A 57,144-nucleotide genomic window follows, 5' to 3' on the forward strand; every position below is an offset into this window, starting at 1 on the left:
ACCCAGGCGGGGGGTTGTCTATATATATCGCTCTTTTTGCTGAACCGGTCGATTTCTTGCCCGGCAGCGAGTTCTGGTCGGACTTAGAGCTCATTCTGGGTGAGGTTGTATCGGTTCATGACGACCGATATAACGAATTGCGTTCACTCTAATAGAAATGAGATTAGTAATGCAATGTCCTATATATGCGGATATGTATTGGACTGCCGCATTTCGGTGAGATTTTTCTTGAAGTCATCGTCATCGAAACCCTCGAGGAGCTTCTCCATTCTGTCCAGCCAGAAACCGACGAGGGATGCCTCTCGGTTGGTAGAGAGGTAGTGGCTCGCCAGCGAGTCGATGGCCGACACCTGACCCTCGACGTCCCCCAGTTCTTCCGCCGTGACGAACGCTTCCTTCAGCAGCCGTTCCGGCAGGCTGTCATCCTCGGTAAAATCCGCTCGTGTGATGAGCAGGGACGGCAAACGTCCATATTTCCGTTCGAACCGGTCCAGCGTGACGAAGAGGCGCTGGCGCAGCAGGCTGTCGTCGCAGTCCTGCTGCAGCGCGTGGAACATCTCCCAAGCGATATCCTTCAGGACATCCCAATCGGCATCGGTGATGCCATCGCTGGTCGGCATGCCTCTTCCCCCGCGCTCTGCGCCCTTGCCTTAGCCCACCAAACTTATCCCCGCCACGCCCTGACCTCCTAACCTTCTCTTCCGTGAACGAAGGGAAGGAGCGGCTCCTTGAGCGCAGAAGCGGAGTTCCTGCAGGCCAGCGCGGTGACGCTGCTGGTCGATCAGGCGGCCATGCTGTCCGAGCTGGACTGGACGGTGCCCGAGCAGGTCGCGCTCGCGGAGAAGCGCGGGCGGATCCTGTCCGTACACCGCGCCAACATAGAGAAGATCCTGAGCGTGGATAGCAAGATTGACCATCATACACCCGATCGAGACGATACCGAGCGCCTTCGACAAGAGCTTCATCGCCGACTGGTTCGCCATGCAGATCGTCTCGGGCGATCCGAACTTGCTCGACGCCTTGCAGAGCGAGGGATTGAGCCGACTGGCGCATGGCTGGCATCCCTGGGCAAGGACGGATCAGGAGACGCCTGAGGGCGACTGGACGACCTGGCTGGTCCTCGGCGGCCGGGGCGCGGGCAAGACGCGGACGGGGGCGGAGTGGATCGCCCAGTGTGTCCGCGACGGCGCCCGCCGCATCGCGCTGGTCGGCGAGACCTATGAGGACGCGCGCGAGGTGATGATCGACGGGCCCTCGGGCCTGTCCAATGTCGGCCTGCCCGAGGAGCGGCCCAGCTATGAGCCCTCCCGGCACAGGCTCGTCTGGCCGAACGGGGCGGAGGCGCATGTCTTCTCCGCCGACGACCCCGACGGCCTGCGCGGGCACCAGCACGATACGGCGTGGGCGGACGAGCTCGGATCGAGCGCCGTCGACAAGGGCGCGAACCAGCCCAACGTGTTCCTCGACCCCAAATCCTCCGAATCCGCGCGGCCCCATCACTCCGACGGCAATCGCGACGACCTGATCCAGCGGCGCTTCCTCGAAGCGCATCTGAGCTTCTGGGCCGAGGAAGAGAACAATCCCGTCTCGCCGGTCTATGGCGGGCCGATGGTCAGCACGGACCATATCTTCCTCTACACATGGGATGCGCGGCCCTTCCCGGACTTCCCCGTGCGCAAGAGCGTGTGGAGCGATGCGGAGAACTGGACCTATGGCCACTGGCTGAACGGCCGTGCGGGACGGGTCCCGCTCTCCGCGCTGATCGAGGATCTGGCGCGGCGCGCAGGGCTCCACGCGATCGATGCGTCGGCCTGCACGGCGCTCGTGACGGGCTATGTGATCGACCGGCCGATGGCGGCGCGCAATGCGCTCCAGCCGCTCTTCGACCTCTACCAGCTCGACGCGGTCGAGCGGGAGGGCGTGCTGGTGGTGACGCCGCGCACGGGCGAGGCTTCGGTCGGCATCGCAAGCGGCGATCTCGTCGATACGGGCGAGCCGCTGCTCACGGTTCATGCCGCGCAGGGCGAGGAGATGCCGGCGCGGCTGTCGCTGAGCTATACCGACGGCCTCTCCGACTATCGCCCCGGCCTCGCTTCCGCCGACATGCCTGGCGGCGGGCGCGCGGAAGGGCGGATCGACACGGCCGTGGTCCTGGAGCAGGGCGAGGCGGAGGGCCGGCTCGCGACGCTTCTCGCCGAAGCCGCCGCGCAGGCCGAGACGGCCCGCTTCGCGCTCCCGCCGGACGCGCTGGCGATCGAGCCGTCGGACGTCCTGGCCGTGGAGGGCATGCGGCCCCTTCGCCTGACGCAGATCGCGGACGGCCCCTGGCGTGAGGTCGAAGGCGTTCTCACCGACCCCGGGCTCTTTTCTCCGCGCTATACGGGCCTGTCGGGCAGCACCGCTGCCGCGCCCGTGGTGGCGGGGCCGGTCAGCGCAGCGGTGATGGACCTGCCGATCCTGCCGGATGGTCGGGACGGCCTGTTCCTGCACGCCGCCGCCTTCGCCGAGCCGTGGCCGGGGGCCGTCCTCGTCCTGGCCGGTCAGGGCGATGCGGCACCCGAGGCTGGGCGTCTCGAGGCGCCTGCGCTCATGGGCCGCCTGACGGCCCCGCTCGCGCCGGGCGTCACCTCCCGCTGGGACCGCGCCTCGGTCCTGTCGCTGCATCTGCCGAAAGGCAGCGTCGCCAGCCTCGATCCGGCGGCGGTTCTCGGCGGCGCGGGACGGATCGCGGTCGAGAGCGCGAATGGCGGCTGGGAGATCCTGTCCCATGCCGATGCCGAGCTGCGGCCCGACGGCACCTGGCGCCTGAGCCGCCTCTTGCGCGGCCTTCGCGGCACCGAAGAAGAGGCCGCGGCAGGCGCGCTGGTCGGCGCGCGGGCCGTTTTCCTCGCCGGCGCCGTCTCTGCGCCCCTGCCGCCAGACTGGCTGGGGCGCGAAGGGGACTGGCAGGCAGGGCCCGCAGGGGCGGCGCCCGGCGCCTTTCCCTATCGCGAGATGCCGGTGCGCCTCGAAGGAGCCAGCGTCCGGCCCTTCGCGCCCTGCCATCTCCGCGCAGCGCCCGAAGGCGCGCAGCTGCGCGTGCGCTGGACCCGGCGCACGCGCATGGGCGGGGATGCCTGGGCGGCCGATGTGCCGCTCGGCGAAGCGCAGGAGCGCTACCGCGTGAGCCTCTGGAGCGGCGGGAAGGAAATCTCGGCCTTCGAAAGCGGCCAGCCCGACGCGCTCGTCGATCCGGCAGGCGCGGACGAGCTGCGCGTGCAGCAGATCTCTGCGGTGACGGGGCCGGGACGGGCCGCGCGGCTTGCGCTGTGACGCGCCAATCCCGATGCTGCGCCTTGAAACTCGGGCCGCTTTGCCGAGATAAGCGCCAAACGATCTTCAAGGTGAGAGACAACGATTGGCTCAGGACCCCTATAGCGTGCTCGGCGTCGGGCGGCAGGCCTCGGCGGATGAGATCCGCAAGGCCTATCGCAAGCTCGCCAAGCAATATCACCCCGACCGGAACCAGGGGAACAAGTCGGCAGAGGACCGCTTCAAGGCGGTCTCGGCCGCTTTCGACATCGTCGGCGACGAGGAGAAGCGGAAGCGCTTCGACCGCGGCGAGATCGATGCGGACGGCAATGAGCGCATGAGCGGCTTCGGCCGCGGCGGGAATCCCTTCGGCAATGGCGGCGGTGGCGGCCCGTTCGGCGGGCGCACGGGCGGCTATCGCGGACAGGGCGGCGGCTCGGGCAATTTCGACGATATCGGCGATATCTTCGCCGACCTCTTCGGGCAGGGCGGCGGCGGCTCGCGCGGCCGGGCGCCGCGGGCGCAGAAGGGGCGCGACATCCGCTACCGCCTCACGGTCGATTTCCTGGAGGCGGCGCGCGGCGCGACCAAGCGCGTCAGCCTGCCCGACGGGAAGACCATCGACGTCAACATCCCCGAAGGCCTGCGCGACGGGCAGACCCTGCGCCTGCGCGGGCGCGGCAATCCGGGCAGCTATGGCGGACCGGCGGGCGACGTCTTCGTCGAGGTGTCGGTGCGCTCGCACCCCCACTTCAAGGCCGATGGCGACGATCTGACCATCGACGTGCCGGTCACCCTCAAGGAGGCGATCCTTGGCAGCAAGGTCGAGATCCCGACCCCTGGCGGCGCCGTCGCGATCCGCGTTCCTGCCAATACGAGCTCCGGGACGACCTTCCGCCTGCGCGGCAAGGGGCTGAAGAACAACAAGAAGGGCACCCATGGCGACCTCCTCGCCAGGACCCGCATCGTGCTGCCCGAAGAGCCTGATGCCGCGCTCGAAGCCTTCGTGAAGGACTGGCAAGGTAAACAGGCCGACCCCCGCGAACAACTCATGCGGGAGGCATCGTAGAGGTCTTCCTTCCTTGGGCGCATGACTTACCGAGGTTTAAGTGCCGAGACAGTTCCCCGTAAGTTCCCACCTGCCACAACATCTCCACATAGCCCCGTAACGGCAGTCAGCAGGAGACACGCTCCCCCCATGAAGACCTCACAGCTCCACAAGACTCTCATCGCATCCGTCGGCGCCTTCGCGCTCGGCGCCTTCACGCTGGGCAGCATGCCTTTCGCCTCCGCCCAGAGCGAACAGGGCGAGCCGCAGCTGATGCGCCCCGATCCCGGCTTCATCCAGCAGCTTTCCTTCGCCGACCTGGTCGAGGACGTCAGCCCGGCTGTCGTCTCGATCCGCACGACCAAGGAGGTCGAGGCCCGCTACTCGCAGCTGCCGCCTGAATTCGAGCGCATGTTCCCGCAGCTTCGCGGCCGCGGCGACGGCATGCCGCGCCAGGCGACGGGCGAAGGCTCGGGCTTCTTCATCGACGCGAACGGGCACATCGTCACGAACAACCACGTGGTCGAGGGCGCGGACGAGATCATCGCCGTCCTTTACGACGGGACCGAGCTCGTGGCCGAGCTCGTCGGCACCGACCCTTCCACCGATATCGCCGTCCTGAAGGTCAAGCCGTCCTCGGACCAGCGCTACGTCAATTTCTCGCCCAATGCCGACCTGCGGGTGGGGGATTACGTCCTGGCCGTCGGCAACCCGTTCGGCCTTGGCGGCTCGGTGACCTCTGGCATCGTCTCGGCCATCGGCGGGGATGACCGCGGCGGTCAGTATGCGGACTTCATCCAGATCGACGCCTCGATCAACAGGGGCAATTCGGGCGGCCCGACCTTCGACCTTCAGGGCAATGTCGTCGGCGTGAACACCGCGATCATCTCGCCGACCGGCGGCAATGTGGGCATCGGCCTCGCCGTTCCGGCCGAGGTCGCGGCCGATGTGACCGAGCAGATCATCGAGAGCGGCAGCGTGACGCGCGGCTGGCTCGGCGTCGGCATCCGCGACCTCGATGCGCGCCTCGCCTCGGCCGTCGGCCTCGACGAAGCCAAGGGCGCTCTCGTCGGCACGGTGACCGAAGGGTCGCCTGCGGACAAGGCGGGCATCCAGGAAGGCGACGTCCTGCTGAGCTTCAATGGCCAGGATGTCGACTCCGCCACGGCGCTGACCCGCGCCGTCGGCCGCGCCGCGCCGGGCGAACGCACGAAGGTCCGGCTGCTGCGCGCAGGCGAGGAAGAGACGCTCAATGTCCGGCTGGAACGCCGCGAGGACGACGTCGTCGCTGCGGCGCTCGGCCGGCAGGAGCCCGAGGGCGACGACCGTCTCGCCGACAGCCTCGGCGTCACCTTCGCGCCGCTCAACGATGCGGTCCGCGAGCGGCTCGGCCTCGAGGAGGACGTGACCGGCGTGCTCGTCACCGATGTCTCGGTCGAATCCGAAGCGAGCGAAGCGGGCATCCGTCCCGGCATGATCATCACCGAGGCGGACAATCGCGAGGTCGCCAGCGTCCGCGACGTGGAGCGCGCCGTCGAGGCGGCGCGCGACCGCGGCAAGGAGGCCGTGCTCGTGCGGGTGGTCACCCCGCAGGGCCGCGACTTCCGCGCTCTGCCCGTCGGCAGCGGCGACTGATCGCGAAGCGCCGGCGTGCGGGCCTCGCCGCCTGCACGCCGCGCTACACTTGCCGGGCGAACCGGCTTAGCCCCGGGACTGTTCGCACGGACACGGGATCAAGGAGGTCTTCATGCGAATCCTTGTTGTAGAGGACGACGCCGATGCCGCGACCTTTGTGGTCAAGGGTTTGCGCGAAGCGGGGCACGCCGTCGACCATGCGCTCGACGGCGACACCGGCAAGAACATGTCCGAGAACGGCGGCTACGACGCCTATGTCATCGACCGCATGCTGCCGGGGATGGACGGGCTGACCATGCTCGAACAGCGCCGGGCCGAGGGCGACGAGACGCCTGCGCTCTTCCTGTCGGCGCTGGGCGAGGTCGATGACCGCGTCGCGGGGCTACAGGCGGGCGGCGACGACTATCTCGTCAAGCCCTACGCCTTTTCCGAGCTGATCGCGCGGGTCGAGGCGCTGGGCCGCAGGCGCGGGCCGCAGAACATCCAGACCAAGTTCTCGGTCGCCGATCTCGAAATGGACATCCTGTCGCGCACCGTGCGGCGGGGCGGCCGCAAGATCGACCTCCAGCCGCGCGAATTCCGGCTTCTCGAATATCTCCTGCGCCACTCTGGCCAGGTCGTCACGCGGACCATGCTGCTCGAGAATGTCTGGGAATATCACTTCGACCCCCAGACCAACGTCATCGACGTGCACATCTCGCGTCTGCGCTCCAAGATCGACAAGGGCTTCGACAAGCCGCTCCTCAAGACCGTGCGCGGCGCTGGCTACACGCTGACCGACGAAGACTGAGGACGCATTGGAGGGCGACGGACAAAGGCGGGGGCTGACCCGGCTCGGGCTCATTCCCCGCCTGCTCCGCACATCCGCCTTCCGTTATACCCTGATCTACACGGCCTTCTTCGTGCTGTCCGTGCTCGGCATCGGTTATTTCGTCTACGCCTCGACCCTCGGCCAGACCATGGACCGCCTCGATCAGGAGCTGATCGACGAGCTGACCTATCTCGCCGAGATCAATCGCAGCGCGGGCACGGACGGCCTCGCGGGCCTCGCCAAGGTCAATACCGAGGTCAGCCGCCTCAAAGTGGTCAAGGACGGCGCCCTCTACATGGTCGTCCTCGTCGGCCCGCCCGTGCGGGTACTCTCCTCCGATCTGCCCAACCCGCCGCCCGAAATGCTCGGGGCGCAGGGCATGTTCGAATTCGACTATACCGCCCGCACCGTGAACGAGGCGGGGCAGGTGGTGTTCAGCACGCGTCCCGCCGTCGGGCGCGTCGCCAACTTCATCTATCGCAGTTCCGATGGCGGGCAGATCCGCGCCATCATCCTCGCCGCGCGCGACATCCGCGACATCGCGCGGATCCGGCAGGACGCGCAGACGGTCATCATCCGGATCGGCGGGCTGACCTTGCTGCTCGGCCTCATCCTCGGCTCGATCTATTCGGGCGCCTTCCTCCGGCGCGTCGACAATATCGGGCGTACCGTGCGCGCGATCCGCGACGGCGACCTGACCCGCCGCATCTCGCTGTCAGGCTCGGGGGACGAGTTCGACACGCTGTCCGACAACATCAACGCCATGCTCGACCAGATCGAGCGCCTGATGACCGGCATGCGCCAGGTCTCGGACAATATCGCGCACGATCTCCGCTCGCCGCTGACCCGGATCAAGGCGCGGCTCGAATCGGCCCTCAACGATCCCTCCGCCGACAGGGCCGCCGTGCTCGATCAGACCACGACCGATGTCGAACGGCTGCTGGCGACCTTCAACGCGCTCCTGTCGATCACGCGCATCGAATCGGGCGAGGGCGGTGGGACCAAGGTGCCCGTCGACGTGACGGCCGTCGCCGAGGAACTGCTCGAACTCTATGAGCCCGCCGCGCAGGATGACGGCTTCGTTCTGGTCGGGAACATCAAGCCGGCGCCGGTCGTCCTGGGGTCCCGCGAGCTGATCTCCCAGGCCATCGCCAATCTCCTGGACAACGCGCTCAAATATGCCCGCCGCTCGGAGGACAGCGCGATCACGCCGACGATCGAGCTGACGGTGGCGCCGAGGCCCGATGGCGGCGTCCTCCTGTCCGTCATGGACAATGGACCGGGCGTCTCGGAAGCCGATCAGGAGCGGATCCTGCAGCGTTTCGTCCGGCTCGAAAGAAGCCGCTCCACGGCCGGGAACGGCCTTGGCCTCTCGCTCGTCTCGGCCATCGCCCGGCGTCACAATGCGCAGCTCTCCATCGGCCGGGGCCTGCCGCACGAGAAGGATCCGCAAGGGCTCGTGGCTCCGTCCGCCTACGGCCTCGGGGTCAGGATCGCCTTCCCGCCGGCCGTGCCTGCGCCCAAGCCCGGCAAGACCTCGCGTCCCGCGGCGGCGAAATCCGTGCCGGTGGGGCAAGCAAAGGCCTGAGAAGCCGAAGAAAACGGCTTGCAAAGACGAGAAAATCACGTCTTCCTTCGCTGTGAAGCTTGATGCTGCACTCAGCGAGGAGAGACGAGAATGAGCAAGGCGCAGTTCGTGGAGAATGTCGCCAAGGCCGGCGACATGAGCAATGCCGAAGCCAAGCGTATGGTCGAACTGGTCTTCGGAGAGATCGAGAAGGGCCTCAAGAAGCACAAGAAGGAAGGCAAGTACACGATCGGGACCTTCGGCACCTTCACGATCACCAAGCGGGCCGCCCGCAAGGGGCGCAATCCGCAGACGGGCGAGGAGATCAAGATCAAGGCGTCCAAGAGCCTGCGCTTCCGTCCGGCCTCGAACCTCAAGGCGGCTGCCGGCACCAAATAGACGCCCGGCCCTCGCCTCCTCTCCGCGCCTGCGCTAGCTCGCGGGGATGAGCACTCTTGCCGAAGAGATTTCCTCCTGCCTGTCTCGCGGGCGCGGGAAGGCGCTGGTGCGGCTGGGACAGGGCGGGACGGCCTGGCAGCATGCCTTCGACGCGGATGCGGCCGTCGCAGATTTCCTGAGGGGGGTCGGCACCGCCGCCCCCTATCTCCGAAGCCTTCTGAGCCGGCCTGCCTGCGCGCGGTGCCTCGCGCGGCCCGCCGAAGACAGCCTCGCCCATCTTCTGGCGAAGGCCGCGGGCGGAGAGGGCGAGCCGCGCTCGCGCCTGCGGGCGGCGAAGGCGGAGATGGCGCTCCTCCTTGCGCTGACGGACCTGTCCGGCCTCTGGCCGATGACCAAGGTCACGCGCAGCCTGTCGGATTTCGCCGATGCCTGCGTCGAAGGCGCGTTGAGGGCCGCCTGGGAAGAGGTCGCCCAGCTGCGCAAGGCCGACATTCCTCTGCCCGAAAGCGGCCCCGTGCCCGGCCTGTCGGCGATCGCCATGGGCAAGCTCGGCGCGCGGGAGCTGAACTACTCCTCCGACATCGACCTGATCGTCGTCTACGATCCCGAGCGCATGGTGCTCGGTCCGGACGACCGGATGGGAGCGAAGGCGGCGGCGGTGCGCGCGGCGCAGGCTCTCCTCTCGGTCCTGAGCGATCAGACGCCGGAGGGCTATGTCTTCCGCACCGATCTGCGGCTGCGCCCCGACCCCTCCACCACGCCGCTCGCCGTCAGCCTCGAGCGGGCGGAGCGCTATTACGAGACCTATGGGCAGAACTGGGAACGGGCCGCCCATATCAAGGCGCGCGCCTGCGCCGGAGACCGGGCGGTGGGGGCCGAATATCTGCGGATGATCGCGCCCTTCGTCTGGCGCCGGACGCTCGACTACGCGGCGATCAGCGACATCCACGCGGTCAAGAAGCAGATCCACGCCCGCAAGGGCAATCCGGACATCGTCGCGGCCGGCGGCGACGTGAAGCTCGGACCCGGCGGCATCCGCGAGGTCGAGTTCTTCGTGCAGACCCAGCAGCTCATCTTCGGCGGACGCGCGCCGGAACTGCGGGCGCCTGCGACGCTGGACGCGCTGTCGGCGCTCGCGGCGGCAGGCCAGATCGACGCGGCGACGGCGGCCCGGCTATCCGAGGCCTATACGACGCTTCGCGATGTCGAGCACCGCATCCAGATGCGCCACGACAATCCGTCCCAGACCATTCCCGCCGACAAACAGGCGCGGGCCGCCCTGGCGGTGATGATGGACTGCGCGGATCTGGATGCCTTCGAAGGGCTGGTCGAGCGGGAACTCGTCGCCATCCACGATGCCTATGCGGAACTCTTCGAGGCGCCCGAACCCGAAGAGGCGCCGCCCGGCAGCCTCGTCTTCACCGGCGTCGAGGACGATCCGCGCACGATCGAGACGCTCTCCCGCATGGGCTTCGGCGAGCCTTCGGCCGTCGCCGGCGCGATCCGCAGCTGGCATCAGGGCAGCATTCCCGCCGCCCGCTCCGTCAAGGCGCGGGAGGTTCTGACCGGGCTCGTCCCGCGCCTTCTGGGCACCATCGCAGAGCAGGGCGAACCCGATGCCGCGTTCAGGGCGTTCGATGCGTTTCTCCGCCTCCTGCCGAGCGGCTTGCAGCTCTTCTCCCTGTTCACGGCCAATCCGGAGGTGATGGACGATGTGATCGCGCTCTGCGCCGCATCGCCGGACCTCGCCATGCGCATGGGCAAGAGGCCCGCCCTGGTCGAGGCGCTGCTCGAGGACGACACGCTGCCGCCGCTTTCGCTGCCCGCCGGGATCGGCCTCGAGGAGGCCATGGATACCGTCCGGCGCCGCGTCCGGGAGGAGCGGCTGCGCCGCTCTGCGGAGCTGACGCTGGCCCGGGCCGATGTTCCGGCCACGGCGCGCGCTTTGAGCGATCTCGCCGATCAGGCCGTCGACGTCCTTGCCGATGCGGTGGATGAGGATCTGCGCGGGCGCGGAGCTGACACGGACGCCCCCTTGGCGATTCTCGCTTTCGGCCGCTACGGCACGCAGCGGCTGACGGCGGCCTCCGATCTCGACCTCGTCTTCGTCTACGATGCGCCGCCCCTGGAAGCCGCGGCCGTGCTCAAGCGGGTGCGGCGGCTGGTGACGGCGCTTTCGGTGCCGACGGCGGAGGGCGAACTCTACGAGGTCGACATGAAGCTCCGCCCCTCGGGCGGGGCCGGACCGGCCGCGGTCTCGGTCGAGGCCTTTTCGCGCTATTACGAGGAGACGGCGCGGGTCTGGGAGGCGATGGCGCTGACCAAGGCGCGCATCGTGCGCGCGGAGCCGCAGCTCGAAGAGCGCCTCGACGACATCATCACCCAGAGGCTGATCGCGTCGCGCGACCCGGACGCCACGGCGGCGGCCGTCCGCGACATGCGCCAGCGCCTGGCCGAAGGACAGCCGCCGCGCGGACCCTTCGACGTCAAGCGGATGGATGGGGGGCTGACGGATATCGATTTCCTGGCGCAGTATTTCGCGCTCACATCGGGCGCGCCCTCGCCGAGGGCGACGCCGGACAGCCTGAAGGCCGCAGGCGAGGCCGGACGGCTCGGCCCTGATGCCGCCAAAACGCTGCTGCGCGCCTATGACCTCTTCGAAGCGGTCATCCAGTTCATGCGCGCGACCTTCGGACAGGAGCAACCGCGGGGCCTGAGCCCCGCGCAGCGTGTGCGGCTCGAAAAGCTGACGGGCGCGGACGGTCCGATCGAGGAAGCGATCGCTTCGGCGCAGGACGAGGTGGAAGGCCTGTTCACGACGCTGCTGCCCTGAAGGCCTGCGGCGTCAGCCCGCCGCGCGCTCGGCGAAGGGCTGCATGACGCCGCTGCGCTCGGCAGGCTCGGGCGGCTTGGTCAGGATGCGGCCCTTGCCAGCGAGAAGGGCCGGGACCCGTCCGCGCGCGCCGCGGCGCCGGGGCAGGGTGAAGGCGACGACCGTGCCGCGTCCGACTTCGCTCGCGATGGCCAGGACGCCCGTCTGCGCCTCGATGAGCGATTTCGACAGGGCGAGGCCGAGGCCGGAGCCGCGCCGCTTGGTCGCGAAATGATCCTCGATCAGCTCGAAGGGCGCGCCGAGCCGCTCGATCTGGTCGGCGGCGATCCCGACGCCGGTATCGGCGATCAGCACGGTGACGGTGTCGAGGTCGGCCTGCGTGGTGACGGTCACCGTGCCGCCTTCGGGCGTGAACTTCTCCGCATTGGACAGAAGGTTCACCAGCACCTGCTTGATGGCGCGGGCATCGCCCCAGACCGAGGGCACGTGATCGATCACCGCATGCACGCGGATGTCCGATTCGCGCGCCTGCGGCTCGACCAGGCGCAGCGCCTCCTGGAGCAGCCGTTCGAGATCGGTCTGCGCGAAGTTCAGCTCGAGCCGTCCGGCCTCGATCTTGGAGAGGTCGAGAATGTCCTCGATCAGGGCGAGGAGGTGCTGTCCGGATTCGAGGATGTCGGAAATGTATTCGCGGTACTTGTCATGGCCGAGCGGCCCGTAGAGCTCGGACTGCATCAGCGCGGAGAAACCGTTGATCGCGTTGAGCGGCGTGCGCAGCTCGTGGCTCATATTGGCGAGGAACTCGGATTTGGACCGGTTCGCCTCTTCCGCGCGGGCCTTCTCGGTCTGATAGCCGCGCATGGCCTCGCGAAGCTCTGCGCGCGACTTCTCCAGGATGTCGACCGTCATCTGGAGCTCGCGCTTCTTGCGCGCGCTCTCCTCGGCATCGGCGCGGGCATCGGTGATATCGGTGCCGATGCAGACCCAGCCGTCTCCGATCGTCCGGCGGCGGACGATGCGCATCACCCGCTCGTCGGGGAACGCCGCCTCGATGGTCGCGCTGGCTTCTTCGGGCGGCGCGAAATATTCGCGCAGGTAGCGCTCGCTGATGCCGCAGGCGGCGCCGAGCTCGGCCACCGTCTGGCCTTCGTGGATCGCTTCGGAGGCGACGTCGAAGATCACGCGGAATTCGTCGTTCCAGGCGACGAGCTTGCCATAGGCGTCCCACAGCAGGAAGGCGTGCGGCAGCGCCTCCAGCGTCTCGCGCAGGCGCTGGATCAGCTGCCGCGAGCGGCCATCGTCGAGGCCCGCATCGGAGACCGGCAGGGCGATGCCTTCGGTCACTCCGGCCATGCGTGACAGCACGCGCAGATAGACATGCTGCCAGCTCCCGTCGCTGACCTTCAGGCGCAGGCGCGCCTCCTCGAGCTCGTCCGAGGGGGATGTGATGAGCAGCGCCCGTGCCGTGTCCTTGTCGTGCACGACCTCGCGGATGGCCGCCTTCTCCAGCTTGCGGTCCGCCCGGGGATGACCGAGCGCGGTGTTCAGCGCAGCGGGCAGGGTGATCGTGTCGGCATCCGCGCGCCAGACGCCGCAGCCGGCCCGCTCGGGACCGAGCAGGCGCTCGAGCAGGAGGGCCCGCTCGCGCGCATCATGCGCCTCGCGGTCGGCATAACGCTTGAGCGCCGTCAGGAGCGCCCCCGTCAGGAGCGTGAGCGCCAGCGCCGCAAGCGCATGGGGCAGCCAGACCGGCAGGAGGCCGCCTGCGTCATAGGGCCGGAGCACGGCGAGGTGCTGGCCCCCGCCGATACTGCGCCAAGCAGCGACCACCTCCTGGCCGTCCAGCGTCAGCCGGGCGACATCCGGGCGCATGAGCATGTCGGAGGAAATGTTCTCGGGCCGGAGAGACAGGCCCGAGGCGTGGCCGCCATAGAGGAAGGGATTGCCCTGCCGGTCGAGGATATAGGCCACGCCGCCCGGACCGGCCGCAGAGGACAGGAGCGGCTTCACCCGCCGCGCCGCTTGCGGATCGTTCCGCGGCAGCGGCGTCAGGTCGTCGAGAGCGTCCGCCGCCTCGACGGCGGCCAGCATCGCGGCCTCTTCATCCGGCTCTGCGGCTGCGCGCGTATCGGCGATCGCCCGGACGAGCAGCAGGCCGAGGCAGGCTCCGAGCACGGCAAGGGTGAGGGCCGCAAGGCGCCGCGGGGGCGGGAGTGGCTTGAGCCCGCTCCGTTTCGCGCCGCCTGCCTCCGCCATTCCGCGTCCTTTCCCTGCCGTCATGAATCATACCGCTGTTCGTTCTGCTGTCACGGTCCCGATGAGGGTTTCGCCGACAATCTTGTGGCCGTCTCGAAGAGGTTGTCGGAAAGCTTGTCCCCAAGGAGGGCGGCGAGCTGATTCTCGAACATCGTTCTGCGCGCGGGCTCCAGGCGCTGCCAGCTCTCGGCGGCGGTGAGCAGGCGCGAGGCGACCTGCGGGTTCAGCCCGTCGACCCTGCGCACGAAGTCGAAGAAGAAGGCATAGCCCTCTCCGTCCGCCCGGTGCAGCGTCCGCAGGTTCTCGGTGGCGAAGACCCCGATGAGCGCGCGGACCTTGTTGGGATTGCCGATATCGAAGGCCGCGTGCTCCGTCAGCGCACGAATGTCATCGAGCGCCGTCTTTCCGGGATAGGCGGCCTGCCAGGCCAGCCATTTGTTGAGGACCAGCGGGTCCGACTGCCAGCGGTCGTAGAAGCGGTCGAGCGCCGCCTGGCGCAAAGGCGTGTCGGCCAGAGCGAGCGCCGCCGTCGCCGCCGCCTCGTCCGTCATGTTCGTGGCGGCCTCCGCCTGCGCCATGGCGCGCTCCGCAGCCTCTTCCTCTCCCGACGCAAGGAGAAGGCGCAGCGCCTCGTTGCGCAAGGCGCGGCGGCCCGCCTGTTCCGCGCTCGGCGCATAGGGCTCGTCCTGGGCCAGGCCATCGTAGAGCGCCGAGAGATCGCTCGCATTCGCCGCCGCCACCTGACGCTTCAGCGCATCGTGGCCCCGCGTCAGCGCGTCCGGGTCGATGACCGGCGCCACGCGGGCGAGATCGGTCACCGAGGGCAGGCGCAGCATCTCGGCGCGGAAGGCAGGATCGAGCGTGCTTTCGCGCGCGATCTCGCCGAGCGCGCCGGCATAGCGCGCAGCCGTCTCCTCCGGTTCGGCGAGATCGCCGAGGCCCGCCAGCGCCGAAGCGATGTCGAGCGCCAGCTGGCGGCTCTCGGACCAGCGCGCGAAGCTGTCCGTCTCCTGACGCAGCAGGAGGAGGCGGTCCTCGAGGCTCAGTCGGCGATCGAGCCGCACCGGCGCGCTGAAACCCCTGAGGGCGGAGACGACGGGACGGCCCGTCAGACCCTCGGTCACGACCTCCTGCTCTTCGCCGGTCAGCTCGACCAGCTGCTCCCCGGTCAGGGGGCCGTCCTCGCCGATCAGCGCGAAGCGGAAGGGAATGTGGCGCGGCGCATCGCTGACGGCCTCGCCGGCGGCGCTGGTCGACTGGCGCAGGGTCAGCCTGTGCTCATAGCCGTCCGGCGTCTGGCGCGTCTCTTCCTCGAGGGCGAGCCGCGGCGTGCCGGCGGCCTCGTACCAGAGCCTGAATTGCGAGAGATCGCGGCCGGAGGCCTCTTCCATTGCGGAGAGGAAGTCCTCGACCGTGGCGGCCGTGCCGTCATTGCGCTCGAAATAGGCATCCGTCGCGCGCCGGAAATCCTCCGGCCCGATGAGCGCCTTCATCATGCGGACGAGTTCGGCGCCCTTGTCGTAGACCGTCGCCGTATAGAAATTGTCGATGGCGAGATAGGAGGTCGGCCGCACGGGGTGGGCGAGGGGACCGGCATCCTCGGGGAATTGCCGCGCCCAGAGCCTGCGGACGTCCTTGATCCGCTGCACGGCCCTGCTGCGCTGATCGGCGGAGAATTCCTGGTCGCGGAAGACGGTGAAGCCCTCCTTGAGGCAGAGCTGGAACCAGTCCCGGCAGGTGACGCGATTGCCCGACCAGTTGTGGAAATATTCGTGCGCGACGATCGATTCGATCATCTCGTAATCGGCGTCCGTCGCGGTCTCGGGGCTCGCGAGCACGCAGGAGGCGTTGAAGATGTTCAGCCCCTTGTTCTCCATCGCGCCGAAATTGAAATGGTCGACGGCGACGATCATGAAGAGGTCGAGGTCGTATTCGCGGCCGAAGACCTCCTCGTCCCAGTGCATGGCCCGCTTGAGCGCGTCGAGCGCATAGTCGCAGCGGCCGAGATCCTTCTCCTGAACGAAGACGCGCAAGGTCACCTCGCGGCCCGAGGCGGTGGTGAACCGGTCCTCGACATGAGACAGCTCGCCGCCGACCAGCGCGAAGAGATAGGACGGCTTGGGGTGGGGGTCCGACCATTCGGCGAAATGGCGCCCGCCATCGAGCTTGCCCGCCCCCACGGGATTGCCGTTGGACAGGAGGACGGGAACGCTGTCCTGCGCCTCGATGCGGACGTCGAACGGCGCCAGAACGTCCGGGCGGTCGGGATAATAGGTGATGCGGCGGAAGCCCTCGGCCTCGCACTGCGTGCAGAACATGCCGGAGGAGAGGTAGAGTCCGGAAAGCGCGGTGTTCGCCGCCGGGGCGATGCGCACCCGCGTCGTCAGCTCGAAGCGGTCCGGCACCGCCTTCACGCTCAGACCGTCCGCCGTCACCGCGTAGTCTTCGGCATTGAGCGGCTGTCCGTCGATCGCGAGATCGAGCAGCTCCAGCGCCTCGCCATCCAGCCAGAGCGGCGCGTCGGCGGGCGCGGCCTCGTTGCGGCGCAGGGCGAGCTTGGCCGTAACGATGGTCGCCTCGGGGTCGAGCGCGAAGGTGAGGGACGCCTTCTCCACCAGAAAGGCGGGCGGCTGATAGTCGCCGAGATGTTTCGGGCGGGGCGGCTGGGCTGTGTCTGTTCGCATTGCGCGAATCTAGGCCGCTGCCGGGGGCAGCGAAAGGGGAGGCGGCGCAAACGAAAACGGCGCCCCGAGGGGCGCCGTTTCCAGAAGTTTCGCCGATGGCGCGATCCTTAGAAGTCGATCGTGCCGCCGATGAAGATGTAGCGGCCCAGCGAGTCGTACACCGTCGGATAGGTGTTGCCGTTGCCGAGGCCCGCGCCGACGACGGAGCTCAGCGGCGGCTCCTTGTCGAACACGTTGTTCACGCCCGCCCGCAGGGTGGCCATCTCGGACAGCTCGTAGCGAGCGGAGACGTCGATGTAGTTCTGCGAGTCCAGCGTCTCGTTCACCGGCGCGAAGCTCGAGCCGAAGACCGCTTGCTGGCTTTCGTCGGACTGAACGACGTCCACCGCGTCATAGTAGCGCCATGCCGCCGTCAGGCCGAGATTGAGGCCCGTGTCCCAACGGAAGGACAGCTTGTGGCGCCATTCCGGGTTCGGCGTGCCGCAGGCGCCGCCATAGAGACCGACGCAGTCGTAACGCTGCTCTTCGAGGCCCGGCAGGGGCAGGGTCTCGAGCGATTCGACCCAGGTGCCGACGAAGTCCATCGTCACGTCGCCCTGCTCGGCGACGGGGAAGGTCCAGCGCGACAGGACGTCGATACCCGAGGTCGAGATCTCGCCCGTGTTCACGTCGGTCGCGGTGATGAAGCCGGTCGGGTTGGCGAACAGCGTGCCGCCGTCGCCCCGGTTGACCAGCCCGCAGAAGAACTCCGATCCGGTCTCGAGGCACTGCTGCAGCGAGAGGTTCGGCGACACCTGGTCGACGAAGTCTTCGACCTGGATGTCGAAATAGTCGACCGACAGGGAGAACCGATCCAGGAAGCCGGGCTCGATCACCGCACCGATGGTGAAGGTGTCCGAGGTCTCGGGCTGGAGGTCCGGGTTGCCGCCGATGAACTGGTTGAACTGGCCAGCCGGGTTGTCGGCGATGTTGCCGTACTGGTCCGCGGTCACGCCGGTCCGGGCGCACTGCTCGGGCGTGGCGGCCGGGTTGGAGGTGGCGCAGGGGTCGTAGCGGCCCTCATCGTCAGCGGTCAGGTCGAACAGGGCGACCTGCTGGTTGCTGAACAGCTCGAAGATGTTCGGCGCACGGACGGCACGCTGATAGCTGCCGCGGAACCGGATGTCGGCAGACGGCGCATAGTCGAAGCCGGCCTTGTAGGACTCGGTGTCGAAGGACGTGTCCCGGGTGCCTTCCGAGCTGTTGGTATAGCTGGAGTAGCGATAGGCCAGGTCGAGACCGAACTGGTCGATGAAGGGACGGTCCTGGATCAGCGGGACGTTCAGTTCGCCGAAGATCTCGTAGACGTCCTGCGCACCCTCGATCGGGAGCGTCGGGCCGCCCTGGCCGAAGCCGTCGCCCGAGATGTAGTTCGAGCTCGGCTCGCTCGACAGACGGTCGCGGCGGTATTCCACGCCGAGAGCGAAGGCCGCCGGAGCCGTTGCGAGAGGCGAGGTGAGGCCGACTTCGCCGAGTTCGCCGTTGATGAGCGCCTGGACCACGACCTGCTCGATCTGACCGTCGAGGATCAGGGGCTGCCCGATATAGCCGAGAGCGGCTTCGCTCGGGCCGGCGGGCGAGAAGATGTCGTAGGGCGCGCAGTTCGGATCGTCGTTGGCGACGTTGTCGTCGGCATTCACCGCGCAGACGATATCGCCGTCGTCATTCCTCACCGCGTTCAGAGCGCGCGAGACGTTCTGGATCGACAGCTCGTTGTTGTAGGTCTCGGCGCGGTGCACGTTGGCGTATTGGCCGGAGACGTCCCAGGCCAGGCCCGTGTCGCCGATATCGCCGCGCAGGCCGACGACGCCGCGATAGGTCGTGTGCCGCAGGTCGTTGTTCCGCGGACCGCCCTCGACGTTCCGGCGAAGGAAGATCACGCCTTCGGCCACGTCGCCGTCTTCGGCCGAGAGGCCTTGCGCCGTGCAGAGCACGTCGACGGCCTGGTCGGACAGGAAGGGGTTGTCGCAGTTGATGCCGCCGGACTGGCCCGCGACGCCGCCGCCGAACACGCCGGACGGCGCGATCTGGGCGTTGGTGCGGTTATCCATGAACATCAGTTCGGAGTAGAACTCGAGACCTTCGGCCAGCTCGTAATCCGCGAAGGCGCCGAACTGGTAGCGCTCGGACGGGCGGATGAAGAAGTTGAACGGGTTGAAGTTGAAGGTGTCGGTCGTGCCGTCATAGGCGACGATGTCGCCGGTCGTCTCGTCGAGCGCCGCGAGGCCGTTGGCGAAGGGCGCGCCGAAGCCGCCGCCGACATCGAGGAAGTTCGTGAACTGGTTCGTGGCCGAACCCGAGCAGGTGAACTCGTCGCCCGCCGCGCCGAAGGCGCACTGCGAGTAGTCGCGCGAATCCTGGCGGATCTCGTTCTGGTTCTGATAGCCGACATAGGCCGTGATGTGGCCCCGGCCGCCATCGATGTCGCCACCGAAGAGCGCGGTCACGTCGACGGCTTCACCGCCCCAGGTGCTTCCGTCCGGAACGCGGAACTGCGTCGGGTTGCCGGCAGCGAAATCGCTCAGCAGGCCCTGCAGCTCGTCATTGTCGTTCGTGTGCTGATAGGTCGACCAGTTGCCGTCGATGCGGAAACCTTCGAAGTCGTCGTTCAGGATGAAGTTGACGACGCCCGCGATGGCGTCCGAGCCGTAGGTCGCCGAAGCGCCGCCGGTCAGGACGTCGACGCGCTCGATCAGCTGGGCCGGAACGAAGTTCACGTCGGGCGCGGCGATCGTCGTCGAGCCGTAGGGCAGGCGGCGGCCGTTGACGAGGGTCAGCGTCCGGTTGGAGCCGAGGCCACGGAGGTTCAGCGAGGCCGTACCCGTCGCGCCGTTCGAGACCTGGACGGACTGCGCGCCGAAGGCCTGGGGCAGGGTGTTGACCACGTCCTCGACCCGCAGAACGCCGCGCTCATCGAATTCCTGCGCGCCGATCTCGGTGACGGGGCTGGTGCCCACGAGGTTCTGCGCGCGCTGAATGCGCGTGCCGGTGACGACGATCGTGTCCGATTCGTCGTCCTGCGCGAGTGCGGGCGCCGCCGCAGCCATCGCGCCCACGAAGATCGTGGACTGGAGCAGACGCCCCATGAATTTAGACTTGGCCATGAAGTCCTCCAATTGAATGAGGCGCCGGTCAGCACCTCTTCTCCCGTAACGGCCCGCTTCGGCCCCTGCCTGCCCTGTCGGATGGCGAAGACGAACGACGCGCGTTCGGCGGCACTATGTCCGGTGTGACAGAACGGTCAAGAAACCGACAGCTCCCGTTAAGAAACTCCGCGCTTTTGTGGCATATTTGGCACAAGGTTGCGGGCTCGGCCCGAGACTGGGACCAGTTTGGTTAAGCGAAAGTTTTCAGGGCTTCACACTGTCCGGAGGGGCGGGCAGGGGCGCCCGCTGCGGCATAATGCGCCGCCCGCCGCTCCCGACCGGCGCCTGCCGGACGGAGGGCGGGAGCGCGCGCAAGCTGCGGCGGGCGGCATTCCGATTCCGGAAGGCGGCGCGGCGGCACCCGCCTCCGCGCCCTTGCGGCGCAGGGGGCGCGAAATGCCTGCGATGCGGCCGAAATGCGGAAAGAAGGATGAGGCGAGCTTGGCTCGCGGCCTTTCCCCGCCCGGCCAATTGGGCTAACCGGCCCGAAATTCGAAGCGGCGCAGCACGCTCAGCGTGGCTGCCGACTAGCCAAAAGTGTTGCTTTCATGGGGTTTGTCGAACTCGCCTTCAACGTGTTCGCGGTGGTCACCATCGCCTGCGGCCTCGGGGTGATCCTGTCCAAGAACCCGGTTCACTCGGTTCTGTTCCTGATCCTCGCCTTCATCTCGACGGCCGGGCTCTTCGTGCTGCTGGGCGCGGAGTATCTCGCCTTCCTTCTGGTCGTCGTCTATGTCGGCGCGGTCGCGGTGCTCTTCCTCTTCGTCGTCATGATGCTCGACGTCGACTTCGCCGAGCTCCGATCGGGCTATGCCCGCTATCTGCCCTTCGGCATCCTTGTGGGCGTCGTCCTGATGGTGGAGATCGGCTTCGTCGTCGCCGCCTGGAACATTCCCGAGGAGGCGCTGGCCGTTCGCCAGGCGCCGATCGTGCAGGACGTGGTCGCGGTCGCGCCGGGCCCCGACGGCATCGTCGATACCGGCGATGAAGCGGCCGTCGCGCTGGCGCCGAACAATGCCGAGCAGCTCGGAATGGTGCTCTACACCCGCTATGTGCACTTCTTCCAGATCGCGGGCCTCATCCTGCTGGTCGCGATGATCGGCGCCATCATCCTGACCTTCCGCGAGCGGCGCGGGGTCAAGCATCAGCACGTCGGCAGGCAGGTGGCGCGCACCCGCGCCGAAGCGGTGGAGGTCGTCTCGGTACCCAAGGGCAAGGGGATTCAGCTGTGATCGGACTTGGTCAGTATCTTCTCGTCGGAGGGCTGCTCTTCGCCATCGGCGCGGCGGGCATCTTCCTGAACCGCAAGAACGTCATCGTCATCCTGATGTCGATCGAGCTCATGCTGCTCGCGGTGAACATCAATTTCGTCGCCTTCTCGATCTATCTGGGTGACCTCGTCGGCCAGGTCTTCGCCTTCATGGTGCTGACCGTGGCCGCGGCGGAGGCCGCGATCGGTCTCGCCATCCTCGTCACCTTCTTCCGGAACCGCGGCGACATCTCGGTCGAGACCGCGAACACGATGCGGAACTAGTCCCGATGCAAGTGCTCATCGTCCTCCTGCCGCTTCTCGGCGCGCTCCTCGCAATGCCGCTCGGCCGCGGCAGCGCGCGCACCGCCGAGATCGTCACGACAGGCCTCGTCTTCCTCGCCGCCCTCCTCGCATGGTGGACCTTCTTCGCCGTCGGATTCGGCGATTCGGAAAGGACGATCCGCCTGTTCACCTGGATCGCCGTCGGCGACCTGACCGCCGACTGGGCGGTCCGCGTCGATGCGCTGTCGGCGACCATGATGATCGTGGTCACGACCGTCTCCTCGCTCGTGCACCTCTATTCGATCGGCTATATGAGCGAGGATCCTTCGCGGCCGCGCTTCTTCGCCTATCTGTCGCTCTTCACCTTCGCCATGCTGATGCTGGTGACGGCGGACAACCTCTTGCAGCTCTTCTTCGGCTGGGAGGGCGTGGGCCTTGCGAGCTATCTCCTGATCGGCTTCTGGCACCACAAGTCGAGCGCGAATGACGCGTCGATCAAGGCCTTCGTGATGAACCGCGTCGGCGATGTGGGCCTGGCCCTCGGCATCATGGCCTGCTTCCTCGTCTTCCGTTCGGTCGAGTTCGACGTGATCCTCGAGACCGTGCGCGCCGGCGGCCTGGTCCAGCCCTATGGCGCCGCCGCGCCGATCGCGCTGCCCGATCTCCAGATCCAGTTCCTCGACCGGACCTATGCCGCCGTCGAGATCATCGGGGTGCTTCTCTTCATCGGCGCGATGGGCAAGTCCGCGCAGTTCCTGCTGCATACCTGGCTGCCCGACGCGATGGAGGGGCCGACGCCGGTCTCCGCGCTCATCCATGCGGCGACCATGGTCACGGCGGGTGTCTTCCTCGTCTGCCGCATGTCGGACCTCTACGCCGTCGCGCCTGGCGCCTCGGCGCTGATCACCGTGATCGGCGCGACGACCGCGATCTATGCGGCGACGGTCGGCCTGGTGCAGCCCGACATCAAGCGGGTCATCGCCTATTCGACGGCGAGCCAGCTCGGCTACATGTTCTTCGCGGCGGGCGTGGGCGGCTATGGCGCCGCGATGTTCCACCTGACGACCCACGCCTTCTTCAAGGCGCTGCTCTTCCTCGGCGCCGGCGCGGTGATCCATTTCAGCCACCACGAGCAGGACATGCGCTTCATGGGCGGCCTGCGGCAGCAGATGCCGATCACCTTCCTGATGATGCTTCTGGGCACGCTGGCGATCACCGGCGTTGGCATTCCGATGGTCACGCTGTTCGGCGCGCCCTTCGGCTTTGCGGGCTTCGTGTCGAAGGACATGATCATCGAGAGCGCCTTCGCCGCATCCGAAGCGGGGCAGAGCTTCGCGATCTACGCCTTCGTCATCGGCCTTCTGGCCGCGACCCTGACCGCTTTCTATTCCTGGCGCCTGATCTTCCTGACATTCGGCGGGAAATGGCGAGCGCCCGAGGAAGTCCGCCGGCATCCGCACGGCGTGCCCAGCACGATGATCGTTGCCATGCTGCCGCTCGCGGTGGGCGCGGTCCTGGCCGGCATGCTCTTCTACAAGCCCTTCGTGGGCGACGGCGCGGCCGGCTTCTGGGAGCAGGCGATCCACGTGCCGGGCGCCCATGCCGGCGAACAGCACGGCCTCGAAGCCGAGGCCCATGCCGAGCCGGTCCCGCATGGCGAGGAGAGCCTGGCCGAAGCCGCGCGCGAAGCGGATCACGGCGATGCCATCTTGGGCGAGGCGGAGGCGGCGGCCGATCATGGCGGGCACCACTTCCCCGCCTGGGTCCTGTGGGCGCCCTTCATCGCCATGGTCCTCGGCACCATCGCGGCATGGTTCCAGTACAGCCGCGGCGACGATCCGCTGCGCCCGGGCCTCATCGGGGAGGGCGGCATGCTCTACGGCTTCCTGCGGAACCGCTGGTATATCGACGACCTCTACCGCAACGCCTTCCTCAAGCCGGCGCGTCTGATCGGCCGCTTCCTGTGGAAGCGCGGGGACGAGGCGACCATCGACCGGTTCGGCCCGAACGGCCTCTCCGCATTGACGGGCGCCAGCGCCCGCGGGGCGGTGCGTGGCCAGAGCGGCTACGTCTTCCACTACGCCTTCGTCATGCTGATCGGCGTGACGATCCTTCTCCTGATCATTCTCCTCTAGAGCGCGCACCGTGATTCCAGAGTCCTATTCCGACGTCCCCTGGCTGACGCTGATCACCTTCCTGCCGCTCGTGGGGGCTCTCCTCATCGTGCTGCGGCGGGCGACCAGCCGCGAGGACGAGCAGCACCTCGTCGATCAGGCCGCGCGCCTCGTTGCGCTCTGGTCGACGGGCATCGTCTTCGTCTTCACGATGGGGATCTACTTCTTCCTCTACGACAAGGACGCCGCGGGCTTCCAGCTGGTCGAGCGGGTCGGCTGGCTCGGCTACGGCATCGACTACAAGATGGGCGTGGACGGCATCTCGGTGCTGTTCGTCGTGCTGACCGCCTTCATCATGCCGGTCTGCATCCTGGCCTCGTGGAACTCGATCAAGCACCGCGTCGCGGACTACATGATCAGCTTCCTCGTGCTCGAGACGATGATCATGGGCGTCTTCTGCGCGCTCGACCTCGTTCTCTTCTATGTCTTCTTCGAAGGCTCGCTGATCCCGATGTTCCTGATCATCGGCGTCTGGGGCTCGAAGGGCGAGCGTGAGCTGTTCGGCCGGACGATCCCCAACCGCGTCTATGCCGCCTTCAAGTTCTTCCTCTACACGCTGCTCGGCTCGCTCTTCCTGCTGATCGCGCTCGTCTACATGTATCTCGAGGTCGGCACGACGGACATCGTGGCGCTCCTGCAATACGACTTCGCGCGCGAGGCGCAGACCTGGCTCTGGCTCGCCTTCTTCGCGAGCTTCGCGGTCAAGATGCCGATGTGGCCGGTCCATACCTGGCTTCCCGACGCGCACGTCCAGGCGCCGACCGCCGGGTCGATCGTGCTGGCGGCGATCCTTCTGAAGATGGGCGGCTACGGCTTCGTGCGGTTCAGCCTGCCCATGTTCCCCGAGGCGTCGGTCGACTTCGCGCCGCTGGTCTACACGCTGTCGGTCATCGCGATCATCTACACTTCGCTCGTGGCCTTCGCGCAGGAGGACATGAAGAAGCTCATCGCCTATTCCTCCGTGGCGCATATGGGCTTCGTGACGATGGGCCTGTTCACCGGCACGCAACAGGGCATCGACGGCGCCATGTTCCAGATGCTCAGCCACGGCTTCATCTCGGGCGCGCTCTTCCTGTGCGTCGGCATCGTCTATGACCGCATGCACACGCGCGAGATCGCGGCCTATGGCGGCCTCGTCACGCGGATGAAATGGTACGCCTTCTTCTTCCTCTTCTTCACCATGGGGAATATCGGCCTGCCGGGCATCTCCGGCTTCGTCGGCGAGATCCTGCCGCTGATCGGCACCTTCCGCGTCAACACCTGGGTGGCGGCGCTCGCGACGCTCGGCATGATCCTCTCGGCGGGTTACGGCCTGCGCCTCTACCGCGAAGTCGTCTTCGGCGAGGTGCGGCACGAGCCGGTCAAGAGCCTGGCCGACGTGACGCGGCGCGAAGGCGGCCTCCTCGCCATCCTCGCGGCGCTCGCCCTCTATCTCGGCATCAACCCGACGCCGACGCTGAACGTGTTCAGCACCGGCACCGACTATGTGCTCACGCGCCTTCAGCCCGTCACCGATCTCGCTGAAAGCACGACGAGCGCCGACCAGATCCACATCGAGCCGGAGGCGCATCAGTGACGCTCCTCGACAACCTCTCCCTGCTGCTGCCCGAGCTGTTCCTGTCGCTCGCGGCGATGGCGCTCCTGCTGACCGGCGTGTTCTGGCGCGGCGATCGCGTGGCGCAGATCACCTATGCCGCCGCCGGCTGCCTCGTCCTGGCCGTGCTGCTGAGCCTGTTCGGCCAGGATGAGGGCAGCATCTACCTGTTCGGCGGCGCCTTCGTGAATGACGCGCTGGCGCGGATCTCCAAGATCTTCATCTTCCTCGCCGCGCTGATCGCGCTGCTCATGTCCACGCGCTTCATGCTGCGCGAGAAGCTAGGGCGCCCGGAATATCCGGTGCTGATCCTGCTCTCCTGCGTCGGCATGGGCCTCATGGTCTCCGCCAACGACCTGATCAGCCTCTATCTCGGTGTCGAGCTGCAATCCCTGTCGGTCTACATCATGGCCGCCTTCAACCGCGACTCGCGCCGCTCGACCGAGGCGGGCCTGAAATATTTCGTGCTCGGCGCGCTGAGCTCCGGCCTGCTGCTCTATGGCGCGTCGCTCGTCTACGGCTTCGCGGGCTCGACCAATTTCCAAGCCATCGCGCTGGTCGCGGCCGATGTCGAAAATCCCGTCGGCCTGACCTTCGGCCTCGTCTTCCTGATCTCAGGGCTCGCCTTCAAGGTCTCCGCCGCGCCGTTCCACATGTGGACGCCCGACGTCTATGAAGGCTCGCCCACGCCGGTGACGGCCTTCTTCGCCGCCGCGCCCAAGCTCGCGGGCATGGTCCTGTTCGGCCGCGTCCTGATCGAGGCCTTCCCGACGCTGTTCGATCAGTGGCAGCCCATCATCTGGCTGCTCGCCGCGGCCTCCATGATCGTCGGCGCCCTGTCCGCGCTGGTGCAGACCAACATCAAGCGGCTGATGGCCTATTCCTCGATCGGCCATGTCGGCTATGCACTGATGGGCCTTGCGGCAGGCACGGAAGGCGGCCTCGCCGCGCTGGTGATCTATCTGATCATCTATCTCGTGATGACGCTCGGCACCTTCGCCTGCATCCTGTCCATGCGCCGCTCCGAAGGCATGGCGGAGAACATCTCGGACCTCGCCGGCCTCAGCCAGACCCAGCGCGGCCTCGCCTGGGCCTTCACCTTCCTGTTCATCTCGCTTGCCGGGATTCCGATCTTCATCGGCTTCTTCGCCAAGTTCTTCGTCTTCATGGCGGCGGTCGAGGCGGACCTCTACATCCTCGCGGCGGTGGGCGTGATCACCTCGGTGATCGCCACCTACTACTATCTGTCGGTCATCCGGACGATCTGGTTCGAGGAGCCTGCGGTCGGTTTCGTGCGGGAGCCGAGCTCCGCCGTGTCCTTCACCGCGATCGGCGCCGCGATCATCACGGTCTTCGGCATCATCTTCGCGATCGAGCCGCTGCGGGCCGTGGCTGCCGCGGCGGCGGCGCCGCTCTTCTGATTTGGAGACGGCGTGCGTCCACCTCCCGGAGGTCGATTCGACCAGCAAGGAGGTCCGCCGCCGCTTCGATGCCGGCGAGGACGGCCCGCTCTGGGTCCGGGCCGACCGGCAGAGCGCGGGCTATGGCCGCAGGGGGCGCAGCTGGCAGAGCCCGGAGGGCAATCTTGCCGCGACGCTCCTTCTTCCCCTGAAGGGCAGGCTCGGGCCCGAGGACCCTGCGGGCTACGGCTTCGCCGCCGCGCTCGCCATCGCGGACGCGGCGAGAGCCTGCGGCGTGCCGCCGACGGCCGTGACGCTGAAATGGCCGAACGACGTGCTGCTCGAGGGCGGCAAGCTGGCGGGCCTCCTGATCGAATTGCTGGAGTGGGAGGGCGGCCTCGCGCTCGCCCTCGGCATGGGCGTCAATCTGGCTTCCGCGCCTGCCATCGCCGCCTATCCGACCAGCGCCATCGCCGCCTATGCGCCCGCCCCGGCGCCGGAGCGCTTCCTGACGCTTCTGGACGGGGCCTTCTTCTCCCGGCTCGAAAGCTGGAAGAGCGACGGCTTCCCGGCGCTGCGCGATGCCTGGCTCGCCCGCGCGCAAGGGATCGGCGACCGGATCGAAGTGCGGCTGCCGAAGGCCACGCTGACCGGGATCTTCGAGGGCCTCGCCCCGGACGGCACGCTCCGCCTCCGCCAGGGGGAAGAGACGGTGATCGTGACCGCCGGCGACGTGTTCTTTCCCGGTCAGGGCGGCTAACAGGCAGCGAGGCCGATGCGCGGCCCGTGCAATAGGGGGTAGGATGCTGCTCGCCATCGATGTCGGCAACACCAACACCGTCTTCGCGCTGGTCGAAGACGGGGTGACGGTCGCGCAGTGGCGCGCCTCGACCTCGGCGCGCCGCACGGCCGACGAATATGCCGTCTGGCTTCGCCAGCTCATGGACCTCGACGGCGGGCGGAGCCTCGGGGAGGTGACGTCCTGCATCATCGCGACCGTCGTGCCGCAGGCCCTGTTCAACCTGCGCAACCTGTCCCGCCGCTACCTGAACGCCGAGCCCATGATCGTCGGTCCCGACATTCCCGGGGTGCCGGTGCGCATCGACCGCCCCTCCGAGGCGGGCGCCGACCGCCTGGTCGGCGCGGTGGGCGGCTTCGTCACCTATGGCGGGCCGCTGATCGTGGTGGATTCGGGCACGGCGACCACGTTCGACATCGTCGGCGCCGATGGCGGCTTCGAGGGCGGCGTGATCTCGCCCGGCATCAATCTCTCGGTCCAGGCCCTGCACACGGCGGCGGCCCGGCTGCCGCGCATCGCGATCGAGCGGCCGGACAAGGTCATCGGCACCGACACGGTCGGCGCCATGCAGGCGGGCGTGTTCTGGGGCTATGTCAGCTTGATCGAGGGGCTGATCGACCGCATCTCAACCGAATACGGCGCGCCCATGACAGTGGTCGCAACGGGCGGCGTCTCGTCGCTGTTCAAGGACGCGACCGACAAGATTCATCATTTCGACCCCGACCTGACCATTCGGGGCCTGACCGAAATTGCCCGCCGGCTCGAGGCGGAACGTCAACGATAACAGGCGCACGAGGCGCCGGAACGGACATCTATGGAGAATGAACTCGTCTTCCTGCCCCTGGGCGGATCCGGCGAAATCGGGATGAACATGAACCTCTTCGGGATCGGTCCTGCCGACGCCCGCAAGTGGATCATCGTCGATACCGGCGTCACCTTCGGGGGCGACGACACCCCCGGCATCGACCTCATAACACCGGACCACAACTACCTGCTCGACGAGCTCGACGAGGGCGCGGACCTGCTCGGCATGGTCCTCACCCACGGCCACGAGGACCATATCGGCGCCGTCGCCCATCTGTGGCCGGATCTGGAATGCGACATCTACGCGACGCCGTTCACGGCCGAGCTCGTGCGCCGCAAGTTCAAGGAAGTCGGCATCGACGACGCGCCGATCAGGATCGTGGACCTGCAGGCGCGCTTCGAACTCGGTCCCTTCGATCTCGAATTCATCACGCTGACCCACTCCATTCCCGAGCCGAACGCCATCGCGATCAGGACGGAGTTCGGCACGCTGCTGCACACGGGCGACTGGAAGCTCGACCCGCGGCCGGTGCTGGGCTCGAAGACCGACGCCGAGGCACTGAGCGAGCTGGGCGAGGAGGGCGTCCTCGCCATGATCTGCGACTCGACCAATGTCCTGTCCGAAGGCCGGTCGGGTTCGGAAAGCGACGTCGCCGACACGCTCCAGCAGATCGTGTCCGAGCAGAAGGGCAGGGTGGCGGTGACCACCTTCGCCTCCAACGTCTCCCGCCTCGTCTCGGTCTGCAGGGCGGCGATGGCGGCGGACCGCTCTGTCTGCCTTCTGGGCCGCTCCATGCTGCGCATGATCGACGTCGCGCGGATGGTGGACCTGCTTCCCGAAGGCGTCAGCTTCGTCGATCCGAAAGAGGCGGGCTACCTGCCCAAGGACAAGATCCTCTATCTCTGCACCGGCAGCCAGGGCGAGGAGCGCGCGGCGCTGGCCCGAATCGCGCGGGACGATCATCCCGACCTCGTCCTCTCGGACGGCGACACGGTCATCTTCAGCTCGAAGATCATTCCCGGCAATGAGCGCGGCATCTACGAGCTGATGAATCAGCTCACCGATCTCGGCGTCTCCATCATCACCGAGGAAGACGCGTTCGTTCACGTCTCCGGCCACCCCTGCCGCGACGAGCTGCGCGACATGTATTCCTGGGTGAAGCCGCGCTATGCGATCCCCGTTCACGGCGAGGCGCGGCACCTGCGCGAACATGCCGATCTCGCCAAAAGCCTCGGCGTCGAAGAGACGCTGGTGCCGCGCAATGGCGACCTGATCCGCATCGCGCCCGGCGATCTTCGCCGCATCGACGAAGTGCCTTCGGGCCGCATCATGATCGACGGCAAGATCCTTCTGCCCCAGGGCGACGGCGTGATCCGCGCGCGCAGGCAGCTCGCGGCCGAGGGGGTCATCGTCGTCGCCCTCGCCGTCGGAGCCAAGAACGCGCTTCTCGATGGGCCGAAGCTCTTCCTCAAGGGCGTGCCGAAGGACGACAATGACGGCGACATCCTGCGCGAGGTCATCGAGGAAGCGGTGGAGGATGCGCTGGGCAGCATGTCCAAGAACAAGCTCGGTGACGACCGCGATATCGAAAACGCCCTGCGGCGGGCGATCCGGGCAGAGCTGGCGCCGCGCTGGGGAAAGCGCTGCGATATCGCCGTGCTGGTCAACAGGGCCTGAGCGATGAGTCCCGTCGGCGGCCTCATCATCTATCTCATCTTGTGGTGGGTCGTGTTCTTTGCGGTCCTCCCCATGCGCGTGCGCAGCGTGTGGGAGGATTCCGAGGAGCAGCCCGAAGGGGTGGAGGAGGGGGCGCCGGTGCGGCCCGAACTGTGGTTCAAGGTGCGCCGGACGACCTGGATCACGGCGCTGGTCTGGCTGGTGGTCGCGGCCCTCATCATCTCGGGAATCTTCGAGCCGGATGTCTGAGCCGCAGCGGTAGCGGCTTGCCCGCGCGGCAGAATGATGGCACGCGCGAAGTCCTACCGACATCCCGAGCGAAGAAGGTTTCGAGCGTGTCAGAGCAGCCCGCCGCGCCCCTTGCGCCGTCCGCGCCGCCGCCGCCCCCGGGCGACCTGCCAGAGCCCGAGCGCGAAGAGGCGCTCGACGAGCGCATGTCGCTGACGCCTGAATTCGTTCGGGCGGTCGACGAGGCCGTCGAGGCCGAGGATGCGGACGAGGTCAAGCGCCTCACGGGCGACCTCCACCCGGCGGACACGGCCGACCTGCTCGAACAGCTCGCCGAGAACAATCGCGGCCCCTTCGTCGGCCTTCTCGGCGAGGATTTCCACGCCGGAACGCTGGTCGAGCTCGATTCGGATGTCCGGGACGTCGTCATCGAGGCGATGCCCACGGGCCAGCTCGCAGGCGCGGTCACCGAGCTCGACACGGACGAGGCGGCCTTCGTCCTCGAGGATCTCGACGAAGAGGCGCGGGCCGAAATCTTGGCGGAGATGCCGGTCAGCGACCGGCTCGCCCTCGAAGCGGCCTTCGACTATCCGGAAGACTCCGCAGGCCGCCTGATGCAGCGCGGCGTCTTCGCCGCGCCCGCCTTCCGCACCGTCGGCGAGATCATCGACCGGCTCCGCTCCGCCGAGCAGCTGCCCGAGACCTTCTTCGAGGTCTATGTCGTCGACCCCACCTATCGCGTGGTCGGCGTCGTGCCCCTGTCGCGCTTCGTGAAGGCGCCGCGCGATACGGTGATCGACACGCTGATCACCGAGGATCACCCCCTGGTCCGCGACATGATGGACCAGGAGGAGGTCGCCTACCTCTTCGAGAAGTACAACCTCATCTCCGCACCGGTGGTGGACGAGGCGCAGCGGCTCGTCGGCATGATCACGGTCGATGACGTGGTCGAGATCGTCCATGAGGAGCGCGACGAGGACATGCTCGCCCTCGCCGGCGTCGAGAAGGACGAAGGCGGCCTCACCATATCCGTCCGGCAGGTCGCGCGTTCGCGCTTCACCTGGCTGTCGGTGAATCTCGGCACGGCGATCCTGGCGAGCTTCATCATCGGGCTCTTCGACGCCACGATCGCCGAGGTGGTCGCGCTGGCCGTGCTGATGCCGATCGTCGCATCCATGGGCGGCAATGCCGGGACCCAGACGCTCACGGTGGCGGTGCGGAACCTCGCAACGCGCGACCTGACCGGCTCGAACGCCGTGCGGGTCGTGTTGCGCGAGACCACGGTCTCGCTCATCAACGGCATCGCCTTCGCGATCATCCTCGCCGTGGGCGCGGGCCTCTGGTACGAGCTCGCCTCCGGCGGTGACGGCGTGATCCTCGGGGCGGTGCTGGCCGCCGCAATGGTCATCACCATGGTCTGTGCCGGGCTAGCCGGAACGCTCGTCCCGCTCGGGCTTCAGCGGGCGGGCGCGGACCCCGCGGTCAGCTCCGCCGTCTTCGTCACCACGGTGACCGACGTCGTCGGCTTCTTCGCCTTTCTGGGTCTCGCCGCGGTCTTCCTCGTGGGGTGAGGGGCCGCGCGGAACGAAGAGGCGGGCGTGCCGTTAGGGCTCTGATGCTTCGGAAGTTCTGCTCATGACGACTGCGACCATATTCGAGTGGGCCGCCACGGGAACGGGCGTGCTCGCGGCGATCATCGTCTCGCTCAATCTCGGCGCGAAGAAGACCGGATGGGGCTTCGTCATCTTCACGGTCTCGTCGGTCTGCTGGATCACGGCGGCGGTGATGCAGGGCGAGGTCGCGCTGACGGTGCAGAACGCGGTCCTTTTCGTGATCAACGTGATCGGCATCTGGCGCTATCTCTTCCACCCCGAGCGGCAGGGCCAGAAGAAGGACACGCAGGCTTCGGGCTCTGCCGGAGCGACGGCCACGGCGTGACCCGGTCCGAGAAGGACAAGATGCTCGCCGGCGAACTCTACCGGGCGGACAGCCCGGAGCTTTCGGCGGACAGCGCGCGCATCCACGAATGGATGAGCCGCTATAACGCATCCCTGGCCGTTCCGCCCGAAGAGCGGATCGCGATGCTGCGCGAGGCTTTCGGATCGGTCGGCGACGGCGCGAATGTCCGGCCGCCCTTCCACTGCGACTATGGCTACAACATCACGCTCGGCGCGGGCGTCTTTCTGAATTTCGGCTGCACCATCCTCGATGTGGCGCCGGTGCGCATCGGTGCGCTGACGCAGATCGGTTCGGGCGTTCAGATCGTCGCGGCCGATCACCCGCGCGATCCGGCTGAGCGCAGGCAGCTCCTGGAGTTCGGCCGTCCCGTCGCGATCGGAGAGAATGTCTGGATCGGCTCGGGCGCCCTGATCCTTCCCGGCGTGACGGTCGGCGACGATGCGGTGATCGGCGGGGGGGCGGTGGTGACCCGCGATGTCGCGGCGGGCGTCACGGTCGCTGGCAATCCTGCGCGACCGCTCCGCTGAGGCCGATCAGACGAAGCCGGCCTTCTTCAGGAGCTGGTGCGCCTTCACCACTTCGCCGAGCTGCGCTTCGGCGCTGCGGTCGCCCTCGTTCGAGTCCGGGTGATAGCGCTTGACCAGCTGGGCGTAGCGCTTGCGGATATCCGATTTCGACGCGTTCGCCTTGAGGTTCATCGTGCGGAAGGCCTGGACCTGCAGCTTCGTCAGGCGGCGCCCCTCGCGGTAGACGCCGTCATCATGGGACGACGATTCCATCCGGGTATTCCCGCCGATCGCATCGTCGATCTCGTGCATGCCTTCCATGCCGGCGCGCGCTGCGGCTGCCGCGCGGCCATTGGCCGAGAACTTCCAGGTGGGGCGGTCGCCATAGCGCGCCTGATTGCGCATGGCGGCGGCTTCCGCGTCGGTCTTGCCGGCGAAGAAGTTCCAGTTCTTGTTGTGCTCGCGCGCATGCGGCGTGCAGAGCCAGACGAACTCGTGCATCTGCTCGGGCGATTTGGGCGCACGCGCCTCCGCCGGCGCGTCGCAATCCTCATGATCGCAGACGCGGGCCTCGGTCTTCGCCCAGGATTTGCGCGAGGTCTTGGAGCCCTTGGTGGGCTTGACCCGGATGTCGAAGCCGTGGCGCGGCTTATAGCTGAAATCTTCACGTCCCATGCGAGCGAATATGGCCCGCAGCGCGTTAGGGGACCAGACTTGACAATCGGCGCATTCGGGTGCGTCGTACCCGGCTTTTTTCCGACCCGGAGGATACTTCCATGACCGTCGCAGAACGCATCGATGCCAAGCTCACCGCCGCCTTCCGTCCGCTCGAACTCGAGATCGTCGACCAGTCCCACCTGCACAAAGGCCATGCTGGCGCGCCCGAGGGCGGAGAGAGCCATTTCCGGGTGCGCGTGGTGGCGGAGCTGTTCGACGGAATGAGCCGTGTCGACCGGCAGCGAAAGGTGAACGAGGCGCTGCGCGAGGAGCTCGCCGGCCCTGTCCACGCCCTGTCGGTCGAGGCGCTGGCGCCCGACGAGGCGCGCTAGGCCGCGCCCGCCGCCGCCACCCTGCGCCGCACGCCCTCCCGCCGCATGGTCCGGCGGAAGGGCAGGAGGGCGAGGGCCAGGACCACCGCCGCCAGCAGCATCGGAGCGCCCGGGAAATAGGTGTCCGCGCCGGGGCGGGTGAAGGCGTAGAAGACCTGCGTCATGACGAGCGGGCTGACGACGGTGGTGATCGACATGACCGAGGCGATCGCGCCCTGCAGCTCGCCCTGCTCGGTCTCGGGCGTGGCGGCGGACATGAGGGCCTGCATGGCCGGCATCATGAACCCGCCAAAGGCGCCGACCACGATCCAGAGATAGACCCAGGCTCCGCTGGGCGTTGCGAAGGCATAGCCGAGAAAGCTCGCCGTCATCGTCGCCATGCCGAGATAGACTGCGCGCTGCTGGCCGATCCTAGGGATCATCACCCGCGTCAGGCCACCTTGCACCAGCGCGGCGGTCACCCCCACGAAAGCGAGGGAGAGGCCGATTTCCCGCGGGCCCCAGCCGAATTTCTCGGCGCCGAAAAAGGCCCAGATGGCGGGCAGGGCGCCATGGGCGAGCTGCATCAGGAAATAGGCGGCGAGGACGCCGAGCACGACCGGGTGCCGCCCGACGCTGCGCAGGCCGCCCAGCGGTGTCGCCCGCCGCCATTCGAACCGCCGGCGCCGCTCCTTGCGCAGCGTCTCCGGCAGGACGAACAGCCCGAAGAGGAAGTTCATGAAGGCGACGCCGGATGCGGCGAAGAAGGGCAGGCGGGTGTCGATGTCACCGAGCCAGCCGCCGAGCGCGGGCCCGACGATGAAGCCGAGGCCGAAGGCGGCGCCGAGAAGGCCGAAATTGCCCGCCCGCTTCTCAGGCGGCGAGACGTCGGCGATGAAGGCGTTGGCGGTGGCATAGGTCGCCGCCGTCGCGCCCGACAGCGTGCGGCCGAGGAACAGCCAGGCATAGGTCGGCGCGAGCGCCATCAGGAGGAAGTCGAGCGAATAGGCCGCGACCGAGGTGAGGATGACCGGCCTGCGTCCGAACCGGTCGCTGAGCGCGCCGAGGACCGGCGACATGATCAGCTGCATCAACCCGTAGACGCCGAGGAGATAGCCCTGAAGCTGCGCCGCCCCCGCCTCGGTGCGCCCCGTCAGCTCCATGATCAGCTCCGGCATGACCGGAATGATGATCCCGAAGCCGACAATGCTCATCAGGACGGTGATGAAGATGAAGAGGATCGCCGCGCGCGGCGCGCCCGGCGCCTCGGCGGTCATGCCGCCTCCAGCGGCGCGATCTTGAGGCTCGTGACCTGGTTGCGGCGCTTCTTGAGGACCTCGAAGCGGAAGCCGAAGAAGCTGAAGACCTGACCCACATCCGGGATCGTCCGCCCTTCATGGATGACGAGGCCGGCGATCGTCACCGCTTCCTCATCGGGGAGGCGCCAGTCCATCGTGCGGTTGAGGTCGCGGATCGTCACGTCGCCATCGACGACGACCGAGCCGTCCGGCTGGCGGCGCACGCCGACGACGGGCGCATCGTACTCGTCCTCGATCTCGCCCACGATCTCCTCGAGGATGTCCTCGAGCGTGACGAGGCCCTGGAGCGAGCCGTATTCGTCGACGACCAGTGCGAAATGCTGCTGATTGCGCTTGAAGGCGTCGAGCTGCTCCTGGAGCGTCGTCGTCTCCGGCACGAAATAGGGCGTCATCAGCAGGCTCTCGATCTCGACCTTGTCGGGGTCGTTGCCATTGGCCCAGAGCGCGCGGAACAGGTCCTTGGCGTGCAGCACGCCGGTGACGTTGTCGGGCTCGTCGCGGTAGAGCGGGATGCGCGTATGCTTGGAGGCGAGCACCGCCTCGACGACCTCGCGGGCAGAGCTTTCCGCATCCAGCATCTCGATGTTCTTCCGGTGGAGCATGATCTCCTCCACCGTGATGTCCTCGAGTTCCAGCGCGCCGCGGATCAGGTCGCGCGCGCCCTTGTCCACCGCGCCTTCCTCATGGTGCAGCTCCAGCGCGCCCTTGAGTTCCTCGGTGGGCGAGAGGACATGCGCCTGATCGGAAACATCGAGGCCGACGGCGCGCAGGGTATGGCGGACGATCCACTGCACGACGCCGGTGATCGGCGCGAAGATGCGGACGATGACGCCCATCGGGCGGGCGACCAGCATGGCGAAGGGATCGGGCCGCGCGATGGCCGCGGTCTTGGGCGTGACCTCGGCGAAGACGAGCACCAGCACGGTCATCACGGCCGTGGCGATGGCCACGCCCGCGCCGCCGGGGAAGAGCGAGGCGAAGAGCGAGGTCGCGAGCGCCGAGGCGAGGATGTTGACGAGGTTGTTGCCGAGCAGGATCGCGCCGATCAGGCGCTCCTTGTCCTCGGTCAGGCGGACGACCGCGCCCGCGCTCTTGTCGCCGCGATCCTCCAGCGTGCGCATCCGTGCGCGCGAGGTGGCGGTCAGCGCGGTTTCCGAGCCCGAAAAGAAAGCCGACAGCGCCAGAAGCGCCACGACGAAAAGCATGATGGTCACGAGGAAAACCCGATTTCGTTTTCGAGGAAGGCGCGCACGCTTTCTCCGTCGACGCCCTTGACGACATAGGCGTCGCCGAGGGCGCGCGGAAGGATGAGCGTCAGGGCCCCGCCCTCGACCTTCTTGTCCTGGTACATGGCATCGAGGAGGCCGTCAGGCGTCGCGCCCAGCGGCGGCAGGTCCGACAATCGCACGGGCAGGCCGCTCCGGCCGATCAGGTCCTGCGCCCGCTCGGCGTCGGCCTGCGGGCAGGTGCCCTGCGCGGCGGCATAGCGGAACGCCATCGCCATGCCGACGGCCACGCCCTCGCCGTGCAGGACCCGTCCGTCATAGCGGCCCGCCGCTTCGATCGCATGGCCGAAGGTGTGACCGAGATTGAGGAGGGCGCGCCGTCCCGCCTCGCGCTCGTCCGCCGCGACGATGGCGGCCTTGGTCCGGCAGGATATGGCGACAGCGTGCCCCACCGCGTCCGCTTCGAGGCGCAGCACGGCCTCCGCGTTCTTCTCGAGCCAGTCTGCGAAATCCCTGTCGCCGAGCAGGGCGTATTTGAGGATCTCCGCATAGCCTGCCCGGATCTCCCGCTCGGGCAGGGTCCGCAGGAGGTCCGTGTCGATGACGACGAGGCTCGGCTGGTGGAAGGCGCCGATGAGGTTCTTGCCGGCCCGCGCATTGATCGCGGTCTTGCCGCCGACCGAGCTGTCGACCTGGGCGAGGAGGGTGGTGGGCACCTGCACGAAGCGGCAGCCGCGCCGCAACGTCGCGGCGCAGAAGCCCGCAAGGTCGCCGGCCACGCCGCCGCCGAAGGCGATCACCGTGCCGTCCCGCCCGACGCCTGCCCGCAGGAGGCTCTCGCAGACCCGCTCGTATTGGGGAAAGGACTTCGCCGCCTCGCCGCTGGGGACGGGGATGATCGGGATGTCCGGCAGGACCGATTTGAGCGCCTGCATGTGGTGGCGCAGCACAGCCTCGTCGGCGACGATCGCCGCTCTGCCCGCCCCGATCACTCCCGCGATCCGGGACGCGGCGGCGCTCAAGGCGCCCGCGCCGATCAGGATCGGATAGGCCCGCTCTCCGAGTGCAACCTCGACCGTCTCCATCAGACGACATGTCCTTCTTCAGCGCGCGCGGCCAGGGCCTGGACGACGCGCTCCGTCGTGCGCGTATGGGGGCCCTCGACCGAATCGACGGTCAAATCGGCCTGCGCGTAGACCGGTTCGCGCTCCTTGAGGAGGCGGGCGAGGATCTCGCGCGGGTCGCCCCGCCGCAGGAGCGGCCGCGTGTCGCGCATCGCGGTCCGTTTGACCAGCAGGTCGAGCGAGGCGCGGAGCCAGATGCTCGTGGAGCCCGCCTTGACCAGGGCACGGGTCTGCTCGTTCATGAAGGCGCCGCCGCCCGTCGCCAGAACGTGCGGCGGGCCGGAGAGCAGGCGTTCGATCACCTTGCGCTCGCCCTCGCGGAACTCCGCCTCGCCATAGATCTCGAAGATGTCCGCGACGCCCATATTGGCGGCCTTCTCGATCTCCTGGTCGGCATCGAAGAAAGGCACCTTCATGCGCTGGGCGAGCCTGCGCCCGACCGTGGTCTTGCCCGCGCCCATCAGCCCGACCAGCACGACCGGCCGTTCGGGACGCAGCGCTGGACGCCGGAGGGGGTTGAGAGTGCTCGCCATCGCGATCCGCTCTAGCCGCTGCCGCCGCCGCGTTCCACCACCGCCGAGCGGTGGCACGCGGCAGCCGTTCGTTCTAGGTGCGCTTCCATGTCCGCACTTTCTCTCTCCGCCGTCGCCCTCGGCGGCGCCGCCGGCGCCGTGGCGCGCTTCGGCGTGTCCCGCGCGGTGACGCTTCTCGCCGGGGCTGAGGCCGCCTGGGGCACGCTGATCGTCAATGTCGGCGGCTCCTTCGGCCTCGGCCTCGCCGCGATCCTGCTCGCCGAGCGGCAGGGCCCCTGGGCGCTCTTCTTCCTCGTCGGCCTGTTCGGCGCCTTCACCACGTTCAGCACCTTCGCCCTCGATGCGGTCTGGCTCTTCAAGGAGCGCAGCTTCGCCTTGGCTGCGGCCTATGTGGCGGGATCGGTGGGGCTCGCCCTCTGCGGCTTTCTCGCGGGCGCGGCTCTGGGAAGGAGCTTCGCATGAGCGGCGTGCGCATGATCGAGGTCGCCGCGGCCGATGACGGCATGCGGCTCGACCGCTGGTTCCGCCAGCACTTCCCGCAGGTCAAGCAGGGCCAGCTCCAGCGCATGCTGCGCAAGGGACAGGTCCGCGTGGACGGGGACAAGGTCGCAGCGAACCGGCGCATCGCGGCGGGAGAGACCGTGCGCGTGCCGCCGCTCGAAGCGGCGGTGCCCAAGGCCGCGGCGCAGGAAGCGGCCGCCGATCACGACTATGTCCGCTCTCTCGTCCTCTACGAGGATGACGACCTCATCGCGATCAACAAGCCCTTCGGCCTGCCGGTGCAGGGCGGCAGCAAGGTGACGCGGCATCTCGACGGCATGCTGGACGGACTGAAGGGCGGCAAGGGCGACGAGCGCCCGCGCCTCGTCCACCGCCTCGACAAGGATACGGGCGGCCTGATGCTGCTCGCCCGCTCTCGCCTGTCCGCGCAGCACCTGACCGAGGCGTTCCGGCGGCACCGGATCCTCAAGGACTACTGGGCGCTGACGAGCGGCGTGCCCCACCCGCTGGAGGGGACCATCGATCTCGCCGTCGAGAAATCGGGCGAGGGCATGGAGCGCGTGCAGGCCGACAGCGAGGGCAAGCGGGCGGTGACCGATTACCAGGTGATCGAGAGCGCGGGCACCAAGGCCGCCTTCGTCGCGCTGCGCCCCTATACGGGCCGCACCCACCAGCTCCGCGTGCACCTCTCCGCGCTCGGAACGCCGATCGCGGGCGACGGCAAATATGGCGGGGAGAAAGCGCGCATCGAAGGCGTCTCGCGCCGCATGCACCTGTTCTGCCGCCAGATGACCGTGCCGCGGAAGGGCAAGCCGCCGCTCGTGCTGACCGCGCCCCTGACCGGGCACATGCAGGCAGCGTGGAGCTTCTTCGCCTTTCCCGACGATATCGACACCGAGTGGCCGGAGCGATGAGCGAAACCCCGAAAGTGAAACGCTTCTACGAGGCGGCCGAGGCCATGCCCCATGACGGCGGCTGGGCCGTGGCGTTGGACGGCCGCAAGGCGAAGACGCCCCGCCGGGCGGTCCTGGCCGCGAAGGCGCAGCCGCTCGCAGGCGCCATGGCCGAAGAATGGAACGGGCAGGGCGAGACGCTCGACATGGGGGCCATGCCGCTGACCCGCCTTCAGGGCATGTTCCTCGACGCAGACGCGGAAGCGCGGGAGGAGTGGGCACGGACGATCCTCGCCTATGCGCGCTCCGACCTCCTCTGCTACCGCGCGGAGGACCCCGCCCTCGCCAAGCGGCAGGCCGATTGCTGGCAGCCCTTTCTCGACGCGGCCGGAGAGCGCGCCGGCGGCCGCTTCGCCGTCACCGAAGGCGTCATCGCCGTTGCGCAGCCCGATGATCTGATCGAGGGCCTTGAGCGGCAGGTTTCGGGTCGTGCGGAGGAGGAGCGCTTCGCGCTCGCTCTCCTGACGCAGATCACGGGCTCGGCGGTACTGGCCGTGGCGCTCATCGAGGACGATGCGGACGAGGACGCGATCTTCGCCGCCAGCCGGCTCGACGAGACCTACCAGGCCGAGCGCTGGGGCGTGGATGCCGAAGCGGCCGAGCGGGAAGCGGCGCTGCGGGCGGATTTCGATGCCGTGCTGCGCTATCTGCGCCTCGCCGCGTGAAGCCTGTCAGCGGGTGTAGCGGCGCTCCACCCTGTCTCCCACGGCGGTGAAGAGTTCATAGGCGATGGTGCCGCCGAGCTCGGCCAGCCGGTCGACCTTGATCCTGTCGCCGAACAGCTCAGCATGCTGGCCCGGCACGATCTCCTCTTCGCAATCGGTCGCATCGACGATCAGGAGGTCCATCGACACCTTGCCGACCACCGGGCATTCGCGCCCGCCGAGCCAGACCACGCCTCTATTGCTGAGCGAGCGCAGATATCCGTCCGCATAACCCATGGCGAGGACGGCGAGGCGGGAGCGGCGCGCGGCCGTCCACGTGCCGCCATAGCCCGCCGTCTCGCCGGCCTCGATCATCCGTGTCAGGAGCACGGGCGCGCTGAGTGTCGCGACCGCTTCGAGCGCGTTTTCCGGCCGGCCGTCGGGCGAGGCGCCGTAAAGCGCGATGCCTGGACGGCTCAGGCTTTCTTCGGGCGCATCTTCGAGGAACAGGCCGCCCGACGCCGACAGGCTGAAGCCCGCCCGGGGGAAGCTCTCGCGGCTCGCCTTCCGGACCATGGCGAACAGCTCCTGCTGCAGGCGGTTCTGCTCGTCCTTCGGCGTGGCCGTGTGGCTCAGATGCATGAGGACGAGGCGCAGATCGGCCGGATCCAGCCCTGTCTCCGCCGGCAGCGATTCGAGCTCGTCGGCCGCGATGCCGAGCCGGTTCATCCCGATATCGATCATCACCGCGCAGGCGCCGCCGCGGCGGGCCCAGATCCGCGCCTCGTCCAGCGTGTTCAGGACGGGCCGCAGGGACAGCATGTCGAACAGGTGCCCGTCCGCATCGCTATATCCGTTGAGGACGTAGATATCCGCCGTCGGAAGGGCCGGCCTGTTGATGGCCTGGCGGACCTGCCGGGCCTGCGCGGCATGGGCGACGAAGAGCGTCCTGATGCCGCATTTCTCGACGAGGTGCCGCGCCACTTCCTCGGCACCGAAGCCATAGGCGTCGGCCTTGACGACGGCGGCCAGTTCCGCGCCGGAGCGCCGCGCGCGCAGGCTCTCGGCATTGCGCCCGAGCGCGGCGAGATCGACGGTCAGGGTCGGGCGGCTTGGAGACAGGCTCACCGGGCAGCAATCCTCGGAAGGTTCAGGCGAGCGAAGTCTGCACGATCGGAAAGGTTATGGCGAGGTCGAGACCGCGCGGCGTCAGGGTCTTGGTGACGCGTCCGTCGAGGACCGAAGAGCAGTGCTGGATCAGGATGCTGCCGAAGCCCTCGTCGAAGCCTGCGGCCTCGCCCGTCGTGAAATTCGCCTCATGCGGCCGTTCCGACCAATGAAGCGTGATGTGCTCCGTGCCATCGGGCGTCAGCGCCACCTTCAACTGGCCGCCGCGCGATCCCAGCGCACCGTATTTGAGGGCGTTCACGGCCAGCTCGGACAAAAGCATGGTGAGGGCGGGCACATGCCGCGCCGGAAGGGCCGCCCCCCTCTCGGTCCTCAGATCCACCGCAGTGTTCGGCGCCCTCGCCGCAGCCGTCCAGGGGGCGAGGGTCGTCTCGATGATCTGGTCGAGCGGCACGGCGACATCCGCATCGTTCCGCTCCTTCGCCAACTGCGTCGTCAGCGCATGCGCCTGGGCCATGGCATGGACCTGCGCCCGCATCATCTCGGCGAAATCATGCTTCGAACCCGGCGCGGCCTTCCCGAGATTGAGGAGGGCTTCCATCACCGCGAAGCTGTTCTTCACCCTGTGATCCATCTCGGCGAGCAGGCGCGTTTCCTGTTCGTCGCGCGCCTTGCGCTCGCTGACGTCCCAAGCGACCCCGAAGGCGCGCGAGGGGCGGGAGGCGGCGTCGCGCTCGGTCACGCTGCCGCGCAGGGCGATCCAGCGTGGGCAGCCGTCATGGATGACGCGCAGCTCGACCGTGAATTCCCGTTCGCGCGCGAAGATGCGCTTTCTCAGCGCCCGCAGCGCCTCTGCGCCGGAGGGATCGACCTTGTCCAGAACCGCCGATATCGGATGGACCGGCCCTTCGAGCCGGAACAGGTCCTGCCAGGTGGCGTCGCCCCTCACGCTGTGGCTGGACAGATCCCAGTCCCAGCCGCCCATCGCGCCCGCATCGAGCGCGATGCGGGCCAGCGCCGCCACGTCGTGATGATGATCCGCTCCGCCGCGAAAGCCGCCCATGCTGCCGAATGCCCTTCGAACCTGCCCCGGGAGAAGCTTACGCGCTCGAAGCCCGTTCGTGTACCGCCTGGAGCAAGACGTGCGCCCAGGCGGGCTTGGAGAGGGCAATCGCCTCCGGATAGCGCTCGGACAGGGCGGAGACGTCGGCATGGCCGGAATGGAAGACGAAGGGGATCCGCTTTTCCTGGAGAAGGTCTGCCAGGGGGAAGACCTCGCCGTCCGACAGGCGCACATCGAGGATGGCGACATCGAAGTCGCCCTCCTGCGCGGCGGCCAGCCCCTGCCGCACGCTCTCGACCACGACCACCTGCGCACCGCGCTCCTCGAACTCGGTCTGGAGGTTGAGGGCGATCATGAATTCGTCTTCGGCCAGCAGAAGCCGCCGGCCGGCGAGGTCGAAGACGTCGACGTCAGGAGGGACCGAAGCTACCATTGCGGGCACTTAACCCATGATAGTTTCCATGTCCTAACCCTAGGAGAATACTCGCACAGGCGTGATCAGAAATCCTGATGGGGATAGCGCTCGGGCTGTGCAAGATCCGAAAATTTGGTGCGATTGGGGTCGAAGGCGAGGCGGATTGTCCCGATCGGGCCGTGCCGCTGCTTGCCGATGATGACCTCGCCGACACCGTGGACCTCGTCCACGCGCTGCTGCCATTCGAGGTGCTCGGGCGTTCCCTCGCGCGGCTCGGTCCGCGAGAGATAGTATTCCTCGCGATAGACGAACATGACGACGTCGGCGTCCTGCTCGATCGAGCCCGATTCCCTGAGGTCGGCGAGCTGCGGGCGCTTGTCGTCGCGCGCCTCGACCTGACGGCTGAGCTGGCTGAGCGCGATGATCGGGACCGACAGCTCCTTCGCCAGGGCCTTGAGGCCCATGGTGATCTCCGAGACCTCCTGCACCCTTCCGTCCGAGGTCTTCTTCGAACCGGTGAGGAGCTGGAGATAGTCGACCACGATCATGCCGAGGCCGTGCTGGCGCTTGAGCCGCCTCGCGCGCGCGGCGAGCTGCGCGATCGAGATGCCGCCCGTGTCGTCGATATAGAGCGGCAGGTCGTTGAGCTCGTTCGAGGCCTCGTAGATGCGCTCGAAATCGGACTGGTCGATGTCGCCGCGGCGGATGCGGTCGGACGAGATGCCCGAGAATTCCGACAGGATCCGGCCGGCGAGCTGTTCGGCCGCCATTTCGAGGCTGAACAGGCCGACCACCGCGCCAGCCGCCGCCTTGACCGTGCCGTCGGCCTGGCGCTCCGGCGTATAGGCCTTGGCCGCATTGACCGCGATATTCGTCGCCAGCGCCGTCTTGCCCATGGAGGGGCGGCCGGCGAGGATGATGAGGTCTGAGGGGTGCAGGCCGCCGAGCTTCTGGTCGAGATCGGACAGGCCGGTCGAGACGCCGGCAAGGCCGCCATCGCGCTGGAAGGCCGCATTGGCGAGCTCGATCGCCTCGGTCAGCGCGTTCTCGAAGGTCTTGAACCCGCCGCCATATTTGCCGGTCTCGGCGAGCTTGTAGAGGCGCGCTTCGGCCTCTTCGAGCTGGGTCTGCGGATCTTCGTCGATATCGGCGGCGCGCGCCTTCTCGATCATGTCCGTGCCCAGCGTGATCAGCCCCCGGCTGACCGAGAGGTCGAAGACCACGCGCGCATAGTCCGGCGCGCCCACGGTCGAGGGCACGGCGCGGGCGAGCGCGGAGAGATAGCCCTCGCCGCCGACCTCGGTGAAGGCGGGCTCGTCCTGCAGATAGGTGTTCAGCATGACCGGCGAGGCGAGCCGCCCCGAGCTGATCAGCTTTTCCATCGCGGCATAGATCACGCCGTGGACGGGATCGTAGAAATGCTCGGCCTTCAGGAAGGAGCTGACCCGGTAGAACACCTCGTTGTCGAACAGGATCGCGCCGAGCACGGCCTGTTCGGCATCGAGCGAGAAGGGAATCTTCTCGGCGGTTTGCGGGTCGGGGAGGGGAGCGCCGTCAGCCATTCCCCATTATGCCGAATCGGCGAGGCCGGGGACAGTGACTCCTTTGCACAATCCGCTCTGGAAAGCGCGGCTTCGGCATCCACATGAGCCGGATGCAGAAGGTCTTCATCATCGCCGGACTGCTGCTCCTGGCGCTCGGCCTGTTCTGGCCCTGGCTGTCGCAGATCGGCCTCGGCCGCCTGCCCGGCGACATCGCGATCGAGCGGGGCAATACGCGGATCTATGTCCCGATCGTGACCTGCCTGATCCTGAGCGTGGTCGCGACGATCCTCTTCCGCATCTTCGGCGGCCGCTAAACGGGAAAGCGCTCTTTCAGCCAGTCCAGCAGCGCTGCGCTCACCGCCTCTGGCGCTTCCCAGGTGACCCAGTGGCCGGCATCGACCTGCGCCCGCGACAGGTCCGGCACGCGCTCCTCCATCCCTTCGGAGGCTTCGGGCGGCAGGAAGGCGTCGCGCTCGGCTGTCACCATGAGGGCCGGGCAGCGGACCGTCAGGTCCTGCCCTTCTGTCTGCCGCCAGTTCTCGTCGATCATGCGATAGAGGTGGGTGGGCGTCCTGTGCCCCGTCCTGCGATAGGCCTCGGCATAGACGCCGAGATCCTCCTCTCCCATGACCGGCGGCTCGGCGGTGGCGGGGTCGTATTCGGCGAAGCGCTCGGGAAGCCAGGTCACCTCCGGATAGAGCTTCGGCCAGATCGAGCGCGGCGGGCCCGGGCGGAAGGTGAAGGGGAAGAAGTCGTCTTCCCTGCCGCCGAAGACGCGGTCCGGCAGGCCCTCGTCCTGGAACTGCACGATGTAGTGCTTCTTCCCGAAGCGCTGCTCGAGGATCGAGAGGGGCGCCACGGGCGCCCTTGCGGGGTGCGGCGTGCAGAGCGCTGCGATCCCCATGACCCGTTCGGGGTGCCGCCAGCCCATCGGCCAGACGATGGCCCCGCCCCAGTCATGGCCGATGAAGACAGCCCGTTCGAGGCCCAGCGCATCGAGCAGGGCGCAGTAATCGTCGGTGAGCGCATCCATCGCATAGGCCCGCGCCTCGTCCGGCCGGTCCGACGCGCCGAAGCCCTTGAGGTCCGGCATCAGGCAGTGATAGCCCGCCTCGGCCAGCGGCCCGAAGACCGGCGCCCAGGAATGGGCAAGCTCCGGCCAGCCATGCAGCATGACGAGCGGGATGCCGTCCTCCGGCCCCGCCTCGTGCAGGGAAAAGGCGCCCCGCGCGGTCTCGACTCTCCGCGGCTCCGGAAACGCCGTCATGACAGCACCCGGTTCAGGAACTCGACCATTTTGAGGTTCGCCTCGTTCGCGATGGGTGGGCCCGGCAGCGCGTTGAAGGCGTGGATGCCTCCCGGAAAGACGGCCAGCTCCGCCTCGTTCCCCGCCGTCGCCCATTTCGTCGCCATGAAGAGCGAATCGTCGAGCAGCGGGTCGAGCGTGCCGATGGTGAAGAGGGCGGGGCAATAACCCGAAAGGTCCGCATAGAGCGGCGACAGGTCGGGGTCGCGCTTGTCCATCTGCGCGAATTGCTCGGCGGGCAGGAGTTGCTCTCCGAACCAGGCCATGATCGGGCCCGAGATGATCAGGTTCCGCTCGCCCCAGCGCTTTGCCGAGGGCGTCAGCGCCATGTCGAAAATGCCGTAGACGAGGTTCGCGCCGACGAACGGCGTCAGGCCGTGACGCTCCTTGAGGCGGATCATGGTGACGGCTGACAGGTGCGCGCCCGCGCTCTCGCCGCCGATCGTCATCCTGTCCGTGCCGAAAAGCTCTTCCGCGCCGCCCTGCGCCAGCCATACCGCCGCCGCCTCGCAGTCATCGGCGGGCGCCGGCCAGCGGTTTTCGGGTGCGAGGCGGTATTCGACCGAGACGACGCCGATATTCAGCCCCTTGGCCATGGCCGCGAGGCCCTGATCCTGCCCGTCGGCGGAGCCGATCACGTGCCCGCCGCCATGGATGTGGACATAGACGCCGCGCAGATCCCCGCCGGGGTGGAAGACCCGGATCGGCACGTCGAGGCCGAGCGCGGAGGCCGTCTTCCACTCCGCCATATCCGAGAAGGGCTGCGCGGCGAGGACGCCCTGGCCATCCGCGCGGGACGCCCGCACCTTTTCGGCGCCGACCTCGATGATGGTCGGCTGGCTCGCCAGCATCGCCTCGACCTTGTCGTTCATCGCACGGGTTTCAGCCGTGATCGCCTCCTCGGTGAACAGCTTGGGGTCGATCGTGATGCCGGTCATGGAGCGAATCCTTCTATGGGTATGCTCCAGCCTAACGGGATGAGGGCGCGGCGCCTAACCGCCTTCACACTTGCGGGCGGCGGCCGGGTCTGATTCACCGGTCCTTCGGGCAGGAGGCGCGTGCATGGGGCAGGCTTTGGCGAAAACGGACGAGACGGAAGACAAGCTCGGCGCGCTGTCGGGCGCCTTCGGCTTCGATGCCTTCCGACCCGGCCAAGAAGCCATCGTCGACGCGCTTCTGTCGGGCGAGGACGTGCTCGCTGTCATGCCGACGGGCGCGGGCAAGTCGCTCTGCTTCCAGCTCCCCGCCCTGATGCGCGAAGGCTTCGCCGTGGTCGTCAGCCCGCTGATCGCCCTGATGGAGAACCAGGTCGCGCTCCTCAAATCCTTCGGGATCGAGGCGGGCATGATCCATTCGGGCCGGAACCGGCAGGACAGCGTCGCCGACTGGAAGGGCGCGCTCGAAGGCCGGGTGAAGCTTCTCTATATGAGCCCCGAACGCCTCGCCACGCAGCGCATGCAGGACGCGCTCGCCAAGGCGCCGGTCTCCTTCTTCGTCATCGACGAGGCCCATTGCATCAGCCAGTGGGGCCATGACTTCCGCCCCGAATACATGGCGCTGGGCGAGCTCAAGAAGATCCATCCGGGCACGCCGGTCGCGGCCTTCACCGCCACCGCCGACGACCAGACGCAGGCGGACATGACCGCCCGCATCTTCCACGGCCAGGTGCGCACCTTTGTCGGCGGCTTCGACCGGCCGAACATCGCGATCACGGTCGAGGAGAAGTCCCGCGCCGACAGCCGCATCGTCGAACTCGTCGGCGAGCGCAAAGGCCAGCAGGGCATCGTCTACTGCCTCTCGCGCAAGGGGACGGAGGGGACGGCCGAGAAGCTGCGCGAGGCGGGGCACAATGCGGTGGCCTATCACGCCGGGCTGACCGACGAGGAGCGGGCGGCGCGCCTCGACCGGTTCCTGTCGGAATCCGACCTCGTCGTCTGCGCGACGATCGCCTTCGGCATGGGCATCGACAAGCCGGACATCCGCTTCGTCATCCACCGCGACCTGCCGAGCTCTCCCGAAGCCTATTACCAGGAGATCGGCAGGGCGGGGCGCGACGGGCGGCCCGCCGAGGCGATCCTCCTCTTCGGCTATGGCGACCTGAAATTCCGCAGGAAGATGATCGACGACACGGGCGCGCCCGAAGAGGTCAAGCGCGCCGAGCGGCGAAAGCTCGACGCGCTGATCGCCTATTGCGACGCGAGCAGCTGCCGCCGCAACATCCTCCTCGCCTATTTCGGCGAGCGCCATTCCGAGCCCTGCGGCAATTGCGACGTCTGCCGCGAGCCGCCCAGGACCGAGGACGCGACAGAGGCCGCCGACCTGATCCTCAGCGCCGCCGCCCAGACGGGCGAGGTCTACGGACAGAGCCACCTCATCGACATCGTCTGCGGCAACGAGACCGAAAAGGTGACCCGCGCGGGCCATGACGCACTCGCCGTCTTCGGCCGGGGCGCCTCGCGCACGCCCGCCGCCTGGCGCAGCGTCGTCCGCCAGCTCTACGCGCAGGGCCTGATCGACATCGTCGGCGAATATTCCTCGGTCGAGGTCACGCCCGCGGGCAAGGACGTGATCCGCGGCGAGCGCGACGTCGCCCTCAAGAAGCAGGCGCCCAAGAAGAAGGCGGGCCGCGCGGCCCGCGTCGAAGCGCTGCCCGACGAGGTGAACCGCGAGCTCCTCCAGCGCCTCAAGGACAAGCGGCTCGAGCTCGCCAAGCAGAAGGGCGCCCCCGCCTATACGGTCTTTTCCGACCGCACGCTGATCGACATGGCGGTGCGCCAGCCCTCGAGCCGCGACGAGCTGCTATCGGTCTATGGCGTGGGCCTGAGAAAGGCCGACGAGTATGCCGAGCACTTCCTGCCGGTGATCGCGGGATCGGGCTGAACCCGCTACCAGTCGCCCACCTGATATCTGATCGTCGCCTGAACGTTCTGGCGGCCGATCGGTTGGCCGTCGACCATGATAGGTTCGTAAATCCAAGTCTCAATCGATTCTATCGCGGAGCGATTGTAACAGGGGTTCGTGCTGCCTTGAATCCGGATATCTTCCGTTCGACCTTCACTCGTGACGTCGAACGCTGCCTTCACCTGCTCCACTGCTGCCGTCTTGATGCAAGTCTCGAAGTTTCTTGGCGGCGTTCTCTCGACGGTGCGTGAATGTTGGGATAGCTCTTCGGTCAGGGCTTCACCTATTGCCTTTGCATGATTGGCAAACTGCTGGGCAGTGGCGCCTCTTCTGACCATCCCGTCATGTGCGGCAAGAGCGCTCTCGACCGCCTTCATGTATGGTGCTGCTTGGCCGTATGCAGCGAGAGCCTGCCGAGCCTCGGCCGCCCGGCCGCTTAGGAGCAGGATTGCGTAACGGCGGGCGACGGTGTCCGCCGTCATGCCAAGCCTAGTCTCCGCCTGCTCCAACGCGTGTTCGGCCGTCGCGAGGTCGAGCGCGAAATAGGCGTAGCGTGCCAATGTGAGATAGTATCCACCAGGGTCCGCGCGCCAGCCCTCAGGATGCTTCTGCAGGTGTCTGACTGCCGCCGATGGACCCTCTGCGTGGGTCAGGAGAGCCAGAAGCGACTCGTGCATGGCCTGCGTGATCGCCGCGCCCCGTGTCTCAAGCGCAATTGCTTCGCGCAGATCCGCGATGGCGGGAGAAAGATCATTTGGAGACAATGCGGCCTGGACCGATGAACGTAGCTCCAGCGCGACCGACCGAGCAGTGGGTGAGAGTGTGTCATCCGCAAGCAGGTCGTCCAGCTCGCGACTGGCTCCCCGAAGGTCGCGACTCGTTCCCCGGTCGACTTTCTTCATCGCCCGTTCAATCGCAACGGCGAACTTCTTGTCTCGGACGAGTTCCTCCGGTGCTGACGCCGTGGCGTGCGCGGGCAGCCACGAAGCCGCCACTGCTGCCGCCGAAACCGCTGCGGCCCAACCGTGAAACCTTGTCATGATGTTCGCCCCTGATCCCCGACGCAGCCTAGAGGCGCGGGTGAGAGATGCAAAGAAGGCAAACCTGCTATTCAGGCCACATCCACCAGATGCGCGGCCTCGGGCAGGTCCTCGCCGAAGGCGCGCTGGTAGAATTCGGCGACCAGGGGGCGCTCCAGCTCGTCGCACTTGTTCAGGAAGGTGACGCGGAAGGCGTAGCCGATATCGCCGAAGATCTCGGCGTTCTGGGCCCAAGTGATGACCGTGCGCGGGCTCATCACGGTAGAGATGTCGCCGTTCATCAGCGCATTGCGCGTCATGTCGGCGACGCGGACCATGGCGTCGAGCGTCTTGCGCGCCTCGCCCTCCGAATAGCCGGGCAGCTTGGAGGCGACGATGGCCGCTTCCTCGTCATGGCCGAGATAGTTCAGCGTCGTGACGATCGACCAGCGGTCCATCTGGCCCTGATTGATCTGCTGGGTGCCGTGATAGAGGCCGGTCGTGTCGCCGAGGCCGATCGTGTTGGTCGTCGCGAAGAGGCGGAAATAGGGGTTCGGGCTGATCACCCGGTTCTGGTCGAGAAGGGTCAGCCGCCCCTCGGCTTCCAGCACGCGCTGGATCACGAACATCACGTCCGGGCGGCCCGCGTCATATTCGTCGAAGACGAGGGCGACCGGACGCTGGAAGGCCCAAGGCAGGATGCCTTCCTTGAAGGCGGTGACCTGCTTGCCGTCCTCGACCACGATGGCGTCCTTGCCGATCATGTCGATGCGGCTGACATGGCTGTCGAGATTGATCCTCACGCAGGGCCAGTTCAGCCGGGCTGCGACCTGCTCGATATGGGTCGACTTGCCCGTGCCGTGATAGCCCTGGACCATCACGCGGCGGTTGTGCGCGAAGCCCGCCAGGATGGCGAGCGTGGTCTGCGGATCGAATCTGTAGCTCTCGTCGAGCGGCGGCACGTACGGATTGCTCTCCGAGAAGGCCGGCACCGTCATCTTGGTGTCGATGCCGAAGACCTCCCGCGCGGACACTTCGGTATCCGGCGCTTGCGGCATGTCGGGATCGGTGATGACGGTCATAGAGCCTCCTGCCAGTGCGCTAGCCTAGGATGGGGCGCACTGGCAACGTGGCGTTCCCGCCTAGCGGATCAAGCGGGCGGCAACCTTTTTCGCGCGCCGCGCGAGGACCGGCGGCAGGAACTCGGTCAGCATCTCGTCGCTCTTGACCTTCCAGTCGGTCTTGTCGCCGGAGCCCGGGCGCGGCTTGAACTGCGTGGTCTTCTCGACCTTCTGCTCGTCCCAGGTCGCCGTGTAGTAATAGAGCGCGATCGACTTGCGGGTCTTGCCTTCGGGATGGCTGATCGGGTTCGGATTGCCGTGGAAGCTGTCGCCCGTCGTCGAGAACATGACGCAGCGATTGGCGAGCGGCAGGACCGATTTGCGCCGCTCCGTCATGTCGGTGTTCCAGAGCTCGAGCTGGCCGCCATATTCGTCCCGCCAGTCATCGTTGAGATAGATCAGCACGTTCACGCGGCGCTCCAGATCCATCAGCTTGTGGTGGTTGAAGTCCGCGTGCACCGACAGGTGCCCGCCGCGGCCGATCTCGTGGAAGCCGCCGCCGAGGAAATAGGGATCGGGAATCAGGCCCTTGATGCCCGTGATATTCTCGACGATCTTGACGAAGGGGCGCGAGTTGAAGGTGTAGAAGAGGCTGCGCAGCTTCGGCTCCAGGAAATCCGGGTTGAAGCTCTGCTTGTAGCGCTCCTGGTCCCGGTCGAAGGCCATGCCGTCGGCATCGAGCTTTTCGGGGAAGTGCGCGAGGCAGTAATCGATGACCTCCCGCGGCAGGAAATCGTCGATGACCGTGTGCGGAAACGGATCGGCGGCCTTGTAGGCCTCGGTCAGATCCGTCCCGAGGCTGCGGGCAGCCTCGGGATCGATGGTGAACGGGTCATTCTGCGACGGCGTGATGAAAGCCACTACGGGTCCCCATGAAATTGCGCTGTTCCGCAGCCGCCTGCAAAGACCTCGCCGCGGTCAGTCGCCGGACTGCCGCAGCTGCTCGTCCCTGATGGCCCGGAACTCGTTTCCTTCGTACCAATTGGGCATCCGGTCCGTATAGGCCAAAGCGGCGCCCGTATCTCGCAACACCGTGAGGGTGTCGACGATCCCGTCCAGGCGCCAGGTCTCCGGATCGTATTCGTCGGCGGGCGTGTGGTAGCGGGTCGCGGTATAGTCGTCCTCGGCGGCCCGGCCGGCTTCCTCGCCGCCTTCGAGAAGGTCGATGCCCTTGTCGACATAGAGCATCGGCACGCCCTTCTTGGCGAGGCTGATGTGGTCGGAGCGGTAGAAATAGCCTTTCTCCGGGCTCGCATCGGGGCTCAGGACCTTGTCCTCGCCCTCGGCGACCTCGCGCAGGATGTCTTCCATCTCCGAGGCGCCGTATCCGATCACGAGGAGGTCGCGCGAAGGCGGGGTCGGGGCGAGCGCGTCGATATTGATGCCGCCCACCGTCCGGGCCAGCGGCACGAGCGGGTCCTCGGCATAATAGGCAGATCCCAGAAGGCCCGATTCCTCCGCCGTCACGGCGAGGAACATGACCGAGCGGTCGGGCTGCTCCTCGGCCTCGGCCATGCTCTTGGCGATGGCGAGGATGCCGGCGGTGCCTGTCGCATTGTCGACCGCGCCGTTCGAGATCACGTCGCCTTCGCCCTCGGCCATGCCGAGATGGTCCCAATGGGCCATGTAGAGGACATATTCATCCGGCCGCTCATCGCCCGGCAGGACGCCGACGACATTGGCCGAGTTCGATCGCGAGCTGGTATTGCTTATGGTCGCGGAGGCCGTCAGCTCGCCCATGTCCACCGCTTCGAAATCCGCGCTGAGCGCGGCTTGCTGAAGCTCGGCGAAGTCGAGGCCGGCGGCGGAGAAGAGCTCTTCGGCCACCTCTTCTTGGATCCACGCCTCGAGCATGGCGCGCGAGGCGCCTTCGTCGGGCCGGACGAGGTCGAGCTGCGGGCCGGTCCACGATCCTTCGACCACGCTCCAGGGATAGGCGGCCGGTTCGGTCTGGTGGACCACCAGAACGGCGGCGGCGCCCTGGCGGGCGGCTTCCTCGAACTTGTAGGTCCAGCGGCCGTAATAGGTCATGGACCGGCCGCCGAACTCCTCGCCCTGCAGGGTGAAGCCCGGATCGTTGATCAGCATGACGACCGTCTTGCCTTCGACGTCCGCGCCTTCGTAGTCGTTCCAGCCATATTCGGGCGCGACGATGCCGTAACCGACGAAGACCATCTCCGAATCGTCGAAGGCGATCTCGTCGCGGACCTGCTTGGACCAGTAGACCGCCTCGTCCCCATAGCCGAGCACCCGTTCCTCGCCATCGGGGAGGGTGACGGACAGGCGCGACTGCGCAGGATCGACCGTCTGCTCGACCAGCGGAACGGGCTGCTCGTAGGACCCGTCGACCGGCTGCAGGCCGATCTCCTCCATCTGCTGGATCAGATATTCGCGCGTCATCACGCCGCCTTCGCTGGCAGGGGCCCGGCCCTCGAACGCGTCCGAGGCGAGAGTGGCGATTCCCTGCTCCAGGAAGTCCTCGTCGATGGGCGGCAGGTCGGGCACTTCGGGATCGGCGACGGCGACGTCCTCGGCCGGCTCCTCCTGAACCACGACTTCGGAAGTGGGCTCTGCATCGCCGCAGGCCGTCAGCAATGCGAGGGCGGATGTCAGGAGAAGAAGGCGGGGCATGGCAAATCCTCTTTGCATGACGCGAAGCTAGGCAGCCGCGGCGCGCCGCTCAAGCATGCATGTCCGGCTAGGCTGCAAGGTCCGCAGCGCGCTATGGCGCCCCCATGACGACATCCTATTCCGATCTTCTCGCGGCGATGACCGAGCGCGACGGCGCCGTCGCCGCCTCCGTGCCCGATGACTGGCGGCAGGGCCGCACCGCCTATGGCGGCCTTTCCGCAGCGCTCGGCCTCGAAGCCGTGAGGCTGCAGCAGGGCGAGCTGCCGCCGCTCAGAACCGCGCAGATCGCCTTTCTCGGCCCGGCGGTGGGCGATCTCAGCGTGCGCACGCAGGTGCTGCGCGCGGGCAAGTCGATGACCTTCGTCGCCGCTGACGCCTCCGGAGAGGCGGGGCTCGCGACGCGTTGCCTGTTCGGCTTCGGCGCGGCGCGCGACAGCAGCATCGACTACGACGATGTTCCCATGCCGGAGGTCCCGGAGCCCGAAGAGCTTCCGCCCCGGGACATGAGCGGTGTCAGCGGACCGGCCTTCATGCAGCATTATGACGTCCGGTTCGTCGCGGGGGCGGATCTTTTCTCCGGCAGCGACGAGGCCCGCTTCCTCGCCTGGGTCCGGCATAGGGACGAGGGCGCGCGGCGCGGGCAGGGACCGCTCCTGGCGCTCGCCGACGTTCTTCCGCCCGCCTTCCTGTCGATGCTCGATGCGCCCGCTCCGGCCGCTTCGATCACCTGGCAGGCGGACTTCCTGACCGAAGAGGCCGATTCGCAGGGCGGCTGGTATCTCTGCGGGACCTCCGGCGAGGCGGCGGTGAACGGCTATGGCGGCCAGGCGCACATGGTCTGGGCCCGCGACGGCGAGCCGGTCGTCGGCGCGCGGCAATGCTGCGCCGTCTTCGGCTGAAGGCGGAGCGCGGCCGGCGCGCTCAGGGGCGGTAGCGCACCGCCTCGTGCAGGGTGGGCCGCGCGACCTCCACCTCGGCGAGGGCCGGAAGACGCGCCTTGAGGTGGTCGAAGACCCAGGCCGCCAGCACTTCGAGGGTCGGCCGCTCCAGCCCCTCGATCTTGTTCAGGAAACGATGGTCGAGCCGCTCGCGCACGGCCTCGCACGCTGCGCGGACCTCGGCGAAGTCGGTCACCCAGCCCTGCTCGCCCAGCGTCTCCGCGCGCAGCACGGCGGTGGCGCGGAAGCTGTGGCCGTGGATATGCGAATAATCGTGCCCCGGCGCGACATTCGCGCCGAGTTCATGGGCGGCTTCGAAGCCGAAGCTGTAGGACTGCTCGTACATGGGAGGGGGCGATTAGCGGGCGAGGGCGGCCGCGTCTATCCGGCTCATCCGGCAGCCCACCCCGCGGGCATCCTCGTAGACGGACAGCTTGCGCGTCTCGACCACCACGCCGTGCACGTCCTCGCGGGCCATCAGCCGGGCGATGATCGCCTCGCAGAGCGTTTCCTGCAGGCCGAAATGGCGCTCCTCGGTCAGGTCCAGCACCGTATCGCGCAGGTGGTTGTAGTCGCAGACATCCTCAATGCCGTCGCCCGCACCGACGCGGCGCAGCACCATGCCGATATGGAAGCTGACGAGCTGGGGCTTCGTCTCGTGGTCGAGGACGCCCAGGCGGACCTTGCGGCGCAGATCCTCCAGGAAGACGGCGTAATAGCCTTCGTCGAGCGCGGGCAGATGCATCGTCCTAGCCCTTGAACGCGACGTCGCGCTCGGTCGGCACCAGGTGCTCGCCATTGTCGGCGAGGAGGGTCGTGCCGGTGATGGCGGGATTTTCGAGCGCGAAGCGGACGGCCTGCGCGACATGGACCGGGTCGAGACGCCGCTTCAGCGCATTGTGGCGGTCCGCCTGCGCCTCGAAGCTCTCTTCGCTCTGCCCCGGGCTCGGCAGGCAATAGCCCGGCGCCACGCCGATGACGCGCACTTTCGGCGCGAAGGCCTGCGCCATCAGCGTCGTCGCCTCGCGCAGGGCCGATTTGCTCAGCGTATAGGCGAAATGGTCGGGATTGGGATTCCAGAGCTTCTGGTCCAGCACGTTGACGATCGCGGCATCGCCCTCCGGCGCGTCCTTGGCGAAAGCCTGCGCAAGAAGAACCGGCGCGGCGGTGTTGACCGCGAAATGCCGTTGCAGGCTCTCGGGCCCCGTATCCGCCGCCGTGTCGTGTTCGAAGATCGACGCGGAATTGACGAGGCCGGTGAGGGGGACGCCGAGCGCTTCGCCGGCATCGCGGATCAGGCGCGGCGGAAGGCCGAGGTCCGACAGGTCCCCGCCGACCGCGATCCCGCCGATCTCTCCGGCCAGCGCTTCGGCTTCCCCGCGCGAGCGGTTGTAATGCACCGCGACCGCCCAGCCCGCCTCGGCCAGCGTGCGGCAGAAGAGGGCGCCGAGCCGCTTCGCGCCGCCGGTGACCAGAACGCCGCGCCTCATGCCGCGCCTCCCGTGCCGAGAAAGACGATATAGGCGACATAGGCCGCAGTGAAGGCGATGCCCAGGATGCGGCCGATCCGCCCCCCGGCAAAGACCAGCGCCGCCAGCACGATCGCCGTGACGATCATCACCGGCAGGTCGTAGAGCAGCGCCGTGTGCGAGAAGGTGGAGGTGCCGACGAGCCCCGCCACGCCGCCCACGAAGAGCAGGTTGAAGACGTTCGAGCCGAGGATATTGCCCACCGCCACGTCGGCCTCCCGCTTGAGCGCCGCCGCGAAGACCGTCGCCAGCTCGGGCAGCGAGGTGCCGAAGGCGACGATGGTGAGGCCGATGACCTCCTCGCGCACTCCGAGATCGGTGGCGACGGCCGCGCCATTGTCGACCAGCAGGTCGGCCCCGAGCGGCAGGCCGATCAGGCCGGCGACGAGATAGAGCGGCGTCTTCCACTTGGAACTCGCCGTCTCCCCATATTCCTCGACCTCCGCCATCAGTTCTGTGTCGCCGTTCGACCGCGCCGCCGCGATGCCGATCGCGACGACATAGGCGGCGATCAGCGCGAGCATGACCAGCCCCGCGCGTAGGTCGATCGCGCCGCCGAGATAGACGAAGCCGCAGAAGACACCCGTCGCCAGCAGCATGACGACCGCGTGCCGGCCGAGCTTCGGCGTCGCCAGCGAGATCGCCGAGACGATGGCCGGCACGCCGAGCACCAGAAGGATATTGGCGATGTTCGAGCCGACGATATTGCCCATGGCGATGCCGTTGTCGCCGGACAGCACGGCCTGGACCGTCACGAACAACTCCGGCGCCGAGGTGCCGAAGGCGACCACGGTCAGGCCGACGAGAAGGGACGGGATGTTCAGCAGCTTGGCGAGCGCGACCGCGCCGCGCACGAGCAGCTCGCCGGCGCAGAGCAGCGCGGCGAGGCCGACGACGATCAGGAGAAGGTGGATCAGCACTGGCGGGCCTCGCGGCGGGCCTGGCTGGAAGGCATGGCCGCGGGGATCAGTCCGGGCGCCCTTTCTCGAGCGTGTTCAGCGTGACGAAGGCCAGAACGAAGAGGCCGATCACCACGACGCTCGGCGGAAGGATGCCCAGCACAGCCAGACCCAGAATGAGCAGACCGATCACGGCGAGAGCAGCGAACATGGAACCTCGGACAGCGCTAGGGAAACAAGTCGCGCCCCTCTAGACCAAGCGCGGGGCGGCGTCACCCCTGATGGTGGCGCCGGCGCAGGCCGCTTCAGCCGGGAAAGAGAAGCTCGACCCGCGGCCCTTCCTGCGTCTGCTCGCTACGCCAGCTTCCGCCCAGAAGCGCGACGCAATGTTGCAGCAGCACGTCGCGGAACGGCGATCCGGCGGTGGCGGGGCTCGCTTCGGCAGGAGCGCCGAGACGCTCTTTCCAGAGGAGCCGGGTCCGCCCCTCCTGGTCCTTGTCGAGGGTCAGGACGATTCCGCCCCGGTCCGCCGCGGGGCGCCGCCGCGCGGTGATGAGGAGCTCGCAGAGCAAGGTGGCGAGCGCTGAGGCCTGTCCCGCTGGCAGCATGTGGACGGCGCCGAGGTCGAGATGCAGCGCGTCGGGCGCATCGCCGCCATGCTGCGCGCAGGTCTCGACGACCCGCAGGACGACATCGGCGACCGCGATGTCCGGCGCATGCAGTTCCGGCTGCTGCTCGGCGGCCTCGGCGGTCAGGGCGTGGACGGCCCTCATGACCTCCACCTGCTCGGCCAGCATCGCCGCCAGCCCGTCCTTGTCGAGCGCGCTGTGGCTGCCGAGCCGGATCAGCGTCGCCATCAGCTCGTACCCGTTCGTGACCCGCTGATCCATTTCGGCGGCCAGGGCGGCGAGGCGATCCTTCTGGCTTCTGTGCTCGG

At 67.7% G+C, this 57,144-nt stretch carries 51 protein-coding genes (1 of these 51 only partly in view); 26 read left to right on the forward strand and 25 right to left on the reverse strand.

Going from position 1 to position 57,144, the window contains the following annotated elements; genetic code table 11:
• Positions 1-179: 179 nt before the first annotated feature.
• Entirely contained in the window at positions 180-620 is a 441-nt protein-coding gene (locus IE88_RS0109580) for a hypothetical protein (protein ID WP_031553650.1), read from the reverse strand.
• Between the two features lie 289 nt (positions 621-909).
• On the opposite strand from IE88_RS0109580, the gene IE88_RS0109590 reads away from it, so the two are divergent.
• From IE88_RS0109590 to IE88_RS0109620, 7 genes are all read left to right on the forward strand, one after another.
• Positions 910-3,312, forward strand: coding sequence for a baseplate megatron protein TIM-barrel domain-containing protein (locus tag IE88_RS0109590; protein WP_031553654.1), 2,403 nt, complete (start codon positions 910-912; stop codon positions 3,310-3,312).
• An 85-nt stretch (positions 3,313-3,397) separates the two neighbouring features.
• Positions 3,398-4,360, forward strand: a complete 963-nt coding sequence (locus tag IE88_RS0109595) for a DnaJ C-terminal domain-containing protein (RefSeq protein WP_031553656.1) — start codon at positions 3,398-3,400, stop codon at positions 4,358-4,360.
• 129 nt (positions 4,361-4,489) lie between these two features.
• The gene (locus IE88_RS0109600) at positions 4,490-5,974 is read left to right on the forward strand and encodes a Do family serine endopeptidase (RefSeq protein WP_031553659.1); all 1,485 of its coding nucleotides are present in this window, start codon (positions 4,490-4,492) and stop codon (positions 5,972-5,974) included.
• 112 nt (positions 5,975-6,086) lie between these two features.
• Positions 6,087-6,764 (forward strand): response regulator transcription factor, encoded by a 678-nt coding sequence (locus IE88_RS0109605; protein WP_031553661.1) that lies wholly within the window; start codon positions 6,087-6,089, stop codon positions 6,762-6,764.
• A 7-nt stretch (positions 6,765-6,771) separates the two neighbouring features.
• Positions 6,772-8,373 carry a sensor histidine kinase gene (locus IE88_RS0109610; RefSeq protein ID WP_051881840.1) on the forward strand — a complete coding sequence of 534 codons (1,602 nt, stop codon included), beginning with the start codon at positions 6,772-6,774 and terminating at the stop codon, positions 8,371-8,373.
• A gap of 90 nt (positions 8,374-8,463) precedes the next feature.
• The gene (locus IE88_RS0109615; protein ID WP_031553665.1) at positions 8,464-8,751 is read left to right on the forward strand and encodes an HU family DNA-binding protein; all 288 of its coding nucleotides are present in this window, start codon (positions 8,464-8,466) and stop codon (positions 8,749-8,751) included.
• A 46-nt stretch (positions 8,752-8,797) separates the two neighbouring features.
• Complete coding sequence (locus IE88_RS0109620) at positions 8,798-11,584, forward strand: bifunctional [glutamine synthetase] adenylyltransferase/[glutamine synthetase]-adenylyl-L-tyrosine phosphorylase (protein ID WP_081871579.1); 2,787 nt, start codon at positions 8,798-8,800, stop codon at positions 11,582-11,584.
• A 12-nt stretch (positions 11,585-11,596) separates the two neighbouring features.
• Here the strand turns inward: IE88_RS0109620 and IE88_RS17360 are convergent, their stop codons facing one another.
• From IE88_RS17360 to IE88_RS0109635, 3 genes are all read right to left on the reverse strand, one after another.
• Positions 11,597-13,840 (reverse strand): sensor histidine kinase, encoded by a 2,244-nt coding sequence (locus IE88_RS17360; protein WP_051881844.1) that lies wholly within the window; start codon positions 13,838-13,840, stop codon positions 11,597-11,599.
• A 50-nt stretch (positions 13,841-13,890) separates the two neighbouring features.
• Complete coding sequence (gene pepN, locus IE88_RS0109630) at positions 13,891-16,524, reverse strand: aminopeptidase N (RefSeq protein WP_031553674.1); 2,634 nt, start codon at positions 16,522-16,524, stop codon at positions 13,891-13,893.
• A 107-nt stretch (positions 16,525-16,631) separates the two neighbouring features.
• Positions 16,632-19,667: a TonB-dependent receptor domain-containing protein gene (locus IE88_RS0109635; protein WP_031553677.1), complete on the reverse strand. Its 3,036-nt coding sequence runs from the start codon at positions 19,665-19,667 to the stop codon at positions 16,632-16,634.
• Positions 19,668-20,257: 590 nt separating this feature from the next.
• Here IE88_RS0109635 and IE88_RS0109640 point away from each other — a divergent pair.
• From IE88_RS0109640 to IE88_RS18945, 12 genes are all read left to right on the forward strand, one after another.
• Complete coding sequence (locus tag IE88_RS0109640; protein WP_031553679.1) at positions 20,258-20,941, forward strand: NADH-quinone oxidoreductase subunit J; 684 nt, start codon at positions 20,258-20,260, stop codon at positions 20,939-20,941.
• Positions 20,938-21,243 (forward strand): NADH-quinone oxidoreductase subunit NuoK, encoded by a 306-nt coding sequence (nuoK, locus tag IE88_RS0109645; RefSeq protein WP_031553682.1) that lies wholly within the window; start codon positions 20,938-20,940, stop codon positions 21,241-21,243. Before IE88_RS0109640 ends, nuoK begins: the two co-directional genes overlap by 4 nt.
• 5 nt (positions 21,244-21,248) lie before the next feature.
• Positions 21,249-23,378, forward strand: a complete 2,130-nt coding sequence (gene nuoL, locus IE88_RS0109650) for an NADH-quinone oxidoreductase subunit L (protein ID WP_031553685.1) — start codon at positions 21,249-21,251, stop codon at positions 23,376-23,378.
• A gap of 10 nt (positions 23,379-23,388) precedes the next feature.
• Complete coding sequence (locus IE88_RS0109655) at positions 23,389-24,993, forward strand: NADH-quinone oxidoreductase subunit M (protein ID WP_051881848.1); 1,605 nt, start codon at positions 23,389-23,391, stop codon at positions 24,991-24,993.
• Positions 24,990-26,432 (forward strand): NADH-quinone oxidoreductase subunit NuoN, encoded by a 1,443-nt coding sequence (gene nuoN / locus IE88_RS0109660; RefSeq protein ID WP_031553690.1) that lies wholly within the window; start codon positions 24,990-24,992, stop codon positions 26,430-26,432. Before IE88_RS0109655 ends, nuoN begins: the two co-directional genes overlap by 4 nt.
• 1 nt (position 26,433) lies before the next feature.
• On the forward strand, positions 26,434-27,171 hold the full coding sequence (locus IE88_RS0109665; RefSeq protein ID WP_031553693.1) for a biotin--[acetyl-CoA-carboxylase] ligase: 738 nt from the start codon (positions 26,434-26,436) through the stop codon (positions 27,169-27,171).
• Positions 27,172-27,214: 43 nt separating this feature from the next.
• On the forward strand, positions 27,215-27,994 hold the full coding sequence (locus IE88_RS0109670; protein WP_031553695.1) for a type III pantothenate kinase: 780 nt from the start codon (positions 27,215-27,217) through the stop codon (positions 27,992-27,994).
• Between the two features lie 30 nt (positions 27,995-28,024).
• Complete coding sequence (locus tag IE88_RS0109675) at positions 28,025-29,692, forward strand: ribonuclease J (protein WP_031553697.1); 1,668 nt, start codon at positions 28,025-28,027, stop codon at positions 29,690-29,692.
• A 3-nt stretch (positions 29,693-29,695) separates the two neighbouring features.
• A complete protein-coding gene (locus tag IE88_RS0109680) occupies positions 29,696-29,941 on the forward strand; it encodes a DUF1467 family protein (RefSeq protein ID WP_031553699.1) in 246 nt (81 codons plus the stop codon).
• A gap of 86 nt (positions 29,942-30,027) precedes the next feature.
• Positions 30,028-31,491 carry a magnesium transporter gene (gene mgtE / locus IE88_RS0109685; RefSeq protein WP_036767003.1) on the forward strand — a complete coding sequence of 488 codons (1,464 nt, stop codon included), beginning with the start codon at positions 30,028-30,030 and terminating at the stop codon, positions 31,489-31,491.
• A gap of 64 nt (positions 31,492-31,555) precedes the next feature.
• Positions 31,556-31,858, forward strand: a complete 303-nt coding sequence (locus tag IE88_RS16570) for a hypothetical protein (protein ID WP_036767004.1) — start codon at positions 31,556-31,558, stop codon at positions 31,856-31,858.
• Between the two features lie 20 nt (positions 31,859-31,878).
• Entirely contained in the window at positions 31,879-32,406 is a 528-nt protein-coding gene (locus IE88_RS18945) for a sugar O-acetyltransferase (protein ID WP_036767022.1), read from the forward strand.
• Positions 32,407-32,412: 6 nt separating this feature from the next.
• Here IE88_RS18945 and IE88_RS0109700 read toward each other — a convergent pair whose 3' ends face one another.
• Positions 32,413-33,060, reverse strand: coding sequence for a DnaJ domain-containing protein (locus tag IE88_RS0109700; RefSeq protein ID WP_031553711.1), 648 nt, complete (start codon positions 33,058-33,060; stop codon positions 32,413-32,415).
• 101 nt (positions 33,061-33,161) lie between these two features.
• Here IE88_RS0109700 and IE88_RS0109705 point away from each other — a divergent pair, with 101 nt between their 5' ends.
• Complete coding sequence (locus tag IE88_RS0109705; protein ID WP_031553713.1) at positions 33,162-33,434, forward strand: BolA family protein; 273 nt, start codon at positions 33,162-33,164, stop codon at positions 33,432-33,434.
• On the opposite strand, the gene IE88_RS0109710 is transcribed toward IE88_RS0109705, so the two are convergent.
• From IE88_RS0109710 to IE88_RS0109725, 4 genes are read right to left on the reverse strand one after another with little or no spacing between them, the layout of a single operon-like run.
• The gene (locus IE88_RS0109710; RefSeq protein ID WP_031553715.1) at positions 33,431-34,690 is read right to left on the reverse strand and encodes a TCR/Tet family MFS transporter; all 1,260 of its coding nucleotides are present in this window, start codon (positions 34,688-34,690) and stop codon (positions 33,431-33,433) included. The two genes, IE88_RS0109705 and IE88_RS0109710, sit on opposite strands and share 4 nt — an antisense overlap.
• Complete coding sequence (locus IE88_RS0109715) at positions 34,687-35,937, reverse strand: HlyC/CorC family transporter (RefSeq protein WP_031553718.1); 1,251 nt, start codon at positions 35,935-35,937, stop codon at positions 34,687-34,689. Before IE88_RS0109715 ends, IE88_RS0109710 begins: the two co-directional genes overlap by 4 nt.
• Before the next feature lie 5 nt (positions 35,938-35,942).
• Positions 35,943-37,043 carry a 3-dehydroquinate synthase gene (gene aroB, locus IE88_RS0109720; protein ID WP_081871580.1) on the reverse strand — a complete coding sequence of 367 codons (1,101 nt, stop codon included), beginning with the start codon at positions 37,041-37,043 and terminating at the stop codon, positions 35,943-35,945.
• The gene (locus IE88_RS0109725; protein ID WP_031553723.1) at positions 37,043-37,615 is read right to left on the reverse strand and encodes a shikimate kinase; all 573 of its coding nucleotides are present in this window, start codon (positions 37,613-37,615) and stop codon (positions 37,043-37,045) included. The genes aroB and IE88_RS0109725 overlap by 1 nt, the downstream gene beginning before the upstream one ends.
• Before the next feature lie 87 nt (positions 37,616-37,702).
• Here IE88_RS0109725 and IE88_RS0109730 point away from each other — a divergent pair, with 87 nt between their 5' ends.
• Genes IE88_RS0109730 through IE88_RS0109740 form a run of 3 tightly spaced genes read left to right on the forward strand, consistent with a single transcriptional unit; the run spans position 37,703 to position 39,734 of the window.
• Positions 37,703-38,077 (forward strand): fluoride efflux transporter FluC, encoded by a 375-nt coding sequence (locus IE88_RS0109730; RefSeq protein WP_031553725.1) that lies wholly within the window; start codon positions 37,703-37,705, stop codon positions 38,075-38,077.
• Entirely contained in the window at positions 38,074-39,030 is a 957-nt protein-coding gene (locus tag IE88_RS0109735) for an RluA family pseudouridine synthase (RefSeq protein ID WP_031553728.1), read from the forward strand. The genes IE88_RS0109730 and IE88_RS0109735 overlap by 4 nt, the downstream gene beginning before the upstream one ends.
• Positions 39,027-39,734, forward strand: coding sequence for an ATP12 family protein (locus tag IE88_RS0109740; RefSeq protein ID WP_031553730.1), 708 nt, complete (start codon positions 39,027-39,029; stop codon positions 39,732-39,734). The genes IE88_RS0109735 and IE88_RS0109740 overlap by 4 nt, the downstream gene beginning before the upstream one ends.
• A gap of 6 nt (positions 39,735-39,740) precedes the next feature.
• Here IE88_RS0109740 and alr read toward each other — a convergent pair whose 3' ends face one another.
• From alr to IE88_RS0109760, 4 genes are all read right to left on the reverse strand, one after another.
• Positions 39,741-40,841: an alanine racemase gene (alr, locus tag IE88_RS0109745; protein ID WP_051881850.1), complete on the reverse strand. Its 1,101-nt coding sequence runs from the start codon at positions 40,839-40,841 to the stop codon at positions 39,741-39,743.
• A gap of 22 nt (positions 40,842-40,863) precedes the next feature.
• The gene (locus IE88_RS0109750) at positions 40,864-41,904 is read right to left on the reverse strand and encodes a sensor histidine kinase (RefSeq protein ID WP_031553735.1); all 1,041 of its coding nucleotides are present in this window, start codon (positions 41,902-41,904) and stop codon (positions 40,864-40,866) included.
• Positions 41,905-41,941: 37 nt separating this feature from the next.
• Complete coding sequence (locus IE88_RS16575; RefSeq protein WP_051881852.1) at positions 41,942-42,337, reverse strand: response regulator; 396 nt, start codon at positions 42,335-42,337, stop codon at positions 41,942-41,944.
• A gap of 65 nt (positions 42,338-42,402) precedes the next feature.
• Entirely contained in the window at positions 42,403-43,881 is a 1,479-nt protein-coding gene (locus tag IE88_RS0109760; protein ID WP_031553741.1) for a replicative DNA helicase, read from the reverse strand.
• A 92-nt stretch (positions 43,882-43,973) separates the two neighbouring features.
• Between IE88_RS0109760 and IE88_RS0109765 the strand changes: the two genes are divergently transcribed.
• A complete protein-coding gene (locus tag IE88_RS0109765; RefSeq protein WP_031553743.1) occupies positions 43,974-44,177 on the forward strand; it encodes a DUF2905 domain-containing protein in 204 nt (67 codons plus the stop codon).
• Here the strand turns inward: IE88_RS0109765 and IE88_RS0109770 are convergent.
• Both IE88_RS0109770 and IE88_RS0109775 read right to left on the reverse strand, forming a co-directional pair.
• On the reverse strand, positions 44,174-45,130 hold the full coding sequence (locus tag IE88_RS0109770) for an alpha/beta fold hydrolase (RefSeq protein WP_031553746.1): 957 nt from the start codon (positions 45,128-45,130) through the stop codon (positions 44,174-44,176). The two genes, IE88_RS0109765 and IE88_RS0109770, sit on opposite strands and share 4 nt — an antisense overlap.
• Positions 45,127-46,107, reverse strand: coding sequence for an alpha/beta hydrolase (locus IE88_RS0109775; protein ID WP_031553748.1), 981 nt, complete (start codon positions 46,105-46,107; stop codon positions 45,127-45,129). The genes IE88_RS0109770 and IE88_RS0109775 overlap by 4 nt, the downstream gene beginning before the upstream one ends.
• A gap of 124 nt (positions 46,108-46,231) precedes the next feature.
• Between IE88_RS0109775 and recQ the strand changes: the two genes are divergently transcribed.
• The gene (recQ, locus tag IE88_RS0109780) at positions 46,232-48,049 is read left to right on the forward strand and encodes a DNA helicase RecQ (protein ID WP_036767007.1); all 1,818 of its coding nucleotides are present in this window, start codon (positions 46,232-46,234) and stop codon (positions 48,047-48,049) included.
• Positions 48,050-48,054: 5 nt separating this feature from the next.
• Here the strand turns inward: recQ and IE88_RS0109785 are convergent, their stop codons facing one another.
• The 4 genes from IE88_RS0109785 to IE88_RS0109800 form a co-directional block, all read right to left on the reverse strand.
• A complete protein-coding gene (locus tag IE88_RS0109785; RefSeq protein ID WP_156032543.1) occupies positions 48,055-49,110 on the reverse strand; it encodes an energy transducer TonB in 1,056 nt (351 codons plus the stop codon).
• Between the two features lie 71 nt (positions 49,111-49,181).
• Positions 49,182-50,171 carry a cobaltochelatase subunit CobS gene (cobS, locus tag IE88_RS0109790; protein WP_036767009.1) on the reverse strand — a complete coding sequence of 330 codons (990 nt, stop codon included), beginning with the start codon at positions 50,169-50,171 and terminating at the stop codon, positions 49,182-49,184.
• 60 nt (positions 50,172-50,231) lie between these two features.
• Positions 50,232-51,071, reverse strand: a complete 840-nt coding sequence (locus IE88_RS0109795) for a 2OG-Fe(II) oxygenase (protein ID WP_081871582.1) — start codon at positions 51,069-51,071, stop codon at positions 50,232-50,234.
• 57 nt (positions 51,072-51,128) lie between these two features.
• Positions 51,129-52,841, reverse strand: coding sequence for a M28 family metallopeptidase (locus IE88_RS0109800; RefSeq protein WP_031553767.1), 1,713 nt, complete (start codon positions 52,839-52,841; stop codon positions 51,129-51,131).
• A gap of 104 nt (positions 52,842-52,945) precedes the next feature.
• Between IE88_RS0109800 and IE88_RS0109805 the strand changes: the two genes are divergently transcribed.
• On the forward strand, positions 52,946-53,740 hold the full coding sequence (locus IE88_RS0109805) for a thioesterase family protein (protein ID WP_031553769.1): 795 nt from the start codon (positions 52,946-52,948) through the stop codon (positions 53,738-53,740).
• A 22-nt stretch (positions 53,741-53,762) separates the two neighbouring features.
• Here IE88_RS0109805 and IE88_RS0109810 read toward each other — a convergent pair whose 3' ends face one another.
• The 6 genes from IE88_RS0109810 to IE88_RS0109835 all read right to left on the reverse strand — a co-directional run.
• Positions 53,763-54,125, reverse strand: coding sequence for a 6-pyruvoyl trahydropterin synthase family protein (locus IE88_RS0109810; protein WP_051881854.1), 363 nt, complete (start codon positions 54,123-54,125; stop codon positions 53,763-53,765).
• Positions 54,126-54,137: 12 nt separating this feature from the next.
• Positions 54,138-54,524 carry a dihydroneopterin aldolase gene (locus IE88_RS0109815; RefSeq protein ID WP_051881856.1) on the reverse strand — a complete coding sequence of 129 codons (387 nt, stop codon included), beginning with the start codon at positions 54,522-54,524 and terminating at the stop codon, positions 54,138-54,140.
• Positions 54,525-54,528: 4 nt separating this feature from the next.
• Complete coding sequence (locus IE88_RS0109820) at positions 54,529-55,269, reverse strand: SDR family oxidoreductase (protein ID WP_031553777.1); 741 nt, start codon at positions 55,267-55,269, stop codon at positions 54,529-54,531.
• A complete protein-coding gene (locus IE88_RS0109825; RefSeq protein ID WP_051881858.1) occupies positions 55,266-56,228 on the reverse strand; it encodes a calcium/sodium antiporter in 963 nt (320 codons plus the stop codon). The genes IE88_RS0109820 and IE88_RS0109825 overlap by 4 nt, the downstream gene beginning before the upstream one ends.
• A 46-nt stretch (positions 56,229-56,274) precedes the next feature.
• Entirely contained in the window at positions 56,275-56,418 is a 144-nt protein-coding gene (locus IE88_RS18150; protein ID WP_156032545.1) for a hypothetical protein, read from the reverse strand.
• A 94-nt stretch (positions 56,419-56,512) separates the two neighbouring features.
• Positions 56,513-57,144: the 3' portion of a PAS domain-containing protein gene (locus IE88_RS0109835; RefSeq protein ID WP_031553782.1), read on the reverse strand. The gene runs 421 nt beyond the window's last position; 632 of the gene's 1,053 nt are visible here — the last part of the coding sequence; its start codon lies off the right edge, out of view; it ends in the stop codon at positions 56,513-56,515.

The organism is Parvularcula oceani (assembly GCF_000733125.1).
GTDB classification, from domain to species: domain Bacteria; phylum Pseudomonadota; class Alphaproteobacteria; order Caulobacterales; family Parvularculaceae; genus Parvularcula; species Parvularcula oceani.

Coding starts and splice junctions, on each gene's coding strand:
- IE88_RS0109710 (WP_031553715.1), bottom strand. CDS start 34,690: ATGACCGCCGAGGCGCCGGGCGCGCCGCGCGCGGCGATCCTCTTCATC.
- pepN (WP_031553674.1), bottom strand. CDS start 16,524: ATGCGAACAGACACAGCCCAGCCGCCCCGCCCGAAACATCTCGGCGAC.
- IE88_RS0109580 (WP_031553650.1), bottom strand. CDS start 620: ATGCCGACCAGCGATGGCATCACCGATGCCGATTGGGATGTCCTGAAG.
- IE88_RS16575 (WP_051881852.1), bottom strand. CDS start 42,337: ATGGTAGCTTCGGTCCCTCCTGACGTCGACGTCTTCGACCTCGCCGGC.
- aroB (WP_081871580.1), bottom strand. CDS start 37,043: ATGGAGACGGTCGAGGTTGCACTCGGAGAGCGGGCCTATCCGATCCTG.
- IE88_RS0109775 (WP_031553748.1), bottom strand. CDS start 46,107: ATGACCGGCATCACGATCGACCCCAAGCTGTTCACCGAGGAGGCGATC.
- IE88_RS18945 (WP_036767022.1), top strand. CDS start 31,879: ATGCTCGCCGGCGAACTCTACCGGGCGGACAGCCCGGAGCTTTCGGCG.
- IE88_RS0109705 (WP_031553713.1), top strand. CDS start 33,162: ATGACCGTCGCAGAACGCATCGATGCCAAGCTCACCGCCGCCTTCCGT.
- IE88_RS0109820 (WP_031553777.1), bottom strand. CDS start 55,269: ATGAGGCGCGGCGTTCTGGTCACCGGCGGCGCGAAGCGGCTCGGCGCC.
- IE88_RS0109740 (WP_031553730.1), top strand. CDS start 39,027: ATGAGCGAAACCCCGAAAGTGAAACGCTTCTACGAGGCGGCCGAGGCC.
- IE88_RS0109670 (WP_031553695.1), top strand. CDS start 27,215: ATGCTGCTCGCCATCGATGTCGGCAACACCAACACCGTCTTCGCGCTG.
- IE88_RS0109760 (WP_031553741.1), bottom strand. CDS start 43,881: ATGGCTGACGGCGCTCCCCTCCCCGACCCGCAAACCGCCGAGAAGATT.
- IE88_RS0109785 (WP_156032543.1), bottom strand. CDS start 49,110: ATGACAAGGTTTCACGGTTGGGCCGCAGCGGTTTCGGCGGCAGCAGTG.
- IE88_RS0109700 (WP_031553711.1), bottom strand. CDS start 33,060: ATGGGACGTGAAGATTTCAGCTATAAGCCGCGCCACGGCTTCGACATC.
- IE88_RS0109770 (WP_031553746.1), bottom strand. CDS start 45,130: ATGACGGCGTTTCCGGAGCCGCGGAGAGTCGAGACCGCGCGGGGCGCC.
- IE88_RS0109735 (WP_031553728.1), top strand. CDS start 38,074: ATGAGCGGCGTGCGCATGATCGAGGTCGCCGCGGCCGATGACGGCATG.
- IE88_RS0109605 (WP_031553661.1), top strand. CDS start 6,087: ATGCGAATCCTTGTTGTAGAGGACGACGCCGATGCCGCGACCTTTGTG.
- IE88_RS16570 (WP_036767004.1), top strand. CDS start 31,556: ATGACGACTGCGACCATATTCGAGTGGGCCGCCACGGGAACGGGCGTG.
- IE88_RS0109715 (WP_031553718.1), bottom strand. CDS start 35,937: ATGCTTTTCGTCGTGGCGCTTCTGGCGCTGTCGGCTTTCTTTTCGGGC.
- IE88_RS0109805 (WP_031553769.1), top strand. CDS start 52,946: ATGACGACATCCTATTCCGATCTTCTCGCGGCGATGACCGAGCGCGAC.
- IE88_RS0109800 (WP_031553767.1), bottom strand. CDS start 52,841: ATGCCCCGCCTTCTTCTCCTGACATCCGCCCTCGCATTGCTGACGGCC.
- IE88_RS0109620 (WP_081871579.1), top strand. CDS start 8,798: ATGAGCACTCTTGCCGAAGAGATTTCCTCCTGCCTGTCTCGCGGGCGC.
- IE88_RS0109730 (WP_031553725.1), top strand. CDS start 37,703: ATGTCCGCACTTTCTCTCTCCGCCGTCGCCCTCGGCGGCGCCGCCGGC.
- IE88_RS0109810 (WP_051881854.1), bottom strand. CDS start 54,125: ATGTACGAGCAGTCCTACAGCTTCGGCTTCGAAGCCGCCCATGAACTC.
- IE88_RS0109615 (WP_031553665.1), top strand. CDS start 8,464: ATGAGCAAGGCGCAGTTCGTGGAGAATGTCGCCAAGGCCGGCGACATG.
- IE88_RS0109640 (WP_031553679.1), top strand. CDS start 20,258: ATGGGGTTTGTCGAACTCGCCTTCAACGTGTTCGCGGTGGTCACCATC.
- nuoL (WP_031553685.1), top strand. CDS start 21,249: ATGCAAGTGCTCATCGTCCTCCTGCCGCTTCTCGGCGCGCTCCTCGCA.
- IE88_RS0109750 (WP_031553735.1), bottom strand. CDS start 41,904: ATGGGCGGCTTTCGCGGCGGAGCGGATCATCATCACGACGTGGCGGCG.
- IE88_RS0109815 (WP_051881856.1), bottom strand. CDS start 54,524: ATGCATCTGCCCGCGCTCGACGAAGGCTATTACGCCGTCTTCCTGGAG.
- IE88_RS18150 (WP_156032545.1), bottom strand. CDS start 56,418: ATGTTCGCTGCTCTCGCCGTGATCGGTCTGCTCATTCTGGGTCTGGCT.
- IE88_RS0109680 (WP_031553699.1), top strand. CDS start 29,696: ATGAGTCCCGTCGGCGGCCTCATCATCTATCTCATCTTGTGGTGGGTC.
- IE88_RS0109635 (WP_031553677.1), bottom strand. CDS start 19,667: ATGGCCAAGTCTAAATTCATGGGGCGTCTGCTCCAGTCCACGATCTTC.
- IE88_RS0109600 (WP_031553659.1), top strand. CDS start 4,490: ATGAAGACCTCACAGCTCCACAAGACTCTCATCGCATCCGTCGGCGCC.
- IE88_RS0109675 (WP_031553697.1), top strand. CDS start 28,025: ATGGAGAATGAACTCGTCTTCCTGCCCCTGGGCGGATCCGGCGAAATC.
- IE88_RS0109725 (WP_031553723.1), bottom strand. CDS start 37,615: ATGGCGAGCACTCTCAACCCCCTCCGGCGTCCAGCGCTGCGTCCCGAA.
- cobS (WP_036767009.1), bottom strand. CDS start 50,171: ATGACCGTCATCACCGATCCCGACATGCCGCAAGCGCCGGATACCGAA.
- IE88_RS0109765 (WP_031553743.1), top strand. CDS start 43,974: ATGCAGAAGGTCTTCATCATCGCCGGACTGCTGCTCCTGGCGCTCGGC.
- IE88_RS17360 (WP_051881844.1), bottom strand. CDS start 13,840: ATGGCGGAGGCAGGCGGCGCGAAACGGAGCGGGCTCAAGCCACTCCCG.
- recQ (WP_036767007.1), top strand. CDS start 46,232: ATGGGGCAGGCTTTGGCGAAAACGGACGAGACGGAAGACAAGCTCGGC.